Below are 56,624 nucleotides of genomic sequence, written 5' to 3'. Positions count from 1 at the left end.
GTCAACACCGGCCCGAACCCGCTGGTGCTCTACACCGTCTACGGTCCGCCGGAGCACGCCGACCAGGCGGTGCACCGGACGAAGGAGGAGGCCGACGCGGCGGAGGAGGCCGGCGAGGACGAGCCGCCCACCTCCTGACCCCGTCCACCGGGCGGTGCCGTCTGAGGCGGGCCGAACGGGGTACCCGCAGCGGGTGGACCAGCCGGCGATCTCCGACTACGGATTCCTCTCCGACTGCCGCTCGGGCGCACTGGTCGGCCGGGACGGCTCGATCGACTGGTGGTGCCCGGACCGGTTCGACGCCCCGTCGGTCTTCGGCCGGCTGCTCGACCCGGCGGCCGGCCACTGGCGGCTGGCGCCCGTCGCGGCCGGGCTGCCGGGGCACCGGGCGGAGCGGGCGTACCTCGCCGACACGCTGGTGCTGCGCACCGTGCACCACACCCCGGAGGGCAGCGTGGCGGTCACCGACGCGCTCGCCGCCGAACTCGGCGCCCGGGGCCACGAGCTGGGGATGAACTCGCCGGCGGTGCTGCTGCGGGTGGTCGAGGGGCTGACCGGGCGGGTGCGGATGTCGCTGGACTTCCGCCCCCGCCCGGAGTACGGCCTGCTCACCCCCTACCTGCACGAGCGGCCCGACGGCGGGGTGCTCGCCGCGGCCGGCCCGGTGGTGCTGAGCCTGCGCGCCGGCGGGCTCCCGCTGACCGTCGAGCGGGACCGCGTCCGGCAGGACTTCGAGGTCGCCGCCGGGCAGGTGGTCGGCTTCGACGTGGCGTACGGGCGGGCGTATGGGGCGGCGCCGGTCCGGCTGGACCCGGTGACCGCGCTCGCCGAGACGGTGCGGGCGTGGCAGGCGTACCGGGAGGCGCACCACTACGACGGCCGCTACCCGGGCCAGGTCCGGCACAGCGCGACCGTGCTCACCGGCCTCACGTACGCCCGCAGCGGCGCGGTCGCCGCGGCCCTGACCACGTCGCTGCCGGAACGGATCGGCGGCGACCGCAACTACGACTACCGCTACTCGTGGCTGCGCGACTTCGCGATGACCATGCGTGCCCTCTGGGTGGCCGCGTGCCCGTCGGAGGCGTCCCGCCTCTTCGCCTGGGCGGCCCGGTCGATCGGCCGGGTCGGCCCCGCTCCCGTGCCGGTGCTCTTCGGGCTGGAGGGGGAGCGGGACGTCTCCGAGTACGAGTGCCACCACCTGCGCGGCTACGCCGACAGCCTGCCGGTCCGGGTCGGCAACGACGCCTGGCGGCAGCGCCAGCTCGACGTTCCGGGCGAGGTGATCTCGGCGGTCTGGCGGTTGCGGGACTACCTGGGCGAGACGTTCGACGAGGAACTGCGCGAGATGGTGCTCGGCCTCACCGAGCAGGTGGCGGCCACCTGGCACCTGCCCGACCGGGGGATCTGGGAGACCCGGGACGCCGACCGGCACTACCTGTCGTCGAAGGTGCTGTGCTGGGTGGCGATCGACCGGGCGGTGCGGCTCGCGCCCCGGCTCGGCGACCGGGCCGACCCGCGGCGCTGGGCGCGCACCCGCGACGAGATCCGGGCCGCCGTGCTGCGCGAGGGCTGGGACGACCGGGTCGGCGCGTACACGGGGGCGTTCGGCTCGCCCGAGCTGGACGCCTCCGCGCTGCTGCTGCCGTTGGTGCACTTCCTGCCGGCGACCGACCCGCGGATGCGCGCCACCATCGAGGCGGTCGAGCGCGAGCTGGACGCCGGCGACGGTCTGCTCCGGCGCTGGGGCACCGACCCGGCCGGCTTCCTGCTCTGCTCGTTCTGGCTGGTGGAGTGCCTGGTGATGGCCGGCGAGCGGGGGCGCGCCGAGGCGCTCTTCGAGCGGGTGCTCGGGCACGCCAACGACGTCGGCCTGTTCAGCGAGCAGATCGACCCGCGTACGGGCGCGCAGCTCGGCAACACCCCGCAGGCGCTGTCGCACATCGGCCTGGTCAGCGCCGCCTGGCGCCTCACCGACCCCGCCACGGACTGACGGCGGTGAGGAAGGCGCCTCCGGTCGCGGTTCGTCGAGGAAGGCCCTTCCTGACCCGTCAGACCGGCAGCACCGGCACGTCGGCGACGTCCACGGTCTCCGGGTACTTCAGCCCGGACCCGGTGTTGAGCACCACCACCCGCTCGCCGGCCCGGATCCAGCCGCCGGCGCGCAGGTGCCGGGCGGCGGTCAGGCAGGCGGCCCCCTCCGGGCAGAGCAACAGCCCCTCCCGCGCCGCGAAGTCCCGCAGGTCGGCCAGGATCTCGGCGTCGTCGACCGCGATCGCGGTGCCGGCGCTGGCCCGCAGCGCGTCGAGGATCAGCTCGTCGCCGAGCGGGGCGGGCACGGTGATGCCGAACGCCACGGTGTGCGCGTCGGCCCAGGGCCGCGCCCGCTCCTCCCCGGCGGCGAAGGCCCGGACGATCGGGGCGCAGCCGGTCGACTGCACCGCGACCAGGCGGGGCAGCCTGTCCTCGATCCAGCCCAGCTCGCGCAGCTCGTGCAGCGCCTTGTGGATGCCGATCAGGCCGACCCCGCCCCCGGTGGGATAGACGATCACGTCCGGCACCTGCCAGCCGAGCTGTTCGACGATCTCGTACCCCATCGTCTTCTTGCCCTCGAGCCGGTACGGCTCGCGCAGCGTGCCGGCGTCGAAGACCGCGCCGCCGGAGTCGGCGACCAGCCGCGCGACGTGCCGGCCCGCGTCGCCGATCAGCCCGTCGACCAGGCGCAGGTCGGCCCCGGCGGCCACGCACTCCCGCCGGCAGACGGCCGGCGCGGACAGCGGCATGACGATCGTCGCGCCCAGCCCGGCCCGCGCGGCGTACGTCGCCCAGGCCGCGCCCGCGTTGCCGTTGGTCGGCAGGGCGATCCGCTCCACGCCCAGCTCCCGGGCCCGGCTGACGCCCACCGCCGCGCCGCGGGCCTTGAACGAGCCGGTCGGCGTCAGCCCCTCGTCCTTGACCAGCAGGTCCGGGATGCCGATCTCCGCGCCGTAGGCCGGGGTACGCAGCAGCGGCGTCCAACCCTCGCCCAGCGTCGTCGTGTGCCGCGGGTCGGCCACCGGCAGCAGCTCCCGGTAGCGCCAGAGGTCGGCCGGGCGCAGCGGGAACCGCTCGGGGGTGAGCACCTTCGCCACCGCGGCCAGGTCGTAGCGGGCCAGCAGCGGCGAGCCGCAGTCGCAGAGGTTGACCAGCTTGCCGGCGTCGTGCTCCCGCCCGCAGCGCGGGCACTCCAGGTGGGTCAGGTACACGCTGCTCCTCGCCGTCTCGACTCGTGTCGCGGATCGTGGTCCCGCTCGTGTCCCGGCTTCCGGCCGCCCGTTCCTCAGCCCGCGTCGATGCTCAGCCAGCGCCGGCTGCGGCGGCCGGGCTCGTAGGCCGAGTCCAGCCGCTTCGCCACCACCCCGGGCAGCCCCTGCTCCCGCCCGGTCCGCAGCGCCTCGGGGCCGGCACCGGGGAACCAGGGCGGAGTTTGCCAGTGCGGGCCGGCGAGCGCCAGACCGTCGAGCAGCTCCCGGCGCTGCGCGTACGGCAGGTCGGTGCTGGTCACGCCCTCCAGCCAGAGCAGGTCGAAGATCAGGTACTGCGCGTCCGGGGTCCGGCGCCCGCCGCGGGCGGGGCGTACCCTCCCGGCGGTGTCGATGCGGACCAGGACGCCGTCCAGCACGGCCTCCGCTGGGGCCAGCTCCTCGGCCATCTCGCGCAGCCAGGGGTACGTCCCGGAGATGTCCTCGTCGTCCTCGGAGAGCAGCCGCAGGCGTCCCCCGGAGACGTACGCGACCGCGCGCACCCCGTCCCAGCGCAGCTCGTAGCCCCATTCCGCCTGGTCCCTCGGCAGCTTCGCCGCCGGCGTGGGACGCATCGGGCGGACCAGCTCCGGCATGCTCGTCCAGCCCTCCGGCGGCGGGTCGGTGCGCCGGACCATCCAGTCCCGGCCACCCTTGCCGCCGGTGGCGAAGAGCACGTACCGCCCGGCGGTGCGTTCCCCGTCCAGCACGACGATGACCTCGTCGTCGCGCCACTTCTCGCAGCGGTACGTGCCCCGGTCGTGGATGGTCATCCGGCCGCCGCCGTACTCGCCCGCCGGGATCTCGCCGTGGAAGTCCAGGTATTCCATCGGGTGGTCCTCGGTGTGCACGGCGAGGTGGTTGCGGCTGTTGTCGCGGGGCAGCCCGCGCGGCACCGCCCAGGAGGCCAGTACGCCCTCGTGCTCCAGCCGCAGGTCCCAGTGCAGGCTGCGGGCGTGGTGCTGCTGGATGACGAACCGGGCCGTCCCCTCGGCCGGCTTCTTCCGCCGTGGGGGCCGCTTCGGCACCGGCTCCGGGGTGCGCGCCGCGTCCCGTTTGCGCCGGTACTCCTCCAGCCGGTCAGCCACCCCCGCATTCTCCGGCAAACCGCGCCGGCCCGCTGGGCGCCGGGTTGTCCGGATCGGCGGAGCATGTCGGGGGTCAGCACGGGTAGACCCGTCGGCATGGACCACCAGGAGCAGCCGACGGTTCCGCTCCCGGGCGAGGTGCGGATGCCTCTGCTCGGCTTCGGCACGTGGCAGGCCACCGGCCAGGCCGGGTACGACGCCGTGCTCGCCGCGCTGGACGCCGGCTACCGGCATGTCGACACCGCCACGATGTACGGCAACGAGGAGGAGGTCGGCCGGGCGGTCCAGGAGAGCGGGCTGCGCCGCGAGGACGTCTTCGTCACCACGAAGCTGCCGCCGGACCGGGTCGGCCGGGAGCGGGAGACCCTCGAGGCGAGCCTGACCGCGCTCGGCACCGACTGCGTCGACCTGTGGCTGGTCCACTGGCCGCCGTCGAACCCGGCCGACAGCATCCCGGTCTGGCGGGAGATGCTCGCCGCCCGGGACGAGGGGCTCGCGCGGGCGGTGGGGGTGAGCAACTACAGCACCGCCGCGATCGACGAGCTGATCCAGTCGACGGAGGAGAACCCGGCGGTCAACCAGATCCGGTGGAGCCCGTCGCTGTACGACCGGCAGCGGCACCGGGAGCACCGGGACCGGGGCGTGGTGCTGGAGGGTTACAGCCCGTTCAAGACCAGTGACCTCGCCGATCCGGTGCTGACCCGGATCGCCGCCGCGCACGACGTCTCCCCGGCCCAGGTGGTGCTCCGCTGGCACATCGACCACGAGATCGTGGTCATCCCCAAGTCGGTGACCCCGGACCGGATCCGCGCCAACGCCGACATCTTCCACTTCTCGCTCACCGCCGAGGAGATGCGCGACATCGACGCCCTCGGCAACCCCTGACAGCCCCCTCGGCGACCCTTGGCCAAGGGGTCGGCGGGGCCCGGACGGCGTTCGGCGTTGCCAAATTCCTTCAGCCTGAATAGGGGCGATGAAGGGTATCGACATAGATGCTCGTGACGATATAGCGTGCGCGTCACCAGTTCATCGGTCAGTCGGAACCCCTCCGCCCTCGCTGAAGGAGCCCCCATGAACGCGCCACGACCCGCCCGCCTGCGCCGCCGCAGGCTCCTGGGCATGTCGGCCCTGGCGGCCACCGCGGTGGCCGTCGCCGCCAAGCCCGCCGCGGCCAGCGCCGCGCCGATCGCCGCGCCGAAGGCCGAGTGCCTCGCCGACCTGTTCGGGGAGTCCTGATGGCCACCATTCCCTGGCTGGTGGACGTCCTGCGGGGGGCGGGCGTCCAGGTCGTCGTCGAGGGCGACTGGCTCAACCGGATGCGCCCGGGTGACTTCAACCCGATCGGCGTGCTCTGGCACCACACCGCCGCGACGTCCAGCGCCACCAACCCGCACCCGGCGCTCAACGTCTGCATCAACGGCCGGTCCGACCTGCCCGGCCCGCTCTGCCAGGCCCTGGTCGACTACCACGGCGTCTTCCACGTCATCTCCGCCGGCCGCTGCAACCACGCGGGTGTCAGCGGCGGCAGCGGGCCGATCCCGGCCGGGGACGGCAACACCCTGATGATCGGCTGGGAGATCGACTACAACGGGGTCAGCCAGCAGATGACGGCGGCGCAGTACAACGCGTCGATCGCCGCCACCGCGGCCGTGCTCAAGCGGCTGGGCCGGGACTCCAGCTACGCGCGCGGGCACCGGGAGACGAGCACCACCGGCAAGATCGACCCGTCGTTCATCGACCTGAACAAGATGCGCTCCGACGTCGCCGCGAAGATGGCGGGCGGCACCGCCTGGACCTCCACGGTGGACAACTCCACCGCCGGCCGGTTCACCGCCAGCGCCAACTGGGGCACCTCGACGTACTCGACGCAGCGCTACGGGGCCGACTACCGCTTCGCGGACCCGGTCGCCGCCAGCGACGCCGCCTGGTACAAGTTCAACGTCCCGGCGACCGCGAACTACCGGGTCGACGCCTGGTGGCCGGCCAACGCGGGCTACAACGCTGCGGCGCCGTACATCATCGCCACCACCACCGGCAACCGCACGGTCGTCGTCGACCAGCGGGCCACCGGCGGGCAGTGGCGCACGCTCGGCACCTTCACCCTGCCGGCCGGCGACGCCAACCGGGTCGCCGTCAGCCGGTGGAGCTCCGCCAGCGGTCTGGTCATCGCCGACGCCGTCCGACTCACCCGGGTCTGACCGGAACCGGCGAACGGCCTCTGGCAGCGCGCGGGGCGGCTCTGCGGTCGGGCAGAGTCGCTCCGCGCTACGGACGACCACGGACAGCGACGCGTCGATAAGATGGGCGGGCATCCCCGCCCATCCCCGTTCCGTGGAGCGCGCACCGTGTACGACGACGTGGACGACACGTCGCCCGACCCGTACGACGACGGGCCCCCTGCCGAGATCGGCGTGGTCCGCCTCTACCTCGACTTCGGCCGCGACTTCGGGCGGGTTCAGCCCGTCCTCCGACGCTGGTACGACGAAGTCGTCGACCTGGTCCTACCGGAGCTGGGTCCCGGGGTGAGGGCGCGGAAGCACGGCAGGGTGGTGGACGAGGCTCCGCCGGGCGGCGGTTCGACCACACGACGGGTCGGTTGCTGGGGCGACGCCCTGACAGCGAGCTTCTGCCAGATCTCCTGGGGTTGGTCCAGCAGCCGGCGGCGCTCGTCGCTCGACCTGTACGTGTTCCGGTTCGCCTCCCCGGACCACGTGATGCTCGAGGCCGCGGTCACGTTCGAGGACCAGCGGGGGCGGCTGGCCGAGGTCGCGCCTCAGTTGGTGGAGTTCCTGCGCAGGGTGGCGGATTCGACCGATCCGGCGTACGGCGAACTGGCTCTGGACGGCGGGGCCACCACCGGGGACACGCTGCTTGACATGGGGCTGTACCGCGTCAACTCGGACTCCGCGGGTGCGAGCCGGCGGTTCCTGCGCGGCTACGACTGGGTGACGGTGTGCCCCCGGGAGTTGGTCGGACGTCTCGGCGGCCCGGACGCCCTGGCGGCGACCGGGGCGTTCGCGGAGGTCGTTCCGTTGGCGGCGGGCGGCGTGCTGCTGCGGGCCGGCGACGCGCGGGAACCGTATCCGCCCGCGTCCGTCCAGGCGGTCTTCCGTGCGTTGGCGCCGGTGCTGCCGCCGGGCAAGCCCCGCCGGTTGCCCGGATACGACCTGAGCAGGTTGGTCTTCGCCGATCCCACGGAGCGGGGCCCGGTGGACCCGGGGCCGGGTGCGGCGGAACCGTCGATCGGCGGTGCGCAGGCTCGGCTGGTCAGCGACGTCGCCGTCGAGGCGGTCCGGAACGGGTGGCTGACGACGGAGCCGCTCCAGCCGGAACACCCCGGCATGGCTGTGGGACTTCTCGGCGGACACGCCCGGGTCGGTCTGACCGAGGAGGGACATCGCCATGCGGAGCACCTGGCGGTCCGTCTGGCCCAAGGCGCCGAGCTGGAGGCCTGAGCGTCAGGCGACCAGCACACGGGACGGGCGTAACTCCTGGCGGATCATCTCGTACCCGTTCGTCATCAGTCCGGACCTTGGAGAAGTGGCCTGGGGGCTAATGGCGAGATAGGTGAGGTTTGCCACGCCCGTGCCCGCGGTGGGCAGGCGATCCGCCGTGCAACGGGATCGGCCCACCGAGGAATGTTTCGGAGTGGAACGATTGACTCTGGTGTGCGCCGATTGCGCCGAGTAGTGTCTTGCCTCCAACGCGTTCCGCACCCCTCCGGAGGCGTACACCACCATGGGTGGCTTCCCCCTGCGCATCCTCGTCGTCGGCGCGGGCATCGCCGGCCTCGCCGTGGCCCGGGCGCTGCGGATGGTGGGCCTCCGGCCCGACGTCACCGAGACACTGCCCCCGGGCGAGAACGCCGAGACCGGGCTCTACCTGCCCGGCAACGCCGCCCGGGCGCTGCGCCGGCTGGACCTCGACGGGCCGGTCCGCCCGCTCGGGCAGGTCATCCACCGCCAACGGTTCCTCGACGCGGCCGGAGCGCCGCTGTGCGAGGTGGACCTGGACGCGCTCTGGGCCGGCGTCGGCGAGTGCCGGGCCCTGCCCCGGTCGGAACTGCACCGGGTGCTGCTCACCGGGGCCGGCGGCGCCGTCCGGCACGGCGCCGAGGTGCGCACCCTCGACCTGCTGCCGCGGTCGGTCGGCGTCACCTTCGTCGACGGCACCGCCACCGAGTACGACCTGGTGATCGGCGCCGACGGGCTGCGCTCCACCGTCCGTGCCCTCGCCGCGCTCGGCGGCCCGCCCCAGCCCGCCGGCCAGGTCGTCTACCGCAGCCTGGTGCGCGGCGGCCCCCGGCTCGCGGAGTGGACCGCCCTGCTCGGCCAGCGCGCCGGCTTCCTGGCCGTGCCGCTCGGCGCCGGGCGGCTGCACTGCTACGCCGACGAGGCCGGCACGGTCGCGCCGGCCGACCCGGTGGCCCGGCTGCGTGAGCTGTTCGGCGACTACGGCGGGCCGGTGCCGGAGGTGCTGGAGGCGCTGGACCGGGTGCACGTCGGGGTCACCGAGGAGGTGGAGCTGGGGCGCTGGTCCCGGGGGCGGGTGCTGCTCGTCGGCGACGCCGCGCACGCCACCGCCCCGACGCTGTCCCAGGGCGCGGCGATGGCCCTGGAGGACGCCGTCGTGCTCGCCGAGTCGCTCCGGACGGCCGGCGACGTCGAGGCCGCGCTGGCCGCGTACGAGAGTCGTCGTCGCCCCCGTACGCGATGGGTGCGGGACCGGACCCGCGACCGCAACCGGACCCGGGACGTGCCGCCGGCGCTGCGCGACCCGCTGCTGCGCGGGCGCGGCGGGCGGATCTTCGGCGAGCACTACCGGCTGCTGCTCGGCCCGCTGTAGGTCGCGGCGAGCCGCCCACCAGAGCGGGTGGCGCAGGTTACCCGACCACCCCACGCGGCGCAGCCACCTGCCGGGGACTATCCTCCTTGCGGATGACGGCCCGCAGATAACCAGCGTGTGCCGAGCGGGACAACCCAGAACCGGAGGCCACTCGTGACCACCGTCGCACCCAAGCCGGTCGTGACCCGGCCCTGGCCGGTCCGAGCGCCGGTCAAGGGGTCGGCCATCGCGCGGCTGCTGCGGACCACGGACGCGAAGCAGATCGGGATCATGTACATGGTCACCGCGTTCGTGTTCTTCATGATCGGCGGCCTGATGGCCCTGATCATGCGGGCCGAGCTGGCCCGACCCGGGCTGCAGTTCCTGTCGCCCGAGCAGTACAACCAGCTCTTCACCATGCATGGCACGGTCATGCTGCTGTTCTTCGCGACGCCGATCGTGTTCGCCTTCGCGAACTACATCGTGCCGCTGCAGATCGGCGCGCCGGACGTGTCGTTCCCCCGGCTGAACAGCTTCGCCTACTGGCTGTTCCTCTTCGGCGGCTCGATGACGATGGTCGGCTTCATCACCCCGGGCGGGGCCGCCGACTTCGGCTGGACCGCCTACGCGCCGCTGAGCGGCGTCGAGCACTCCCCGGGCGTCGGCGGCAACCTGTGGGTGATCGGCCTGGTCATCTCCGGCCTGGGTTCGATCCTCGGCGCGGTCAACCTGATCACCACGATCCTGACCCTGCGCGCGCCCGGCATGACCATGTTCCGGATGCCGATCTTCACCTGGAACATGCTGGTCACCAGCCTCCTGGTGATCCTGGTCTTCCCGCTGCTGGCCGCCGCGCTCATGGCGCTGGCCGCGGACCGCATCATGGGCTCCCACGTCTACGACCCGGCGACCGGCGGGCCGATGCTCTACCAGCACCTCTTCTGGTTCTTCGGCCACCCCGAGGTGTACATCATCGCGCTGCCGTTCTTCGGCATCATCAGCGAGATCATCCCGGTCTTCTCCCGCAAGCCGATCTTCGGCTACAAGGGCCTGGTCGCCGCGACCATCGCCATCGCCGCGCTGTCGATGAGCGTCTGGGCGCACCACATGTTCGCCACCGGCCAGGTGCTGCTGCCCTTCTTCAGCTTCCTGAGCTACCTGATCGCCGTGCCGACCGGTATGAAGTTCTTCAACTGGATCGGCACCATGTGGCGGGGCCAGGTCAGCTTCGAGACGCCGATGCTCTGGTCGATCGGCTTCCTGGTGACCTTCCTCTTCGGTGGTCTCACCGGCGTGCTGCTCGCCAGCCCGCCGCTCGACTTCCACCTGCACGACTCGTACTTCGTGGTGGCGCACTTCCACTACGTGCTCTTCGGCACGATCGTGTTCGCCGTCTTCGCCGGCATCTACTTCTGGTTCCCGAAGATGTTCGGCCGGATGCTCGACGAGCGGCTGGGCAAGGTGCACTTCTGGCTGACCATGATCGGCTTCCACACCACGTTCCTGGTGCAGCACTGGCTGGGCAACGAGGGCATGCCGCGTCGGTACGCCGACTACCTGCCCGACGACGGCTTCACCACGCTGAACATGATCTCCACGATCGGCGCGTTCCTCACCGGTATCTCGACGCTGCCGTTCATCTGGAACTGCTGGAAGTCGTACAAGGCCGGGCCGGTCGTCGAGGTCGACGACCCGTGGGGCCACGGCAACTCGCTGGAGTGGGCGACCAGCTCGCCGCCTCCGCTGCGGAACTTCGACCGGATGCCGCGGATCCGCTCCGAGCGGCCCGCGTTCGACCTCAAGTTCCCCGAGCTGGCCGCCGGGCAGACGCTGGCCGGCCCGCCGGAGGGCGGCGCCAAGCCGCTGACCAGCGAGTCCGACGGCGGCGCGAGCTACCAGGAGGACGTCGCCTCCAACGTCGACCGCCGCTGACGCTCACGCACCACGTACGACGGGCGCCGCCCCCACAAGGGGCGGCGCCCGTCGCCGTTGTCGGGGGTGACGCCGTCCGGTCGCCCTCCGACAGGGGCGCGGACAGCGACCGGACAGCGGTACGGTCCGCAGCGCCGCCCCGTGGTGGAACCGGACCGGCGGGCCGGGCCGCCGGCAGGCCGCACCGATCCACTGACGAGATGCGCCGGCCCTGCTGGCCCTGCTCGCCGGGGCGCCGGCCTGGTGCGAGATCGGGGCGGCACCGGCCGGATGGACGTCAGGCGCGTCGACACCGAGCTCGGCGCTGGCCGCCGGTGGGCATCCGTCCGACGGGCCGTAGCCGGAACCCGGGCCGCCCACGCCGCCCACGGCAGGGCAGGATCCCCAGCCCTCAGCCAACCGCAGCGCGATCTTGCAATTGCCGACCCGGCGAGACCTGACAATCGCCGGTGGGAGGGACGTCGGCGAGGGCGGGGTCAGGTGGCGGCGACCGGGGCCAGCTCGGGCTCGGGTTCGGGTTCGGGCGGGGTGGTGGCGCGGCGGCGGCGCAGCTCGATCGGGAGCACGGCCAGCGCCACCAGCGCGCCGATCGCGCCGGTGACCGCGAAGCCCCAGGCCGGGGCGGAGGCGTCGATCACGGCGCCGGCGAGCGGGGCGCCCACCGCGATGCCGACGGTGACCGCCGAGCCGTGCAGGCCCATCGCCTCGCCGCGGACGGACGCGGGAACGAGCCGGCTCACCGCGTCGGCGGTGGCCGCGAGGGTCGGCGCGCAGAGCGCCCCGGCGGGGATCAGCGCCAGGCAGAGCAGCCACCAGTGCGCCCCGCCCAGCCCGACCGGGATGGTGCAGAGGCTGAGCGCGGCCATCAGGGCCAGGGGCGAGAAGGAACGGCTGACGGCTCCGTACGCGAAGCCGCCCACCAGCGAGGCGACCGCCCACACGGCGAGTACGGCGCCCGTCCACCCGACGTCGCCGCTCTCCCGGAGTACGGCGACCACGGCCACGTCGGTGCCGCCGAGCACCAGCGTGCCGGCGGCGCTGATCGCCAGAACGGCGAGCAGCCGCGGGGTGAGCCACGCCCGACGGGGCACCCTCGGCTGCGGCCCGGTCGGCTCACCGCCGCCCCGGACGGGCGGGTTCAGCAGCCAGAACGCGATGCCGGAGGCGACGATCCCGGCACCGACCAGGTAGAGGGTCGTCCGGGCGGAGATCGCGGTGACCGCCGCCACGGCCAGCGCCGGGCCGACCATGAACGACAGCTCCACCGACATCGAGTCCAGCGCGTACGCGGGGCGGCGCCGCTCCGGCGGCACCATCGCCGCGATGGACTGCCGGACGACCGAGAAGATCGGCAGGGCCAGCGAGCCGGCCAGGAACGCGGCCGGCAGCAGCAGCGGGTAGGGCAGCATCGGGGCGGTGGACCAGAAGAGCGCCTCGGCGATCCCGGTCAGCACGAGCACCGGCCGCAGGCCGCGCCGGTCGACCAGCCGGCCGAGCAGCGGGCCGCCGATGGCGGCGCCCACGGTGATGGCCGCGCCGACGAGCCCGGCCGCCCCGTAGCCGCGCCCGAGGTCGAGCACGACGTAGAACGTCAGGGTCACCCCGGTCGCGGTGAGCGGGACGCGGGCGAGCACCGACACCAGCAGCAACGACCGGAGACCGGGCAGGGCGAGCGCCTCCCGGTAAGGCTTCAGGTTCATGTCGGTGCGTACCTCCGCCGGACATCCTCGGCCCGGGGTGCGACACCCGCCAACGATTTACCGCCTCATGCGGCCTCGATCACAGGCTCCCCGCGCAGGGTGACTCCGGCGCCCTCCATCGCCCGCAGCGCCACGTCGGTGGTCGCCGGGGCGACGGCGGCGGTCAGGTCCAGCAGCACGGTGGTGGCGAAGCCCTCCCGGGCGGCGTCCAGGGCGGTGGCCCGGACGCAGTGGTCGGTCGCGATGCCGACCAGCTCGACCGTGTCCACCCCGTGCCGGCGCAGCCAGTCGGCCAGGCACTCGCCGTCGTCGGCGTGCCCGTCGAAGCCCGAGTACGCCGCCGCGTGCTCGCCCTTGTGGAAGATCGCCTCGATCCGGTCGGTCGCCAGCTCCGGGTGGAACTCGGAGCCGGGCGTGCCCACCACGCAGTGCCGGGGCCAGGAGTCGATGAAGTCCGGCGGGTCGCCGAAGTGCGCGCCCGGGTCGACGTGGTAGTCCTTCGTCGCCACCACGCGGTCCCAGCGGCCCGGCTCGGCCGCGAGCAGTCGGGTGATGCCGGCCGCCACGCCGGCCCCGCCGGCCACGGCCAGCGAGCCGCCCTCGCAGAAGTCGTTCTGCACGTCGACGATGATCAGCGCGTTGCCCACCGGAGGGCTCCTTTCAGTCGGCCGGTACGACCGTGACGGGGATGGCGGGGTCGCCGCCGGAGAGCTTCAGCCCCTCCCAGGGGATGGAGATGAGGCACTGCCGCAGGTGTTCCCGCGACTCGTCCAGGGTCGGCCGGTCCACCGGCTCGCCCCCGACCAGGAACGGCCGCTGCAGCAGCCGGTCGTTGGGCTGCCGGTCGGGCACGCCCTGCGGCACGATGACCTCCTCGGTGGCGGTGCCGGTCGGCTTGTGCCGGCGTACGGCCACCTTCCGGCCGCCGATGGTGCCCTTGCGCTCGGAGCGCTTGACCACCGAGCGGCCGTCGACCTCGACCAGCTTGTAGACGAGCCCGGCGGTGGGCGCGCCGGAGCCGGTGACGACGGCGGTGCCCGCGCCGTACATGTCGACGGGCTCGGCGGCGAGCGCGGCGATGGCGTACTCGTCGAGGTCGCCGGAGACGATGATCTTGGTCTCGGTGGCGCCGAGCGAGTCGAGCAGCTCGCGGGACTGCTGGGCGATCACGGCGAGGTCGCCCGAGTCGATCCGGACGGCCCGCAGGTCGGGCCCGGCCACCGCGATCGCGTTGCGGATGCCCTCACTGATGTCGTACGTGTCGACCAGCAGCGTGGTCTCCTTGCCGAACGTGGCGACCTGCGAGGCGAACGCGGCCCGCTCGCCGTCGTGCAGCAGGGTGAACGCGTGCGCGGCGGTGCCGGCGGTCGGGATGCCGTACCGCTGCCCGGCGGCGAGGTTGGAGGTGAACCGGAACCCGGCCAGGTACGCGGCCCGCGCCGCGGCCACGGCCGCCTCCTCGTGCGCCCGCCGGGAGCCCATCTCGATCAGCGTCCGGCCGCGGGCCGCGGTGACCATCCGCGCGGCGGCCGCCGCCACCGCGCAGTCGTAGTTCAGCACCGAGAGGACCAGCGTCTCCAGCACGACGCACTCGGCGAAGCCGCCGGAGACGGTGAGGATCGGCGAGCCGGGAAAGCACAGCTCGCCCTCGGCGTAGCCGTCGACGTCGCCGGTGAATCGGTAGTCGCGCAGCCAGTCGGCGGCCCGCTCGTCGACCACCCCGGTGCGGCGCAGGAAGTCGATCTCGTCGGCGTCGAAGCGGAAGTCGCGGATCATCTCGATCAGCCGGCCGGTGCCGGCGACCACCCCGTAGCGGCGGCCGGCGGGCAGCCGGCGGTTGAACACCTCGAAGACGCAGCGGCGGTCGGCGGTGCCGTCCCGCAGGGCGGCACTGACCATCGTCAGCTCGTAGTGGTCGGTCAGCAACGCGGGGCGAAGGGTGCTCACCGCCCCAGCCTAGAGTTCACTCCGCCAGGCCGCCCTCGTGGCCCGGGATCGCCCGCAGCGCGGCCCGCAGCTCGGCCCGGCCGGTCACGCCGAGCTTGCTGTAGATCCGTTGCAGGTGGTTCTCCACCGTGCGGGCGGAGAGATAGAGCCGCTCCGCGATGACCCGGCTGGTCACCCCGTCCGCCGCGAGCCGGGCCACCTGCCACTCGCGCTCGCTCAGCGCGGGCGCCCCGGCCTGCAACGCCGGCGTGCGGATCAGGTCGCAGCGGCCGAGCAGCGCGGCCAGGCGTTCCCGGGCCGCCCCCGCCGCGGGGGACCGCTGCCGGCGCAGCCGGTCCAGGGCGGCGGCGGTCGCCTCCGCCGCGTAGACGGCCAGGTCCAGCGCCTCGAAGTCGTCGGCCACCGCCAGCAGGTCGTCGGCGGAGCCCGCCGCGGCGACCCGGGCGTGCCGGGCCAGCAGCGGCGGCAGCAGCCCGTCGACCCGCTCGGAGAGCTCCGCCAGCCGCTGCGCGGCCGTGCGCCGGCTGCCGTCGGAACAGGTCGGGCCGACCGGGGCGGTCGCCCGGTCCAGCCGGACCAGCTCGTACAGCACGTGCACCTCGTGACCGGCGAAACCGTCCGTCCGGAGCCGGTCGGCGAGCTGGACGAGGTGCTTGGCGGCGCCGGGAACGTCGCCGCTGGCGGCGAGCACCGCGCCGCGCGCCTGCTCCAGCCACGGGTACAGCACGACCATGCCCGGGGCGTGGGTGCGGTCGGCCTCCGCCATCGCCTCGGCCGCCTGCGCGGCGTCGCCGCGCAGGGCCGCCGCCTGGGCCCGTTCGGCCTGGGCCAGGCCGGCGTAGACCCGGCTGGTCGCGAGCACCGCGCACGCCTCGAGGCTGGTCCGCAGCGCCGCGTCGCTCTGGCCGCGCAGCCGGGCCGCGTACGCCTGGAGGATGGCCAGGTAGCCGGTGCCGAGCCGGAAGTCCCCGGCGCCGGCCAGGTCGGCGAACTCGTCGGCCACGATCGCGTCGATTCCGGCCAGGTCGCCGGCGAGCGCCAGCCGGGTGCCCCGGGCCAGCTCCAGGGCCAGTTGCAGGTACGGCATGTCGGCCCGTCAGCGGCCCGCCTCGGCCTGCACCTGGTCGATCGCGGCGGCGCTGCGGTGCAGCTGCCCCTGCGCCGCCTGGAGATAGGCGATGGTGCTGCGGGCCAGCTCCCGGGCGGAGACGCTGGCGGCCGGCCGGTCCAGCACCGTCTGCCCGAGCCGCAGCGCGAGGCCGGTGTCCAGCCGGTGCAGCCGCATGATGCCCTCGAAGGCCAGCACCCGGGCCTGGTCGGCGGAGTCCGCCAGCGTCGAGCCGCGGGCCGCGATCTCCTCCACCGTGGACTCCCGGCTCAGGCCCCAGTAGCTGACCATGCCCCGCACGGTCAGCCAGCGGCTGAGCCGCCGGTCGCCGTGGATCTCGGCGGAGACCGCGTCGAGGACGGCGATCGCCTCCTCCGGCCGGTCGGCGAACATCAGGATGGTGGCCAGCAGCTCCGCGGCGTCGAACCCGCCGCCGGCGTCGAGCGCCGCGCGGGCCAGCCGGGTCGCCAGCGGTACGTCGTAGCGGGCGAACGCCTGCCCGGCCGCGTCGAGCAGCAGGGTCGGGTCCTGGGCGGTGCCGGAGTCGAGCCGCCAGACCGCCACCCGGAGCAGGTCGTCGCGACGTCGCTTGCCGATCTGCTCCAGCAGCTCGGCGAGGCGGGCCTCCAGGCGGCGGGTCCGGCTGACCGGGCAGCGGCGGCGCATCACCTCGCCGTAGAGCGGGTGCGCCAGCCGCACGTTGGCGCGCCGGTCGTCGCGCACCACGACGATCAGCCCGCGCTCCTCGGCGTACTCCACGTCTGCCGGGTCCACGGCCTGGTTGAGCAGGTGCAGGCCGAGCGGCTCGCCGAAGGCGACCAGCTCGACCACCGCGCGTACGCCCGGGGTGAGCTGCCCGATCCGGGTGTCGATCAGGTCGGTCAGGTTGGGCGCCAGCTCCAGCCGGCCGGTCCACTTCCAGACCCCGTACGTGCGGGTCAGCTCCCCGCGGTCGGCGGCGAACACCAGCTCGCGCAGCAGCAGCGGGTTGCCCGCCGAGAGTCGGCCCAGCCGGTCGGCGGAGGTGGCGTCGACCGGTCCGTCGAGCATCTCGGAGAGCAGCCGGGTGGTCTCGGCCGGTGGCAGCGGGTTCAGCTCGACGTGGTCGACGAGGTCGTCGGTCCACAGCGCACGGATGGGCAGCGGGAGCTGCTCGCTGTCGCGCAGCGTGCCGATGACCGTGGCGTTCTCCGCGCGGGCGACCAGGTGCACCAGCGCGGCCGAGGGCGGGTCGAGCAGGTGCGCGTCGTCGATCGCGAGGACGATCCGGCGGCCGGCCGCCTGCTGTTGCAGCACGTCCACCGCCCAGCGCAGGATGCCGGCGGGGGACAGGCCCTGCGGCTGCTCGGCGGGGAGCACCTGGACCAGCCCGCCGAACGGCAGCGCGGCGGTGGTGGCGCTGGCCGCGATCCACCACACCGCGTACCCGTCGCGGGGCAGCGCCGCCACCCCCTCGCGCAGCAGGCGGCTCTTGCCGATGCCGGCGCTCCCGCTGAAGAAGAGGCCCCGCCCCTCCGCGCCGGTCATCGCCGACAGCAGGCGGCTGAGCTCATCCCTTCTGCCGACGAAACTCCACCGACTCATCGAGGCAGCATATCCATCGAAATCCGTCCGCGCCCGCATCGTCACGCTGCGAAGTTGAGTAATCCCGTGATTACTCCTAAGTATCCGAGGTGTTCGGGTAGGTGCCCTGGTCGCCCGTAGTCTTTCGACATCCGGGGGTGCGACCCGGACGATTCCACGCGGCCTGCCACCGCCGGTCGCCTGCCACGGGAGGCCGTCCTCGAATGAAGCCCGGTCCTCTCTCCGCGGTCGACGTGCCCGACGACATGGCCGGCGCCGCGAAGCTGCCCCACCGCGGTCCCCTGCCCACCAGGCTCGGGGTGACCGAGCCGGGGCCGGAGGAACCGCTGGCCGTCGTCGCCGCCGGCCCGGCCGGCGCGGGTCGGCCCGAGGTGCTCGCCGGCGTGCTCCGGCTGGATCCCGGCATGCTGACCGTGCCGGCCGGGAGCTGGCTGGTGGTCCGGCACTCCCGGGTGCCGACCCGGGCCGCCTACGTGCCCGGCTACCGCCAGCCGCACTCGTACGGCGCCGACCGGCTGGCCGCCGGCCCGGCGCTGGCCCGTCCGCCGCGCCGCGTCGAGCTGAGCGTGCCCGAGCCGCTGCTGCGGCACTTCAGCCTCGTCGACACGCCGGACACGGGCGCCCTCGGGGCGGCCGGCACCCGGCTGCTGCTCGACGCGGCGGGCCGGGCCGGGGCGCTGCTCTTCGTCACCGCCGCCGACCAGGCCTTCACCGCCGTCGAGCTGAACCTGCTCGCCGAGGTGGCCCGTGCCCGCGTGGAGGTCTTCTTCGCGGTCACCCCGGGCGCGGCCGGCTGGGCGCCGGTGCCCGAGGTCCCGGCGGCGACGGAGGGCACGGGGGCGTCCGTCGCGCCGGTCGGGTCGGCTTCCGCGCCGGCCCCGGTGGACCCGGTGGACCCGGTCGCGGTCACCGTCGAGGCGCACCGGGCAGTCCTGCTCGCCGCCGTTCCGGGGCTCGCCCGCGCCCGCTGGTTCGCGGTCGCCGACGGCGACGGGGCGGACCTGCGCCGGGCCCTGGTGGGCTGGGCCGCCGACGAGGGGCTGCGGCGGGCCAGCGCCGACCCGCCGGTGCTGCCCGGGGCGCAGGGTCGGGTGCCGGTGGCCGCCGACCCGGGCGACTGGTCCGAGCGACTCGACGGCCAGGCCCGCTCCTGGGCCCAGCGCATCCGCCAGCACCTCGCCCTGGAACTGGCCAACGCCCACCTGCGCGTGGTGCAGGAGATCGTCTTCGGCGCCGGCTGCGCCGGCCTGCCGCAGTTGCTCGACCGGGAGATGGAGGCGCTGTCGCTGCTGGCCACCGCCCAGTGCGACCACGCGGTCAACCGACTCGTCGAGGAGGCCGCCGGCCGCGTCCTCGGCGCGCCGCTGTCCGCGGGCGTGCGCCGGCGCCTCTGCTTCGCGGTGCGTTGGGGGCTGGCCGATCACCGGGCCGGCCACGAGCTGGACCGCGTGCTGCTGGTCACCAGCACCGGCGGCGTGGCCGGGCTGACCGGTGCCGGTGCCACCGACGCGCTGGCGAGCTGCCCGGGCGGCGAGCGTGGGGAGGTGCTCCCGCCGGTCGCGGTGGCCCTCTCGGGCGGCTGTTGGCAGCACTGGCGCAGCCCCGGCAACCACGATCCCAACGCCGCCCGCGCCTGGGCGCAGCGCGCACTGCGCGAGATCGAGCTGGAGCTGTCCCGGGAGGTGTCCCGGCGGCTCGAGGTGGTCCGCCTCTCGCTGGACGGGGTGCTCTCCGATGCTGTCGACCACGGCATCCTGCTCGCCTGACGGCGACCGCGTCGTCCGCGCCGCCGGCCCCGCGCCGGGGCCGCCGCAGGCTGTCTCCGACGCGCCCGACCAGGCCGGACGCGGTGTTCCACGGCGGGCCGGCGTTCCGGTTCCTCGGTTCGCCGGATCCGGTGGCACGATGGGGGGCATGGCGGCTCCGCAGGTTGCACCGGTCGAGACGCCGGACACCGATGAGGTGCCGGCGTCCGATCGGCCGTGGGTGACGATCGTGTGGGACGACCCGGTCAACCTCATGACCTACGTGACCTGGGTGTTCCAGAAGCTCTTCGGCTACAGCCGGGAGAGGGCCGAGCAGCTCATGCTCGACGTGCACCACAAGGGGCGCGCCGTCGTCTCCAGCGGCGCCCGGGAGCGGATGGAGCACGACGCGTCGCAGCTGCACGCGTACGGGCTGTGGGCGACGGTGGACCGGTCGTGAGCATGTTCCGTCGCCAGGGCGACCGCTACGTCGCCACCTTCGCCGTCGACGAGGTCCGGGTGCTGCGCAAGGTCGCCTCCGAGGTGGTCGGCCTGCTCACCGACGGCTTCGACCACTCCGACCCGGTGGTCGGCCGGCTCTTCCCCGACGTCTACCCGGAGGACCCGTCCGGCACCGCCGAGTTCCGCCGCTACACCGAGGGCGATCTCAAGACCGGCAAGATCGACCAGGCCGGCGCGATCCTCGCCGCGCTGCCCGACTCCGCCGGCGGCGAGGTGCGCCTCGACGCGGAGGCGGCCGAGGCGTGGCTGCGGGCGCTCAACGACGCCCGGTTGGCGATGGGCGTGCGGCTGGAGATCAAGGACGGCACGGACCTCGGCGAGGAGCTCGACGACGCGGTCGCCGAGGACCCGACCTCCAGCCGGGTGTTCCAACTGTCGGTCTACGCGTACCTCGGGTACCTCCAGGAGTCCCTGCTCAACGCCTTGATCGACTAGGGGTGACCGGCACCACCTTAAGCTGGTGCCCCGTACGCGTTAGGCTGGAGCACGTGCTGAGCATCGACCGGTCGATCGTCGACGCGATCGTCGCCCACGCGCGTCGGGACCACCCCGACGAGGCGTGCGGCGTGGTCGCCGGTCCCGCCGGCAGCGACACCCCCACCCGGCACATCCCGATGGACAACGCCGCCCGCTCCATGACGTTCTACGAGTTCGACTCGATGGAGCAGTTGCGGGTGTGGCGCGAGATGGACGACCGGGACGAGGAGCCCGTCGTCATCTACCACTCGCACACCGCCACGGAGGCCTACCCGTCCCGGACGGACATCTCCTTCGCCGGCGAGCCGGGCGCGCACTACCTGCTGGTCTCCACCCGGGAGCCCGACACGGAGGAGATCCGCTCCTTCCGGATCGTCGACGGCGTGGTGACCGAGGAGTCGGTGCGCATCCTCGACGCGGGGGTGGACCCGCACGCCGTGCAGTCCTACATGTTCGGGCAGAGCCCGGCGACGGTCGACTACGAGTGTTCCGGCCGCTGACCCAGCGCCGCACCACCCGTCCACGTCCCGTCACCTTCCGGCACACCCGATCATCACCGAGGAGCACGACATCATGGCCATCGAGGTTCGCATCCCCACCATCCTGCGTAGCTACACCGGCGGCGCGAAGGTCGTCGAGGGCGCCGGCGACACGCTCGGCGACCTGCTCGCCGACCTGGACTCCCGGCACGCCGGCCTCCGGGCCCGGCTGGTCACCGACACCGGGGCGCTGCACCGCTTCGTCAACGTCTACGTCAACGACGAGGACGTCCGCTTCCTCGGCGCGCTCGACGCCAAGCTCAACGACGGCGACAGCGTGACCATCCTGCCGGCCGTCGCCGGTGGCGCGTTCGGCTTCGCCGCCGCCGCGGCGATCGCCGGCCACCGCGCGTCCGTCGCCGCCGGCTGAGGCGGCCGCGATGACGCGGTACGACAGCCTCCTCGACGCCTGTGGGGGCACCCCCCTGGTGGGCCTGCCCCGGCTCTCCCCGACGGTGCCCGCGGGGGCGCCGCCGGTGCGGCTCTGGGCCAAGCTCGAGGACCGCAACCCGACGGGCAGCATCAAGGACCGGGCGGCCCTGTTCATGGTCCGCGCGGCCGAGGAGGCCGGCCGGCTCCGCCCGGGCGACACCATCCTCGAACCGACCAGCGGCAACACCGGCATCTCCCTGGCCATGGTGGCGAAGCTGCGCGGCTACCGGCTGGTCTGCGTGATGCCGGAGAACGTCTCGACCGAGCGGGTGCAGCTGCTCCGGATGTACGGCGCGGAGATCATCTTCTCGCCGGCCGCGGGCGGCTCGAACCAGGCGGTGGCCACGGCGAAGCAGATCGCGGCCGAGCATCCCGACTGGGTGATGCTCTTCCAGTACGGCAACGAGGCCAACGCCCGGGCGCACTACGAGACCACCGGCCCCGAGCTGCTGCACGACCTGCCCACCATCACGCACTTCGTGGCCGGCCTCGGCACCACCGGGACGCTGATGGGCACCGGGCGCTACCTGCGCGAGAAGGTCGACGGGATCCAGGTCGTCGCGGCCGAGCCGCGGTACGGCGAGCTGGTCTACGGGCTGCGCAACATCGACGAGGGGTACGTCCCGGAGCTCTACGACGCCACCGTGCTATCCCGGCGCTTCTCCGTCGGCACCCGGGACGCCGTGCTGCGGACCCGGCAGCTGGTGGAGGTCGAGGGCATCTTCGCGGGCTTCTCCACCGGCGCGATCCTGCACGCCGCCCTGGCCGTGGCGCACGAGGCGGTCCGCGACGGCCGCCGCGCCGACGTGGCGTTCGTGGTCGCCGACGGCGGCTGGAAATACCTCTCCACCGGCGCGTACGGCGGCACCCTCGCCGACGCCGAGGCGGCGCTGGAGGGTCAGCTCTGGGCCTGAGGACGTCGCCGCAGGGTCACCGCCACGCGGTGGCCCTGCGGGCGGCTGCCGGCCACGGTGGGTGCCCTGCTCACTCAGCGCTACCGTCGGGTGTCGGCTCGTCACGCACCGGCCGTGCGTGGCGCGGCGGGCTCGGGGCGGGTGTCACGTTGGTGACAACTTCCTGTGGATGATTCTTGCCGCCCCGCGTGCCGGCGTAGGCTGCGCAGCGTGGCGCACGCGTCGGTAAAGATCATCGAGAGAGCGACCGTCGGCGCGATCGCTACACAGCGTGACAGCGAGACCACTCGATGCGCCTGACTGTGCTGGGCTGCGCCGGCAGTTTTCCCGGCCCCGAGTCCCCCTGCTCTGCCTACCTCGTCGAGGCGGACGGCTTCCGACTCCTGGTCGACTTCGGCTCCGGCTCGCTGTCCAACCTCCAGCGCTACGCCGGGCTGCACGCCCCCGACGCCATCCTGCTGACCCACCTGCACTGCGACCACATCCTCGACGCCGTGTCCTACGTGGTGGTCCGCCGCTACGCCCCGGACGGCCCCTACCCGCCGCTGCCGGTCTACGCGCCGTCCGGCGCGCCCGACCGGCTGGCCGCCGCGTACGGGCAGGAGGACAGCACGGTCGAGGACGTCTACCAGTTCTACGCCCTCCAGCCCGGCACCTTCCCCATCGGCCCGTTCAGCGTCACCGTCGACCGGGTCAACCACCCCGTCGAGACGTACGGCGTCCGGCTGGAGCACGACGGCCGGGCGCTCTGCTACTCCTCGGACACCGCGCCCTGCGACGCGCTGCTCCGGCTCGCCCAGGACGCCGACATCTTCCTCTGCGAGGCGAGCTACCTCGACGGCGTGGACAACCCGCCGGACCTGCACCTGACCGGCCGGGAGGCCGGCGAGGCGGCAACCAAGGCGGGCGTCGGCCGGCTGCTGCTGACCCACCTCGTGGCCGCCTGGGGCAGCGAGGCGATGACCGTGGAGGCGGCCGGCGCGGCGTACGCCGGCCCGCTCGAGGTGGTCCGCGCCGGCGCGACGTACGACGTCTGACCCGGCGCCCCCGTCGTCCCGGCCGGTCCGTGGTCCGGCGGGCGGGGCCCCCGAAAACCGCGTCGTCCCCCTAGGATCTCGCCGGTGAGCGACTCCCCCTCCGGCGCGGCCGGCTGGCAGCCCCACCCGCCGACCCCTCCCGCGGGCCCGCCCGGCGCGCCGTACCCGCCCGGCCCGGCCGGGCCCTGGCCGGGTCATCCGGCGCACCAGCCGCCAACGGCGGCCGGACCGTACCCGCCGGCACCCCCGGCGCACGCGTACCCGAATCCGCCGGCGGCGCAGCCGGTCGCCGCGCCGTACTCGCCGTCGCCCGCCGCGCAGCCGTACCCGCCGTCGCCCGCTGCCGGTGGAGTTCCCGGGGCCGCGCCGATCGCCGCCGGACCGTACCCGCCGGCCGGCCAGCCGGTCGCGTACCCGGCGGCGACCACCCTCCCGCCGGCCGGGCCCACCCCGGCGCCGCCGCGCCGGTCCACCGGGCTGCGGGTGTTCTTCGTGGTGCTCGCCGGGCTGCTCGCGATGGGCCTCTGCGCCGGCGGCGGCATCGCGGGGTACGTGGGCTGGTGGGCGCCGCGGCAGGACATGGCCGAGCGAAGGGCGATCTTCGCGGACTGGGGGCGGCCGCACAGCTTCACCTCCGACGGGCTCGTCGAGGGCGACGACGCGACGCTGCAGGTGTACCGGTTCACCTGCCCGCAGGGGCGGTGCCCGGTGGACCTCGGCGAACGGGTGCACGAGTGGCTCGTCGCGGCCGGCGCGCAGGACGCGAAGATCGAGGACGTGACGCGCTGCGTGGCCCAGGGCTTCCAGTACGGCGGCCCCACCTGCACCTGGACGTGGCGGGTGAAGGCGTGCCGGGCGACGGCGACGACGACCGGGCTGGACAAGGTGCCGAACGGCTGGGACCGGCCGCTCGTGCTCAACGTCCGCATCCGGGAGTGCGACTGAGGAGGGACGCACCACGGCGGGCACCCGGACACCCCGCAACGGGCCAGCCATCGCACCGCATAGGGTGCAGGCATGGCACGACCTGACGGGCGGCGACCCGACGAACTCCGACCTGTGACGCTGACCCGGGGCTGGAGCACCCATCCGGAGGGCTCGGTGCTCGTGGAGTTCGGCGACACCCGGGTGCTCTGCACCGCCAGCGTGACCGAGGGGGTGCCCCGCTGGCGCAAGGGCTCCGGGCTCGGCTGGGTCACCGCCGAGTACGCGATGCTGCCCCGCGCCACCAACACCCGCTCCGACCGGGAGAGCGTGAAGGGGCGCGTCGGCGGGCGTACGCACGAGATCTCCCGGCTGATCGGCCGGAGCCTGCGGGCGTCGATCGACCTGAAGGCGCTCGGCGAGAACTCGATCGTGCTCGACTGCGACGTCCTCCAGGCCGACGGCGGCACCCGCACCGCGGCGATCACCGGCGCGTACGTGGCGCTGCACGACGCGGTGACCTGGCTGGCCGGGCGCAAGGCGCTGGCCGGCAAGCCGGAGAAGGTGATGCACCGTTCGGTGGCGGCGGTCAGCGTCGGGGTCATCGACGGCGAGCCTCGGCTGGACCTCAACTACGCCGAGGACGTGACCGCCGAGGTCGACATGAACGTGGTCTGCACCGGCGCCGGGGAGTTCGTCGAGGTGCAGGGCACCGGCGAGGCGGGCGTGTTCGCCCGCGAGCAACTCGACGCCCTGCTCGACCTGGCCGTCGCCGGCTGCGTGGAACTGGCCGAAGCCCAGCGGAAGGCTCTCGAGTCGTGAGCGCGAGAAGTGAGCTTGCGAGCCCCGCAGTCGCGAACAAAGGTGAGGTCTGATGAACAAGGTGCTGCTCGCCACCCGTAACCGCAAGAAGCTCATCGAGCTGCAGCGCATCCTCGACGGCGCGCTCGGCGCGCACCGCGTCGCCCTGGTCGGCCTCGACGACGTCGAGGAATACCCGGAGCTGCCGGAGACCGGCCTCACCTTCGGCGAGAACGCCCTGATCAAGGCGCGGGAGGGCTGCCGGCGCACCGGCATGCCGACGATCGCCGACGACTCCGGCCTCGCCGTCGACGCCCTGAACGGCATGCCGGGGGTGTTCAGCGCCCGCTGGGCCGGCCGGCACGGCGACGACCAGGCCAACCTCCAGCTGGTGCTGGACCAGATCGCGGACCTCGGCGACGAGCACCGGGGAGCGTCCTTCGTCTGCACGGTGGCGCTGGTGCTGCCCGGCGGCAAGGAGCACCTGGTCGACGGCCGGCAGACCGGGCGGCTGCTGCGCTCGCCGCGCGGCGACGGCGGCTTCGGCTACGACCCGATCTTCCTCGGCGACGGGCAGGAGCGGACCAACGCCGAGCTGACGCCGCAGGAGAAGGACGCGGTCAGCCACCGCGGCAAGGCGCTGCGGGAGCTGGCCAAGCTGGCGGCGAAGGTGCTGCCCCCGGCCACCGCCTGAACGCCGACGGGCGGGCCACCGGCCCGCCCGTCCGTCATCTCCCTAGGATTCAGGCGAGGGGGCCGGTCTCGCGCTCGATCGCGGCGCGCAGCTCGGGCCCGGCCACCACGTCCCGGGCGGCCTCCATCAGCGGGGCCAGGAACACGTCCGGCCCCGGCTCCCCGGCGATCCCGCCGAGCGCCGCGACGGCCGCCCGACCGGCCGGCGACGGGTCGAGCGGGGCGCGCAGCTGGAGACCGCGTACGGCGGCGAGCAGCTCGACCGCGAGCAGGCTGGTCAGGTTGTCCAGCACGGTGCGCAGCTTCTTGGCCGCCGCCCAACCCATCGAGACGTGGTCCTCCTGCATGCCGCTGGTGGGCAGCGAGTCCACCGAGGCGGGCGCGGCGAGCCGCCGGTTCTCCGCGACGATCCCGGCCGCCGTGTACTGGGCGATCATCAGCCCGGAGTTGACCCCGGCGTCGGGGGAGAGGAACGCCGGCAGCTCCCGGGACCGGGTGACGTCGAGCAGCCGGTCCACCCGACGCTCGGCGATCGCGCCGACCTCGGCGGCGGCGATGGCCAGGAAGTCCGCGGCGAAGCCGAGGGGCGCGCCGTGGAAGTTGCCGGTCGACTCGACGCGACCGTCCGGCAGCACCACCGGGTTGTCGACCACCGAGACCAGTTCCCGGTCGGCCACCGTGCGGACGAAGTCCAGCGTGTCCCGGGCCGCCCCGGCCACCTGGGGGGCGCAGCGCATCGAGTACGCGTCCTGCACCGCGTGCGCCAGGTCGTCGCGGTGCGAGTCCATCACCCGGGAGTCCTGGAGCAGCCGGTGGATGTTCGCCGCCGAGGCCGACTGCCCGGGGTGCGGCCGGATGGCGTGCAACTCCGGCAGGAACGGCCGCTCCGAGCCGAGCATCGCCTCGATCGCGAGGGCGGCGGTGACGTCGGCCATGGTGAACAGGTGCGCGGCGTCGTGGATCGCCAGCAGCAGCATGCCGAGCATGCCGTCGGTGCCGTTGATCAGCGCCAGCCCCTCCTTGGCGGCCAGCTCGACCGGCTGTAGACCGGCCCGGCGCAGCGCGTCGGCGGCGGGGATCCGCTCACCGGCCGGGCCCAGCACCCAGCCCTCGCCGAGCAGCACCAGCGCGCAGTGCGCCAGCGGCGCCAGGTCGCCGGAGGCGCCCAGCGAACCGTGCTCCGGCACCCACGGCGTCACGTCGTGGTTGAGCAGGTCGACCAGCGCCTCGGCGACCAGCGGCCGGACCCCGGAGCGGCCGAGCGCCAGCGAGCGGACCCGCAGCAGCATCATCCCCCGCACCACCTCGCGCGGCATCGGCGCGCCCACCCCGGCGGCGTGCGAGCGGATCAGCGCGTGCTGGAGTTCGGCCCGCCGTTCCGGCGCGACGAACGTGTTGGCGAGGGCCCCGAAGCCGGTGGAGACGCCGTAGACCGGCCGGCCGGCGGCCTCGATGCCGTCCACGATGGACCGGCTGACGGTCATCGCGTCCACGGCGGCCGGGTCGAGCACGACCTTGGCGGTGCCGCGCGCCACGGCGAGCACGTCGGCGGGGGAGATCCCGGTGGGCAGAATGGTCACGGTCGTCATTGCGGCACTCCGTTGCGCAGAACCTGGCGGATCAGTGGCACACCGGGCCGGTAGGCCAGATGCAGGTGGGACGGGGCGTCGAGGATCATCAGGTCGGCCCGCGCCCCGGGCTTGAGCACCCCGACGTCGTCGCGGCGCAGCGCCCGCGCACCGCCGGCGGTCGCGGCCCAGACGGCCTCCGCCGGGGTCATCCGCATCTCGCGTACGGCGAGCGCGATGCAGAACGGCATCGACGAGGTGTACGACGAGCCGGGGTTGCAGTCGGTCGCCAGCGCCACGGTGACGCCGGCGTCGAGCAGCCGGCGGGCGTCCGGGTACGGCGAGCGGGTGGAGAACTCGGCGCCCGGCAGCAGGGTCGCGACGGTGGCGGTGTGCCCGCCCCCGGCGCAGGCGCGGTCGACCCGGCTGGAGGCCAGCGCGTCGACGTCGGCGTCGGTCAGGTGGGTGCAGTGGTCGACGCTCGCCGCGCCCAGCTCGACGCCGAGCTGGACGCCCGGCCCCGGGCCGAGCTGGTTGGCGTGCACCCGTACGCCCAGCCCGACGGCCTGGCCGCAGGTCAGGATCGCCCGGGTGTGGTCGGCGTCGAAGGCGCCCCGCTCGCAGAACACGTCGATCCAGCGCGCGTGCGGGGCGGCGGCGGCCAGCATCGGCCCGCACACCAGCCCCACGTAGTCGTCGGGGCGGTCGGCGTACTCGGCGGGGACCACGTGGGCGCCGAGGAAGGTGGTCTCCTCGCTGACCTCGGCGGCGATCGCCAGGGAGCGGGCCTCGTCGGCGACGGTGAGGCCGTACCCACTCTTGATCTCGACGGTGGTGGTGCCCTGCCGCATCGCCTCGTCGCGTAGCCGGCGCACGGTGGCCCGCAGCTCGTCGTCGGAGGCGGCCCTGGTGGCGCCGACCGTGGTCCGGATGCCGCCGCCGGTGTACGGCTGCCCGGCCATCCGGGCGGCGAACTCGGCGGCCCGGTCCCCGGCGAAGACCAGGTGGGCGTGGCTGTCCACGAAGCCGGGAAGCACGGCGGCGCCCCCGGCGTCTACGCGCCGGTCGGCGGCCGGCGCGTCCCGGGCCGGCCCGACCCAGGCCACCCGGCCGTCCTCGACCAGGAGGGCGGCGTCGCGGCGGATGCCCAGCGGGCCGCCCTCGCCGCCGCCGTCGTTGGTCACCAGCTCGCCGATGTCGTCGACCAGCAGACTGCTCAAGACGTCACCTCCTCGATGGCCGCGGCCAGCTCGGCCGGCACGTCGACCGTCAGGTGCCGGCCGTCACGCACCACCACCCGGCCGTCCACCACGACCTGCGCGACGTCCGCGGCGCCCGCCGCGAACCAGGCCCCCACCGGCGGTACGCCGGCCGTGCGCGGGCTGTCCAGCCGTACGGTCACCAGGTCGGCGCGGGCCCCCACGGCGAGCCGCCCGGCGTCGCGCCAGCCCAGCGCGGCATGACCGCCCACGGTGGCCGCGTCCCGCAGCTCGGCGGGGCTGAAGTGGCCGCGGCGGCGGGTGCGCAACCGCTCGTCCAGTTCCACCGCGCGGGCCTCCTCGAAGAGGTCGACCACGGCGTGGCTGTCGCTGCCCAGGCTGAGCGGCAGCCCGACGTCGGCCATCCGCCGGGCCGGGCCGATCCCGTCGGCCAGGTCCCGCTCCGTAGTCGGGCAGAGGCAGACGCCGGTGCCGGCGTCGCCGAGCAGCGTGAGGTCGCCGCTGGTCAGGTGGGTGGCGTGCACGGCCGTGGTGTGCGGGCCGAGCGCCCCGTGGTCGGCGAGCAGCCGGGTCGGGGTGCGGCCGTGCACGGCCCGGCAGGCGTCGTTCTCGGCGGGCTGCTCGGACAGGTGCACGTGCAGGGGCGCGCCCCGCCGGTCCGCCCAGTTGGCCACGGTGGCGAGCTGCCCGGCCGGCACGGCGCGTACCGAGTGGATCGCGGCGCCCACCCGGGCGTGGTCGCCGGCGGGCGCGAACGCGGCGACCCGCTCCGCCCAGCGCAGCGCGTCGCCGTCGCCGAAGCGCCGCTGCGGCCCGGTGAGCGGCTGCCCGTCGACCGTGGCGGTGAGGTAGCAGGTGTCCAGCAGGGTGATCCGGATCCCGGCCTGCGCGGCGGCCTCGACCAGCGCCTCGCCCATCGCGTTCGGGTCGGCGTACGGGGTGCCGTCCGGGTTGTGGTGCAGGTAGTGGAACTCGCCCACGCAGGTGATGCCGGCCAGCGCCATCTCGGCGTAGACCGCCCGGGCCAGGGCCAGGTACGAGTCCGGGTCCAGGCGGGAGGCGACCGCGTACATCCGGTCGCGCCAGGTCCAGAAGTCGCCGCGCCCGCCGTGGGTGCGCCCGCGCAGCGCCCGGTGGAAGGCGTGCGAGTGCGCGTTCGCGAGCCCGGGCAGGGTCAGCCCGGGCAGCCGCTCGGCGTCGGCCAGGACCTCGACCCCGGCGGCCGGTGCGCCGTCCCCGACCAGCGGCGTGACGGCGGTGATCCGCCCGTCGGCGGTCTCGATCAGCACGTCCGGGGTGGGCTCGGCGTGCTCGGGCAACCAGGCGTACTCGGCCAGCCAGCGGGTCGCGGTCATCTCGTTCGCCCCCTGTCGAACTGCCCCGTCCATGAGACCACCAGCCCCGGCGTCCCGGCCGTCCATCGCGCGTCCCGGCAGAGCCGCCCCGCCGCCGGCAGGATGTTCACCGGCACGCCAGCTCCTCCAGGACCCGGGCCAGGGCGGTCACCCCGGCGGCGCAGTCGGCGTCGGTGGCCGACTCCGCCGGAGAGTGCGAGACCCCGGTCGGGTTGCGCACGAAGAGCATCGCCGTGGGCACGTGCGCGGCGAGCACCCCGGCGTCGTGGCCCGCCCCGGTCGGCAGCACCGGCGCGTCGAGCAGGGCCGCGAGCCGGCCGGCCAGGCCGCCGTCGAAGGCGACCAGCGGGGTGGCCGACTCCTCGGTCAGCGCCACCTCCGTACCGTCCCGGCGGGCCCGCTCGGCGGCCTTGTCGCGCACCGCGTCGACCAGCCCGGTCAGCGTGTCCGGCTCGGCGGCGCGGGCGTCCAGCCATCCGGTCACCTTCGACGGGATCGCGTTGGTCGCGTTCGGCTCCACCGACACCCGGCCGACGGTGGCGTGGGCGCCGCGCAGTCGGGCCTCCTTGTTCGCCGCCAGCACCGTGAAGGCGTACGTCAGCATGGGGTCGCGGCGGTCGGCCATCCGGGTCGTACCCGCGTGGTTGCCCTCGCCGGTGAACTCGAAGCGCCACCGGCCGTGCGGCCAGATCGCGCTGGCGACGGCGACGGGCGCGTCGCCCTCGACCAGCGCGCGGCCCTGCTCGACGTGCAGCTCCACGAAGGCGGCGAAGCGGCCGACCAACTCCGGCTGGGCACCCGCCGGCCGGGCGCCCAGCGCCTCGGCGAAACTCACCCCGGCGGCGTCGCGCAACCCGGCCGCGCGGTCCACCGCGATCTCCCCGGTGAGCAGCCGCGACCCGAGGCACGGTACGCCGAACCGCGCCCCCTCCTCCTCGACGAACGCGCCGACCACCAGCGGGCGGGCCGGCGCGACGCCGGCCGCGCGCAGCTCGTCCACGGCGAGGAACGCGCTGACGATGCCGAGCGGCCCGTCGTACGCCCCGCCGTGCGGCACCGAGTCGAAGTGGCTGCCGGTCAGCACCGCGCCGCCGGCCGCCGGCTCACCCCACCAGGCGAACAGGTTGCCGTTGCCGTCCTCGGTGACCGGCATGCCGCGCCGGCCGGCCTGGTCGCGGAACCACTCCCGCAGCCGCAGCTCCGGCTCGGTCAGCGCGTACCGCAGGTAGCCGCCGCTGCGGTCGTCCCGCCCGACCGGCGCGATCTCGTCCCACAGCGTCCGGAACCGGTCGGTGAGGTCGGCCTCGGCGAGGTGTTCACCACCGCCACCGACGTCGCGCCGCTGCACCGTCACGCGGCACCCCTGTTGTTCGCGACTGCGGGGCTCCGCTGCGCTGCACTCCTCGCGCTCACGCGGCACCCTCCGTCATCGGCACCCGCACCCCGGTGGCCTCCGCGACCTCGCGGGCGGCGTCGTAGCCGGCGTCGACGTGCCGGATCACGCCCATCGCCGGGTCGTTGGTGAGCACCCGCTCGATCTTCTGCCCGGCCAGGGCGGTGCCGTCGGCGACGCAGACCTGCCCGGCGTGGATCGACCGCCCGATGCCGACCCCGCCCCCGTGGTGGATCGACACCCAGGACGCCCCGCTGGCGGTGTTGACCAGCGCGTTGAGCAGCGGCCAGTCGGCGATCGCGTCGGAGCCGTCGGCCATCGCCTCGGTCTCCCGGTAGGGGCTGGCCACGCTGCCGCAGTCCAGGTGGTCCCGGCCGATCACCACCGGCGCGCTCAGCTCACCGGAGGCGACCATCTCGTTGAACCGCACGCCGGCCTTGTCGCGCTCGCCGTAGCCGAGCCAGCAGATCCGCGCCGGCAGGCCCTGGAACGCGACCCGCTCGCCGGCCATCCGGATCCACCGGGCCAGCGACTCGTTCTCGGGGAACAGCTCCAGGATGGCCCGGTCGGTCGCGGCGATGTCGGCCGGGTCGCCGGAGAGCGCCGCCCACCGGAACGGGCCCTTGCCCTCGCAGAACAGCGGCCGGATGTACGCGGGCACGAAGCCGGGGAAGTCGAAGGCCCGCTCGAACCCGCCGAGCTTCGCCTCGCCCCGGATCGAGTTGCCGTAGTCGAAGACCTCCGCCCCGGCGTCGAGGAACCCGACCATCGCCTCGACGTGCTTCGCCATCGACGCCCGCGCCCGGTCGGTGAACTCGGCCGGCTTCGCCGCCGCGTAGTCCCGGGCGTCGGCCAGCTCCACCCCCTCCGGCAGATACGACAGGGGGTCGTGCGCGCTGGTCTGGTCGGTGACGATGTCGACGGCGACGCCCCGGCGCAGCAGCTCCGGGAAGACCGTGGCCGCGTTGCCGACCACGCCGACGCTCAGCGCGCGGCGGTCCCGCTTCGCGGCGAGCGCCCGCTCGACGGCGTCGTCGAGGGAGTCGGCGACCTCGTCGAGGTAGCGGTCGTGCACCCGGCGGTCCAGCCGGCTCCGGTCCACGTCCACGATCAGGCAGGCGCCCCCGTTCATGGTGACCGCGAGGGGCTGCGCCCCGCCCATCCCGCCACACCCGGCGGTCAGCGTCAGCGTGCCGGCCAGCGTCCCGCCGAACCGCTTCGCGGCGACGGCGGCGAACGTCTCGTAGGTGCCCTGGAGGATGCCCTGGGTGCCGATGTAGATCCACGAGCCGGCGGTCATCTGCCCGTACATGGTCAGGCCGAGCTGCTCCAGGCGGCGGAACTCCGGCCAGGTGGCCCAGTCGCCCACCAGGTTGGAGTTGGCCAGCAGCACCCGGGGCGCCCACTCGTGGGTGCGCATGACGCCCACCGGCCGGCCGGACTGCACCAGCATGGTCTCGTCGTCGCGCAGGTCGGTCAGGGTGCGCACCAGCGCGTGGTACGACGGCCAGTCCCGCGCGGCCTTCCCGGTGCCGCCGTAGACCACCAGGTCCTCGGGGCGCTCGGCCACCTCCGGGTCGAGGTTGTTCATCAGCATCCGCAGCGCGGCCTCCTGCGGCCAACCACGGGCGGTGCGTTCGGTGCCGCGCGCGGCGCGGACGGGCTGGGACATCTCGGGTCTCCTCTCAGCCGAGGAACAACTGGCGACGGGCGGCGGACGCCTCGAAGGCCTCCAGCCGGCGTTGGGTGTCGGCGGGGTCGGCGTCACAGATGGCCTGGAGCAGCACCATGGCCAGGGTCATCGGGGCGGTGTGCAGGTCGAAGACGAGCTGCGCGCCGACCGCGGCGGGCAGCACCACGTCGGCGTGCTCGGTGGCCGGGCTGACCGGCGAGTCGGTGATGGCCACCACACGCAGGCCGGCGGCGCGCGCCTCGCGCAGCGCGTCCAGGGTCTCCCGGGGGTAGCGGGGGAGCACGAAGGCGAGCAGGGCGCCCGCCCCGGCCGCGGCGGCCTGTTCGAGGCGGTCGGTGAGCAGGCTGCCGCCGTCGTCGAGCACCCGCACGTCGGGGTGCACCTTGGCCGCGAAGTAGGCGAAGTACGCGGCCAGCGGCGCGGCGGCCCGCAGGCCGAGCACCGGCAGGGGCCGACTGGCGGCCAGCAGCCTCCCGGTCTCGGCGATCCGGTCCCGGTCGGCGAGCTGCCCGGCGAGCCGGTCGAGGTTGCCGATCTCGGCGCGTACCGCCTGCTGGAGTTCGTTGCCCGCGCCGGCGGGGCCGCCCGGCGTGCCGGCGGTCAGCTCGCGCAGCCGGCGGCGCAGCGCGGGGTAGCCGTCGTGGCCGAGCGCCACCGCGAACCGGGTCACCGACGGCTGGCTGACCCCCGCCAGCTCGGCCACCTCGGCCGCCGACAGGTACGCCGCCGTCGGCGCGTGCTGCACCAGGCAGTGCGCGATCCGGCGCTGGGTCGGCGTGAGCCGGACCCCCTGGAACAGGTCCAGCACCTGCTCGGTGGGCGCCACGACAGCTCCTTCATTCACGTGCCGACTCTATGCATGAAAACTTTCACATGGCAACCCGTCGTCGCGGAGGACCTGCGGGAGCCGCCCGTCCCGCTGAGTGTCGGGCCAGCGACCGGCAGGGGAAGAGTTGGCCCTGCCTCGGTACTATCCCCACGGCAGTTGAGCGGAGGAGTGCACATGCAGCCGGAAGGCCCCTACAGGTTCACCCACATGCTGGGCGGATCTCCGGTCGGAAAGGCCTGGGCTGCCATCGACGGACAGGGCCGCCTCGTCACCGTGGCCGTCCTGGACGCCACCGTCGCCGCCGCCCCCGGGTGGCGGGAGGCCTTCGCGGGAATCGCCAACTCCCTCGCGCAGGCACAGGCGCCGAACGCTCTGCCGTACACGTACGCGGACTTCTCGGCCGCCTCGCCCTGGGTGGCGTACTCCTCAGAGGTGGGTCCGGGGGCCGAGAAACTCTTCCGGGCGCTCGGCGTCGAGTACGAGCCCGCGCCGGCCGCCGCGCCCCCCGTCTCGGCCCCTCCCCAGCAGGTCTCCGGGGTCCCGCACCCGGTGTCCGGGGTTCCGCATCCGGTGTCCGGACTGCCGCACGTGCCGTGGGCGATGCACACCAGCCCGGTCTCCGCCCAGCCGGCGTCGGCGGCCCCGTACCCCGTTTCGGCCGCGCCCGCCGCGCCCGCCGCCGCCGATGCCGTGGACTCGGCGGCGCCGGCCGCCGACCCGGCCCAGCCGCAGGCCGCCCAGGGCGGTCCGGTCGAGATCCCACCGCACGATCCGTTCGCCGCACCGGTCCGTCGGATCCAGTCCTCCGGCCCGCCACCGCGCCGCACCGGGCGCTGGATCGCCGTCGCCGCGCTTCTGCTGGTGGCGGCATTGGGCGGCGGAGTCGGGGCCTGGGCGGTCACGGCCGGCGGCTCGGGTGAGCCGGCGAGCCCGCCCACGGCCGCCTCTACTGCCTTCCCGACCGCCACCCCCGTCAACCCGGGTCTCAAGCCCTGGGCACAGGCGGCCCTGTACAGCGCCGAGGAGCGGGCGCTGGCGACCGCTGCGCCGTCCATGGTCTTCGTGGAGGTCATCTTCACCGGCTACGTGAGGAACAAGCAGAGCAACGCCCTGCTGCGGGAGGCGCCCGTCACGTTCAGCCGGCGTTGCAGCGGGTTCGTGGTCAACCACGACGGACATGTCCTCACCAATGGCCAGTGCGTGCAGCCGACCGAGGACATCGTGCTCGCGGGTGCCCTCTCCGCCCTGGCCAATGTCCTCGTCAGCGAGAAGGAACTCGGCGCCGCGGATGTGCCCGGCTACACCCGGGCCAGGATGAAGACGACCCGTTTCACCGGCACGGAGACCACGACGGCTCCCGAGGTCAAGATCTTCGGGCAGTTGAACGCTGCCAAGGGAGACGTCACCGACAGCCCGGCGATCCCCGGCACCGTCGTCCAGGCACTCAGTCTGGAAGAGGGAAACCTCGCAGTGGTCAAGCTCGCCCAGCAAAACCTGCCGGCCGCCGAGCTTAATCCCTCCGCCACCGTCAGCCCGGAGACTCCGCTGCTGATCCTGGGGTACGGCACCACCGACGCCAGCTTCCGGTCCGCCACCTACACAGTGCTGTCCAAGCCCGTGCGGGTGACCGGAGTGGACGGCCAGTCGCCGGTCAACGCGTACCGCATCAGCGAGGACATCGGCCTCTACTCCCGGGGCGGGATCGCGATCGACCCGCAGGGTCGCGTCGTCGGGTTGCTCGACAACGACATCCTCCGGCCCGACAAGGCCAACCGGCTGGTCGTGCCGGTCTCCACGATGACCGGTTTGCTCGATGCGGCGGGGGTGCAGAACAGCCTCGGTGAGGCCGACACTCTCTACCGCTCCGGTCTGGACGCGTACTTCGCCGGCGACGAGTCCACCGCGATCTCCCGTTTCGACGGCGTGACGGAGAAGTCCCCGGTCAACCTGCTGGCGCAGGCATACCGTCAGGCGGCCGTCGACAGCGGTGGAGGCGAGGGTGGCTCGTCGGACCGGCCGAGCTGGGCGGTGCCGTTGCTCGTTGCCTCCGGTGTCGTGCTCGTGATCGGGCTCGTGGCGCTGATCGCGATGGTGTTCAGCCGACGGGGGAACCAGGCGTAGGGCCGAGCCCGCCGCACCTCAGGGCGTTGGCCGGCCGGGCCGGCCCGGCGGCCCGGCACCGCGTCCTACGGCCGGCGTCCGCCCGCCCCGGTCAGCTGGGGACCGAAGCGCGTCCTCAGCGCGACCAGCGCGAACGCCCAGGGCAGCACGAGGGCCGCCGCCAGGTCGGCCCAGCCGCCGTTCGGGCCCGTGCGCAGAACCCACAGCACCGCCGCGTGGCTCAGCACGACAGCCATGCCGCACGCGGCGAGTCGGCCGACGAAGCGCGCCGCGGGCACGCCGACGCGTCCGTCGAGAGCCTCGGCCAGCAGAATGAACCCGCAGCTGAGCAGGGCCGCGGTCAGCACACCGAACACCGGTTTCCCGAAGTCGCCGGCCTTGATGTCCAGCGAGCCGCTCGCACCGATCAGCACCAGACCGGCCCCGGCCGACACCATGCCGGCGCCCATCCCGGCGGACAACCGCGGCCGCAGCTGACGCAGGTGGCGACCGCAGAGCACGAACAGCAGGCAGGCCGGGACGAGGAACACACCAAGGGGACCGGCCGTGACCACGTCCGGGGCGAGGTAGGCGGCCAGCAGCCCCACCAGGGCCACCCCCCAGCTGACCGCCGCCCCGAACCGCTCCAGCCACCGGTAGGCGACCGCGATCAGGAACAGCACCGAGATGAACCAGAACGCCGAGAACGGCCGTACGGCGGCGGTGCCGCCGTACAGCGCTCCGCTGAAGGCGTCCGATCCCACGCCACCCTTCACCGCCGCCACGGCCGCGAGCATCGCGAGCAGGAGCACCAGCCAGGCGAGGTACGGCACGCCGAGGGTCTGCCACCGTTTGCGCAACTCGCCGCCCATCGGGCGGCCGGCCGACCAGAAGTAGCCGGTGAGGATGAAGAACAACGGGACGTGCCAGGTGTAGATGACGGCCCGCGTGGTGTCGTCGATCCAGACATGGCCGACGACGACGGCCGCGAGTCCGACGATCCGGAGGGTGTCGATCCCGACGGACCGGGTGCCCACCGTGGGCGTGGAGGTGGTGGCGGCCATGGCGCGCATCATCGCAGACAACGACGACCGGTCATGGCGCGCCCCGTGCCGACCGCCGAGCCTCCTGACGGGCGCCGACGATGACGCCCGGGGCGCGGTGCGGCCGCGGGTCCCGGGCGCGGACGATCCGTCGCCGCGCATCGCATAGCCTTGCCGCGACGAACCGCCCGACCAGTGGAGGTCCGAGGGTGTCCGATCCTCTCTCCCCGTTCCAGCGCCTCCGGTCCGTACCCCGGAAGGTCTGGATCGCCGTGGGGACGGTCGGGCTGCTCGTCTGCGCGCTGGCGGTCGTCGCCTGGCCCCCGTCGCCGATCGGGACACCGCAGGCGGCGTGGTCGACGTCCGGCGGCGACCCAGCGCGGCCGACGGTCGCCCCGGTGGACGGCACGAGCTGCGCGGCGAACGTCCCCGGCATGGCCGACTTCACCCCGGTCGCGGCGGTGGACCTGCCCGTCCGCGCGAACTGGGCGAACCGCAACCCGGCGTACGCGTTCGACCGCACCGCCGAGGTGGCCCGCGGCTTCGACCGGGTCGGCTACTGCCTGGAGCTGACGGGCCCGGCCGGCCGGCAGTGGGTGTGGACGGCGATGGCGCCGTTCGCCGCCGACGCCAGCCGCCTCGGTCTGCCGACCCGGCGTGGCCAGATCGTGCGGCAGCGGGTCAGCGACCTGGAGATCGCGTCCAACGTCGAGGGTCTGACGGCCGGCACGGGGCTTCCCGGCTACCTGGAGATGTGGCCCAACTCGTACAACGCCGGGGCGTCCGGCCAGATACCGGGCGCCTCCGACGGCCGCTTCGACGCCGACGACGACCTGCGGGGCGCTCTCGGGTACGGCTCGTTCCAGGTCCATTTGGTCGCCCCCACCCGCCCCTCCAGCGTCCCGCCGCAGACGGTGTTCGCGGTCAACGGGTTCACCTCGCAGAAGAACCCGTTGTCGGTCGGCATCGGTACCGCGCCGGAGGGCCACCCCGACTGGACGCTGTCCGACAACGCGGGCGCCTTCACGGAGCGTCGGCTGACGGTGTACGCGCGGCCGTCGGTCCTCACCCTCGACCAACGTCCCCGCGACCGGCAGTTGTACCCGAGAGACGCCGGGAACGGCGCCGTGGTCCCCGTTGTCGGCAAGGTGCACGACGCCCGGGTCAGGGCCGTACGACTGAAGGTCACCAGCGGGGCCGAGGGGTGGGAGGACACCCTGCCGGTCACCAACGGCGGTGACTTCACCTTCCGCCGGCGCATCGTCGCGGCGCTACGGGAGTACCGCTTCGAACTGCACGTGCTGGGTGACGGACTGAGCCGAAGGGTCGGCCTCTGGGACGGCGTCGTGGCCGGTGATGTCTACGTCATCCAGGGCCAGTCGAACGCCGTCTCGGCGAAGTACCGGGGATCGTCCGCGGGGGAGGAGTCCGCCTTCGTCCGCAGCTACGGATCGTCCACGGCGGACCGTACGTTCTCGGCGTCCGACCGGGGGTGGAACTACGCGGTCAGCGAGGCGATCCGGCAGCCCGGCTCGGTCGGCCAGTGGGGGATCCGGATGGCCCACCGGCTTTCGGACACCTACCAGGTGCCGGTGGCCGTCCTCAACGGCGCCGAGAACGGAAAGCCCATCTCGTTCTTCCAGCGCAACGACGCCAACCCCGGCGACATTGCCACCAACTACGGTCGGCTGCGGCAACGCCTGACAGCCGCCGGGGTGATCGGGCGGGTCAGGGCCGTGCTCTGGTACCAGGGCGAGTCGGACAACGACAACGCCACCAGGCACGTGGCTGGCGTCACCGCCCTGCTCAGCGACTGGCGGCGGGAGATCGGCGTCGACATCCCCGGCGGCAGCCGGTACTACGTCTTCCAGGTGCGGACCTCGCCCTGCGGTGACAGCAGCACCGGACGGCTGCGGGAGGCCCAACGGCGGATGCGCGACAGCCTCGGGGTGACGGTGCTGTCCACCAACGGCCTGTCCGGCCACGAGGGCTGCCACTTCGCGTGGGAGCAGGGCTACCGCGAGCTGGGCGATCGGGTCTTCAGCGTGCTGGCCCACGACCTGTACGGCGGCCCGGGCGACGGGGTGGCGTCCCCCGACCCGCGGGCGGCGGCCTTCGCCAACGCCGAGCGCACCGAGGTGGTGGTCCAGTTGCGGGACGACGACCCGCTCACGGTCCAGCCGGGGGCGCAGGTGGACTTCCACGTCAACGGCAGCACCGTCACCGTCACCGGCGTCGCGTACCGGGACGGCGGCCGACTGGTGCTGACCCTCTCCGGCCCGGCCGCTGGCGCGACCGGCGTGAGCTACCTGGGCCACTCCGGGGCGGGACCGTGGATCGCCACCTCGACGGGCGCCGGGCTGTTGGCCTTCCACAACCTGCCGATCGCCGGCAGCGCTCCGCCAGCCGCCGGCTCCTGAGGCTGACGGCACCGCGCTACCGCGGCACTGGTTCAGGCGGCGGCCAGCGGCTGTCTAGGACGCCAGTCGGCGCCGCGCCGCCCACCGGCCGACCGGCCGGTCGGCTGCGTCAACAGGCCCGGAAGCGGGGACCGGATCCACCGTGGCGGAGGCCGAGGTGGTCAGCATGAGCGCCACGTAGATCCACGACAGCCCGTCGACGGAGAGCGGGTTCCAGACCACCTCGGTGAACGAGTAGACGACGAGCAGCACGACGGGCGCCTTCGCGGAGAAGGCCCGGCCGTCGGTGACGGCCCCGTGCAGCAGCGTGGCCGCCCAGAGGCCCCAGAGGGTCAGCGCCACCAGACCGCCGGAGAAGATGACGAGGACGTAGCCCGAGTGGAAGAAGTGGGTGGGCGCCTCGCCGATGTCCCGCAGGTAGTACCACTTGGACACACCGGCGCCGGTGGCCTCGGCGCCGGCGATGTACTCGCGGGCGGCCATCCAGATGTTGCCGCGGTTGCTCAGGGTCGTCTTGGACGCGCTCCACGTCAGGTAGGTGGCGAGTCCGAGGGCGGACACCACCAGGGCGACGCAGAGGGCGAAGTTGATCCGGAGGAACTGCCGTCGCCGTTCGAGGACGAGGCTGCCGAGCACCCAGACGCCGGCGGCGGCGATCGCCAGGTAGCTGGTGCGCGAACCCGTGGCGACGATGATCAGCAGGCAGAAGGAGGCCGCCGCCAGCAGTTCCAGCCGCCGCATCGCACACAGGCTGGCGACCAGCGTGAACGACGCGAGCATGGCCACGTAGTTCTCGGAGTCGTAGAAGCTCTTGAACAGGGCCCCCGCCACTGAGCACTTCTCCAGCTTCCCGGCGGTGCAGGCCCGCCACGCCTGCCCGGTGAACAGCGTCGGGATCGTCATCACCGCCAGGACGGCCAGCCCCGTGAAGGCCAGCGCGCGCGTGTTCAGGGCGGTGCGGCGGGACAGCAGGACCAGGGCGAGCAGCAGCAGTCCGGAGGCCGCGTACGCCGCGAGCCGCGAGCCGTACAGGCCGGCGCCGACGAGGCTGTCGACGGCGAAGCACCAGGCGAGCAGCGCGCCGATCATCAGCAGTGAGATCCGGAGCCAGATGTCGGCGGGGCCACGTAGGCTGCGGCGGCCCGACACGATCAGCCACCCCAGCAGGCAGAGCACCAGCAGTCCGATGAGCGCCGAACTGCGTCCCCCGGCGAGCACCGGCGCGGCGTTCGTGAGCACCGCGAACCCGATGAGCGCTACTGCCACGGCGCCTTCGCCGAACGACGCGGCGACGCGCCGCCGGGCGCGTACCAGCCAGACGGCCACCGCGACACCACTCGCCGTCAACAGGAAACCGAAGAGGCTGACCAACTCAGACCCTTTCACTGTCCGTCGCCGCGCGGGCGCCCGGGTGCCGGCGGAGCGAGGCGAGGAGGCAGCCCCACAGCAGTATGCCGAGAAGCGCGTCACACACCAGGCTGGAGACGACGGCGCCCTGCCAGCCGTAGGCCGGGATGAGCCAGACGTTGAGCCCCGCGTTGACGACGCCGACAGCGATCTGGCAGACCGTCCGGCGGCCCTGCATCCGGCTTCCCGACAGGGTGTCGGCCGCGAGGTAGTGGATCGCCTTCAGCACGAGCAGCGCGCTCAGCCCTTGGAGCGCCGTCTTGGCCGCCGCGAACTCGGCCCCGAAGACGTACGGCATCACCCAGGCGAATGCGACGAGCGACAGGCTCGCCGGCACCGCGAAGCCGAGGTAGCGCGGCAGCAGCCGCCGGGTCAGCGCGAACGCGGCGCGGGGACCGTCCCGCCCGGCCTCGAAGAACTTGGGGTAGGCGACCGCCGCCATGGATCGGCCGGGCGTGTACGTGAAGTCGACCACCCGGTACGCCGCGGCGTAGATGGCGGCGCTCTCCGGCGTGCTCAGCCGCGACAGCATGACCTTGTCGAGGTCGTTGTAGACCGTCTGGGCCGACAGGCCGACGGCGAAGAGCATCCCGGCCCGTGCCTGCGCGAATGCGCCGCGGCTGTCGAACGGGAACCCTCCCGATCCGCGCAGCCCGTACCCGATCACCAACAGGCCGATGACGGCGGAGAGCGCGGCCGACGTGACCGCCCAGGTGCGCAGCGTCATCGGGTCCGGGCCGGCCAGGCCCAGGGCCACCGCCCCGGCCAGCCGCGCCACGTGCAGGACGGCGGGGATGACCGACGCGACGAAGACCCGACCCCGGGCCTGGACCGAGGCCGCCACCACCTCGACGAGACGCCACGCCACCAGGTCCGCGAAGGCGAGACAGGCCACGTCGACCACGCTCACCTGGGCGCCCCAGATGGCCACACCCGCGGCGGTCACCAGCACCGTCGCGCCCGCGCCGAAGACCGTGGACAGCAGCAGGCCCCGGGCGAGGTGCCGGGGCCACTCGGCCGGCGAGTCGGCGTAGTTCTGGAAGATCAGGCTCGGCGCGCCGGCGGAGGCGAACGGCGACACCAGGGCGATGAGCGCGGTCACGCCGACGAACAGCCCGTAGGTGCCGATCGGCATCTCCCGCGCGAGGAGGACGAAGAGCACGCCCTGCGCGACGGTCCGCAGCAGCGTGCCGGTGAAGAACTTGCCGGACTTGCGGAGGAAGCTGTCCCCCCGGCCCCCGACGGCGGACCTCCGCCGGTGTGACCCCGGCCGTCGTCGGCGGTCGTCCTGGTCCTGCGCCGGGCCGGCCGTTCCCTGAGCCAGGGTCACCGCTGCAACGCCTCCACCCACTGGCGGCTGACCTCGGCGGGATCGAGCGCGGCGCAGCGCGCGTGCCAGGCCTTTTCGAAGTCGGCGGGGCCGGGGCGCCCGCCGCCCTGCGTCAACCTCAGCACCGTCTCGGCCAGGGCCGAGGGGGTGGTGTCCGCCGCCAGCGCCCCCGGCACCAGAGCCGGGATCAGCTCGTCCAGCGCGGGCACCGGCAGAGCGGCGACGGGCAGACCGGCCTCGGCCGCCTCGACCAGGCTGAACCCGAATGTCTCGGCCCGCGAGGGGTGCACCAGCAGGTCGGCTTCGGCGAGGAGCCCGCCGACACCCGGCACCCTGCCCAGGAACGTCGCGCGGCCCTCCAGACCCAGGTCACGCGCCTGCGTCTGGAGCAGCTCCCGCTCCTCGCCGTCGCCCGCGAGCGTCAAGTGGTAGTTCTCGGGCAAAAGGGCCAGGGCGGAGAGTGCGCAGGAATGGTTCTTGTACGGGCGAAAAGCCGCGGTGGTGAGGAGTTGGATGCGCTGGCGGTCGACGACGTCGCGGGGCGCGACGAACGGACGCGGCGGCAGCGGGTTGGTGATCGTGACGACCGGCTGCCCCGGCACGAGCTGCCGGACGGTCCGCGCGACGCCCCCGGAGACCGCGACGACGAGCCGGGGGCGCAGCGCGCCGACCCGGGTGATACGGGCGAGCGTCCGCACCCGGCGGTCGATGCGCAGCCGCTCGGGCAGCAGCGAGTGCTCCCACGCGACGAAGCTCCGCCCGGCGCCGGCCAGCGCCGCGCCCACCGGGACGCTTCCCCACAGCCCGCTCGCGACGATCTCGACGTCCGCCGGCAGGGCCTGCAACCGTCGCCGCAACGGCGGGACAGCCTCCATCAGCCGCGTGATCCTGGATCCCAGGTTGAGGGTGTCGATGCTGAGGTCCTCCAGGCCGGCCGGGACACCCCGCGACAGGACGGTCGCCGAAACCTCCACGCCGTGCGCCTGGAGACCACGGATGAGCAGGGCCGCCGCCAACTCCATGCCGTAGAGGGGTTCCAGTTGGGGCAGCACGAAGTGCAGACGCATCAGTGGGCTCCGTCGGTCGGCAGTGAGCTGGCGGACGCACGGGACTTGCGCATTGCCACGCGCTCCAGGGTGGCACGCGGCACGAGACCGAGCGCGGCCAGCACCGCGTTGCGGGCCGACGGGGCGGAGTTTCGCCGGATCGCGCGCACCATCTCCCGTACGCCTTCGCCGTCCCTGGCCTGGAGGGCGTACCGGAGGGTCTGCGCGGCGATGAAGTCGGAGAACGTCTCCGGCGACCACACCCCTTCCCACCGCTTGGCCCACTGCCACGACTGCCGCCAGTCGGCACGCGCGGAGATGGAGCCGGGGCTGCCGACGGTGTAGACGGCGGTGGCCTCCTCGACCTGCACGATCGTGGCGCCCGGGATGCGGGCGGCACGCACCAGCCAGTCCCAGTCCTGGTGGCGCGGCAGCGTCTCGTCCCACGGGCACAGGGTGGCCAGCTCGTGGGTCGTGAGCAGAGTCGACGTGGGCAACGACTGGCGCCCCACGCCGAGGTGTCGACGGCGGAAGAGGTAGTCCTCGGGGAGCATGCCCTCGGTGATCAGCGTCTCCGGGGCAGCCGTCGGCAGCGGTGCGGCACCGGCCTTGCGTTGCAGGATCCGGGACGACACGACGGGCCGCCTGCCGTCGGCGGCCAGGCGGTCGACGACCGGAACCTGGACCGCGAGCTTCGTCGGCAGCCAGGCGTCGTCGTCGTCGAGGAACGCCACGTGACTGCCCGGGGCTGCGTGGGCGACCCCGAGGTTGCGCGCGTGGGAGCCGCGTCGTCCGCCGCCGGTGCAGACGATCTCGTCCACGTGCCCCCGCAGTTCCTGTACGGACGCGGGTATCCCGGCCGTGTCGCAGACGACCACGATGCGTACGGACATCCCCTCCTGCGCGCGGGCGGACAGCACCGCCTCGGCGAGGCTGGGCCTGCCCGTGGTCGGAATCACGACCGAAACGTCCGGCATCGACTCTCCAAGCGGTCGGCGCGCGGTCGACGGCGAGCGCGCAGAAGGGGACAGCAGGTGGTGTTGCGGGGCGGGTGGCACTCGTCGATCGGTCTGGCCGGCGGTTCACCGGCCCCACCAACCGGTCAGCGACCACCGCCGCGGAAGACCTCGGCCACCGTGCGGATCAGCACTTTGGCGTCGAGCCAGAGAGACCAGTTCTCGATGTAGTAGTTGTCGAACCGGGCGCGGTCGGAGATCGGGGTGTCGCCCCGCAGGCCACTGACCTGTGCCAGCCCGGTCAGCCCCACCGCCACCCGGTGGCGCATCGCGTAGTTGGGGTACTCGGCCGAGAACTTCTCGACGAAGTACGGCCGCTCCGGCCGCGGTCCGACCACGCTCATGTCGCCGCGCAGGATGTTCCAGAGTTGCGGCAGTTCGTCCAGGGAGGTGCGACGCATGAAGCGTCCGATCGGTCCAACCCGCCGGTCGTGGGCGATCGACCAGTTCGTCTGCGACTCGTGTTCGTCCACCGGACGCATCGAGCGGAACTTGATGATGTGGAACGGCTTGCCGTGGCGGCCGATCCGTTCCTGGTAGAAGAAGATGCCTCGACCGCCGTCGACGAACGTCGCTATCGCGCAGAGCGCGAGCACCGGGCTCAGTACGAGCAGCGCCGTGGCGGCGAAGACGATGTCCGAGGCGCGCTTGAGTGCCCACCGGGGGCCCGACAGCGTGATGTCACCGACCTTGACGATCGGGATCGCGCCGATGTGGTCGCCGTGCGAGCGGGAGCCCCAGAGCCGGGGCACCGCCCACAGGTCGCAGCTCGCGCTGCCCGGACGCCGGAGGAACTCCATCAGCGTCAGTTCCGGGCAATTCGGGTCCGCGATGATGAGCACGTCGCACTCGACGATCCGCACGAGCTGTTCGAGCTGGTCCAGGGTGCCGATCAGCGGGAGCGCCGTCGGCGCCAGCGGGGACGCGGAATCGACGCAGCCGACGAAACGGAGCCCGTACTGGGGGTAGCGCCGGAGGAGGCGGGCGAGTTCCACGGCGATCGGCCCGCTACCGATGATGACCGCGTTGTGTTCCACCCACCGACGCTTGCGCGCGATGGTCGCGAACTCCCGGGAGAAGGCACGCCCGACGAGGACCAGCCCGGCCGCGAGGGTCACGCCGCGGGCGAAGCCGCCCACGTACGCTGCGGAGTCGTGACGCAGGGCCGCGATGATGGTGACCACCGCCGCGCAGGCCAGCAGGCGTCCGCAGAGGCTCGGCAGCTCGTCCAGGATGCTCACGTGGCGGCGGGCGCGGTAGAGCCCACCGGCGGCGAAGACGGTCACGGTCAGGGCCGCCATGGCCAGCGTCCCGCGCCAGTACTGCTGGGTGAGCAGCAAGGGCGTCAGCAGGGCCGCGACGTCGACGGGAGCCGTCATCATCCAGGCCCGCAGCCCACGGGTGCGCGTGGACGCGCGGGAGCCGGCATAGGGCAGCACCGCCGTCACGTCGAGACCCGGACGCGACGTGTCGCCGTCCACCTGCCCACCTGCCGGCGGAGCCGACCTCGGCGTGGCGGTCGCGCCGGCGTCCCCGTCGGCCACCGTCGTCACCACACGTCGTGCCAGCGCGTCATCGAGCCACGCCGAGGTGGCGTCCGGGCCCGTCGCCTGTTGGCTGGACATGGTTGGTCCTTCCCCCGTTTACTGCCTCGCACGTTGCATGACAGACCCGAGGCGAACGAAGGATACGGCCGAGGCAGTCGCCTCACCAGAGCCGGTACGTCAGTCCGACCTCCTACTTTCCGGTGCTCAGGATCTCCGGCACCGCGTCACGCCGCACCGCGTCGTAGAAGGCCTTCGCCTTCTCCGTGTTCGCGAACACCACACTCTCGCTGCCCACCCGTCCCGTGCCCTTCGTCGGACTGGTCATGAAGACGAGGCTGCTGCCGCGCAGGCCGCGTAGGTCGGTCGCCATTCCGAGCAGCGACATGTCCTCGTCCACCGACACCGCGTTCGACGTCGCCTTCACGAACGAGTTCAGCTTGCCGGGGTTCGTCACGATGCCCCCGGACACGGCCCGGTCCAGGATCGCCTTGATGACCTGCTGCTGGTGGCGGATGCGGGCGAAGTCACCATCGGGGAACTGCTTGCGCTGCCGTGAGTAGTCGAGCGCTGTCTCACCGTCCATACGCTGCATGCCCTGGCGGAATGTCCGGAACGGAGGGTGGATCGAGGTGAAGTTCTTCTCCGAGTTGACGTCGATGCCGCCCAGAGCGTCGATGATCTCCTTGAATCCCGCGAAGTCGACCATCATGACGTGGTCGATCCGCACGCTGGTGAACTTCTCGACGGTCTGCACCATCAAGGGCACCCCGCCCCACGCGTACGCGGCGTTGATCTTGGCGTCCCGGCCGCCGTGGTTGCCGTCCTTGGCACGGGGCACGGCCACCCAGGTGTCCCGGGGGATCGAGATGAGCTGGGCGCTAGACCGGTCCTTCGGCAGGTGGGCCAGGATGATGGTGTCGGTGCGCGAGCCCGACGTGCTCTCCGGATCGCGGGTGTCGCTGCCCAGGATCAGGATGTTCATGGCGCCCTTGGCCACCGCCTGTGGGCGGCCCTCCTCCGGAACGCCCGCGAAGGCGTCGACCCGCTCGATGTCCGACTCCACCGAGCGCAGGTAGAGCCCGCCCGCGATCATGCCGGCACCCCCGACCAGTGCCACCACCAGCAGGCTGATGAGGGCGATCCGCCGCCATCGACGACGCGGCTTGCCGTTCCTTCCCCGCAGGGTGTCGGCGTTGTCAGCGACGGGGTCCGGCTCGACGAACTGGTGTGCACCTGGCATGGCGCGATGCTACTTACGCAAGCGAGTGCGCGCGTACCCTCATCCGCTCCGGGGATGGCCCCTCCTCCTACCGGTCAGAGCGCTACGGAGACGGCTGGCGTTCGTGTCCCCGCCGTCCAAGCCCATGGATGAAACTTTTTCTGCGGCTGTTTCCCTTCGCCTGGTAGAACCCTTTCGTGGACGCAACGAAGCTCCGGCGAGCCATCGCCCGCACCCCCTTCGCCCCCGTCGCCGCCTTCCCCAAGCGCCTGGCCCGGGTCGCCCGCCACGACGCCAAGGTGCTGCGCACGTCGGCCCGGTGGCTGGTCACCTCCCGGGAGCACCACAACTACACGTACGACCTGACCAAGCTGAGCCGGCACCACCTCGCCTGGTTCGTCAGCGTGATCTGCGACGTGCCCGTCAAGCAGGTCCGCGCGTACTTCGGCGAGATCGAGTCGGACGACGTGCTGCGCCGGCACATCGAGTCCGCCACCGCCGGCGCGGCCCGCCGGGGCCTCGCCGACCGGCACGTCCGCTACGCCCGCCGGATCGGCTGGTACGCGATCGTCCGCGCCACGCGACCCCAGCACGTCGTGGAGACCGGCGTCGACAAGGGGCTCGGCAGTTGCGTCCTGGCCGCCGCGCTGCTGCGCAACGCCGCCGACGGGCATCCCGGCCGGGTCACGTCGCTGGACATCAACCCCGAGGCCGGCTACCTCGCCCGGACCGCGCCCTGGTCCGAGGTGGTCGACCTGGTGATCGGCGACTCCATCGCCTCCATCGCCGCGCTGGACCGGCCGGTCGACCTCTTCCTGCACGACAGCGACCACAGCCGGGCCCACGAGAAGCGCGAGTTCGAGGCGGTCGAGGGCAAGCTCGCGCCGGGCGCGATCCTGCTCACCGACAACGTGACCGCCACCAACGTCCTCGCCGAGCACGCCGAGCGCACCGGCCGGAAGTTCCTCGCCTACCGGGAGACCCCGGCCAACCACTGGTATCCCGGGGACGGCATCGGCGTGGCCTGGTGACCGGGTGCGGCTGAGCCGTCGGCCCGGCGCGCGGGCGTGGGCGGAGCGGCCGGTCAGCGCGCGGGCGCGGGCGGGAAGGTCAGGTCGAGCCACATGAGGATCTCGTCGCGGTCGTCGCCGGGCGCGACCCGCAGGGCGCCGGGCAGGCGCCCGATCTCCCGGTAACCGAGCCGCCGGTAGAAGCGGTCCAGCCCCAGGCCGTCCCGGACCGTCACGTGCAGTGCCTCCCGGCCCAGCTCGCGGCCGAGGCGTTCGGCCTCGCGCATCAGCGTCAGGCCGTACCCGTGGCCCTGGGTGTCCGGGTGGACCATCACCCGCTTCAGCACGCACCAGTGCGCCTTCAGGTTGAACCGGTTGTCGCAGAAGATCAGCGCCGCGACGAGGCGGTCGCCCGCGTACCCGAGCAGGAGGCGGTCCGGGCCTTCGGCGATGCCGGCGAACGTCGGGTCCGCGGTGCGCCGGACGTCGGCGGCGGTGACCGGCGGCACGAAGCCGACCGCCCCGCCGGCGTTGGTGACGTCGACCCAGAGCGCGATGATCGCCTCGCGCAGGTCGGGGGTCAGTTCGGGGTCGAGGGCGAAGCGCAGGGTCACCGGGCAATCCTGACCGCGCGGGGCCCGCGCCGACCTGCGATCGTGACGCGTCCAACAGCGCAGCCGGTGGCCCGGGCGGGGTGGACCCCGAAGTGCGGGAGGGGGGATTCGAACCCCCACGTCCTTTCGGACAATAGGACCTAAACCTACCGCGGCTGCCGTTACGCCACTCCCGCCGACCCGCTGAGTCTAGAGCGTCGGGTCACGACGGTGCCGAGCCCGCCCTCGCCGGCCGGGCGGCGAGACGCCCCCGCGGCCGGTCGAGGGCGGCCGGACTCAGTCGAGCCCGAGGTCGCGGCGCAGCTTGGCGACGTGGCCCGTCGCCTTGACGTTGTAGAGCGCACGCTCGATCTTCCCGTCGGCGTCGATCACGAAGGTCGAGCGGATCACGCCGGTCACCGTCCGGCCGTACGACTGCTTCTCGCCGTACGCGCCGTACGCGATCAGCACCGACTTGTCGGTGTCCGCGACCAGCGGGAAGGTGATGGCGTCACGCTCGCGGAACTTCGCCAGCTTCTCCGGCTTGTCGGGCGAGATGCCGACGACCTCGTAGCCGGCCGCCTGGAGCGAGGCGAGCGAGTCGCGGAAGTCGCAGGCCTGCTTGGTGCAGCCGGGCGTCATGGCCGCCGGGTAGGCGTACAGCACGACCTTACGGCCGCGCAGGTCGGCCAGCGAGAGCGTCTCGCCGGTGTCGGTGGGCAGGCGGAAGTCGGGCGCGGGGTCACCGGGGGAGAGGCGGTCGGGCGCGGTCATGGTCACGACCCTACCGCCGGCGCCGGCCCGCCGGCCCCGGGCGACGCGCCGGCACCGGGCCCGGCGTCCGGTACTTCCGGCCCGCGTCCGTGCGGCGGACGGTGATCGATGCCATGCGCTGTTGCCAGATATTGGCAACAGCGATGCACGGGAAATACGCTGACCCCGCGGGGCGCGGACGGACCGCCGATGCGTGGGAGGTCGTGTGGAAACGCTGGCGATGCACATCTCGAACGGGATCATCGACGGTCCCGTCGCCGCGGTCTTCGCGGCCGTCGCGGTGGCCGCGATGACCCTCGGCGTCCTGCGCGGCCGGCGCGACCTGGACGACCGGCTGGCGCCGATGGCGGGTCTCGTCGCGGCCTTCATCTTCGCCGTGCAGATGCTCAACTTCCCGATCTTCACCGCCGGCGTCAGCGGCCACCTGCTCGGCGGCGCGCTCGCCGCGATGCTGGTCGGCCCGTGGGTCGGCGCGCTCTGCGTGGCCGTGGTGCTCGTCGTGCAGGCGCTCGTCTTCGGTGACGGGGGCGTCGCGATGCTCGGGCTCAACATCACCAACATGGCGGTGTTCGGCACCGCCGCCGCGTACCTGCTGATCGCGCTGCTGCTGCGGGTGCTGCCCCGCACCCCGACCGGCCTCGGTGTGACCGCCTTCGTCTCCGCCCTGGTCAGCGTGGTGGTCGCGTCGATGGGCTTCGTGTTCCAATACTGGCTCGGCGGCACCACCGACCTGGGCGGCAACCTGGGCGGCCTGGCCGGCACGATGGCCGGCGCCCACCTCCTCATCGGCATCGGCGAGGGCCTGATCACCGCGACCACGGTGGTCACCGTCGCCAAGGTCCGGCCCGATCTCGTCTACGCGCTGCGCGGGCTGCGGCCCGCGTCCGCGCCCACCGTCCCGGCCGTCGGAGGTGTCCGGTGAGGAAGCGTTCCTGGGGGTTCGTCGTCGGCGGGCTGCTGGTGGCCCTGCTGCTCGCCGGGGTGGTGAGCAACTTCGCCTCGGCGCACCCCGACGGGCTGGACTCGTCGCTGCGCGAGGGCTGCACGTTCGACGCCGACGACAACATCACCGGCGGCAGTTGCCCGGCGCAGCAGGAGAAGGAGCACGAGATCGGCGGCCCGCTCGCCGACTACGGCATCGCGGGGATCGACAACGACTTCCTCTCCACCGGCCTGTCCGGCGTCCTCGGCGTGCTGCTCACCTTCGCTGTGGCCGGCGGGGCCTTCTGGCTGGTCCGCCGCCGCGGCCCGCGAGACGGCGAGGCGGCCGACCGTGAGCGCGCCACCACCGGCGCGACGGGCCGGGGCTAGCCGGGGATGGGCGCCGGACACGCGCACGTGCTGTACCGGGAGGGCACCTCGCCGGTGCACCGGCTCCCGCCCGAGGCCAAGATCGCGGCGATGGTGGTCTTCACCCTCGCCGTGGTGGCCACCCCGCGCGAGGCGTTCTGGGCCTTCGGCGGGTACGCCCTGCTGGTCGCGGCGGTCGCCGCGCTGGCCCGGGTCGGCCCGGGCTGGCTGCTCGGCCGGTCGCTGATCGAGCTGCCGTTCGTGCTCTTCGCCGTCGCCCTGCCGTTCCTCGGCGCCGGCGAGCGCGTCGACGTGCTCGGCCTCAGCCTGTCGTCCGACGGGCTGCTCGGGGCCTGGAACATCGTGGCGAAGGGCACTCTCGGGGTGCTCGCGTCGCTCCTGCTGGCCGCGACCACGACGACCCGTGACCTGATCGTCGGCCTGGACCGGCTGCGCTGCCCGCAGATCCTCACCCAGATCGCCACGTTCATGCTGCGCTACCTCGACGTGCTGGTCGGCGAGGCCCGCCGGATGCGGGTGGCCCGGATCTCCCGCGGCGACGACCCGCGCTTCCTGTGGCAGCTGCGCGGCTTCGCCGCCGGCATCGGCGCGCTCTTCCTGCGCGCGTTCGAACGCGGCGAGCGGGTCTACCTGGCGATGCTGTCGCGCGGCTACGCCGGCCGGATGCCGGCGGTGTGGCAGGGCGCGGGCGCGGCGACAACCGGGCAGTGGCTGGTCGCGGCCACCGTGCCGGTCCTGGCGGCCACCATCGCCGCCACCGCCGTCGTGCTGACATGATCGGGGACGTGCAGACCGCTGCCTCCCTGGACGTCCGTGGCGTCCGGTACGCGTACCCGGACGGGCACGTCGCCCTGCACGGGGTGGACCTGACCGTGCCGCGCGGCGACCGGGTGGCGCTGCTCGGCCCGAACGGCGCCGGGAAGACCACCCTGGTGCTGCACCTCAACGGCATCCTCACCCCGACCGAGGGGAGCGTGAGCGTCGGTGGCCTGACCGTCAGCCAGGACCGGGCCACGCTGGCCGAGGTGCGCCGCCGGGTGGGCATCGTCTTCCAGGACCCGGACGACCAGCTCTTCCTGCCCACGGTCGCCGAGGACGTGGCGTTCGGGCCGGCCAACCTGGGGTTGCGCGGGGCGGAACTGGCCGCCCGGGTGGACGAGGCGCTCGCCGCGGTCGGGATGGGCGAGCACCGGGACCGCGCGCCGCACCACCTCTCCTTCGGGCAGCGGCGCCGGGTGGCGGTGGCCACCGTGCTCGCCATGCACCCGGAGATCCTGGTCCTCGACGAGCCGTCGTCGAACCTCGACCCGGCGGCCCGCCGCGAGCTGGCCGAGATCCTGCGCGGGCTGCCGGTGACGCTGCTCATGGTGACCCACGACCTGCCGTACGCCCTGGAACTCTGCGACCGCTCGGTGATCCTGGACGCCGGTCGGATCGTCGCCGACGGTGCGACGCCGGACCTCCTGGCCGACCAGGACCTCCTGTCCCGTCACCGCCTGGAGCTTCCGGCCGGCTTCACCCCGACAACCCGCACCCCCCACTGACCCCACCCCGCCCCGGCGTCGTCAGGGGCGGGACGCCGTGGGGGCGGGGGTGGGAGAGGGGGAGTGGCGGCGGGAGGCGGCGTGGAGGCGGAGGGCACCGGCCGCCGCGGCGCCGACGCCGGTGACCAGGACGACGGCGACCAGGATCCGGGCCGCCGTCGCCGGCCACGGGACGGGGGCGACGGCGCGGGCGAAGACCGCGGCGTTCGCCACCCCGGCGAAGAGCGCCAGGCAGGCGCCGGCCAGCGCCAGCGCGAAGTCGGCGGCCGGCCGTCGGGCCAGCGCGTACACCCCGGCGGCGATCGCGCCGAGCCCGGTCAGCAGCGCCCACACCTGCCCCCCGAGCAGGCCGGCCAGCAGGCCGCCGACGCCCCGCGCCCCGGCGTCGAGCTCCCGGCCCACGGTGAACGCCACCGCGGCCACCCCGCCGAGTACCAGCAGCCCGCCGAGCCCGGCCAGCGCCCGCGCGCCCGGCGCCGAGCCGGCCGGCAGCAGCCCCAGCGCGCCCACCGCGAGCAGCCCGACCGTGGCGACCACCCACCAGGCGTACGCGTCCGGCGGCGGCACCCAGTCCAGGGTGCCGCGGATCTCCATCGGCTCGGCGCCGGCGCGCAGCGGCACCACCCAGTCCCGCACCCGGTGCTCCCGGTCGGGGGCGGCCCGCACCTGCGACGGCGGCGCCGACTCGCGCCAGAGCGCCCGCTGGTCGTGCCAGCGCACCGTGGACGAGTCGTCGACCCGCCGCCAGTCCGGCGGCGCGGCCGGGTCCGCCTCGGCCGGCAGCCGGGTGTCCCCGGCGATGGTCCGGTTCAGGTACGTCGCGGGGGAACGGACGTTCTCGTACACCCCGTCGGGACCCACCCGCAGGTACGGCTCGCCGGAGTAGCCGACCACCTCGACGGCGTGGTCGCCGGTGTTGGTCAGCTCCAGCCGGGCGCCCGCCTCCACCACCCGTACGCTCAGCCCCGCCCGGGCCGGGGTGACCGCCGTCACCTCGGTGCGGTAGTCGGTGCCGTCGGGGGCGTCCGCCCCGTGCGCGGCCGCCGGCCCGGCGAGCGCGAGCGTCGCGGCCAGCGCGGCGGCGAGCACCAGGCCGGCGCGGGCCAGCAGGTCACGGATCACTTGCCGGCCGCCTCCACCGCCGCCTTGATCCCCTCCGGGCTGCGGTCGGCGACCTCCTGGCCGTCGACCACGATGGTCGGGGTGCCGGTGATGCCGGCCTTGCTGGCCTCGTCGGTCACGTGCTCCGTCCACGGCTTGAAGGTGCCCTCCCGCAGGCAGGAGGCGAACCCGTCCCGGTCGAGGCCGGCGCCCGCCGCGATGTCCACCAGCTCGTCGTCGCTGAGCCCGGCGCCGCCCTCCGGCGGCTGCCGGTCGAACAGCGCCTTGGCGTACTCGCGGTACCGGCCGCTCTCGGCCGCACAGCCGGAGGCCGCCGAGGACCGGGTCGAGTACTGGGTGGTGGAGAAGCGGTTGAGGTAGGCCACCGGGTGGTAGACGACCCGTACCTTGCCCTCGCTGATGAGCTGGTCGATCGTCGGGCCGCTGACCTGCTCGAACTGCTTGCAGGCCGGGCAGAGGAAGTCCTCGTAGATGTCCACGGTGACCGGGCCCGAGCCGGCGACGACGCCGGTGCCGGCCTCGTTCGAGCCGGTCGGCGGGGTGAAGTCGGCGGAGCGCTGGCTGGAGTAGATGCTCCAGCCGATGAGGCCGGCGATCACCAGGACGGCGACGGCGGCCACGGAGACCCAGAGCGTCCGCTTGCGCCGCTGCTCCCGGGCGAGCTGTTCGCGGACCACCCGCGCGGCGCCCTTCTGCCCCTTGCGACTACTCATTCTCGTCCTCCACGGGTACGTCCCCCGTCAGCCAGCCGTCCACGGAGACGGGCGTGCGGGGCCAGATCAGCAGGAATCCGGCCAGTGCCAGGAATCCCAGGTCCCGGAGGATCTCCGGGAGGTAGCTCGGCGCCTGCCCCTCGGCGAGCTGGCCGCCGCTGCCGAAGCAGCCGCAGTCGATCGCCAGGCCCCGGCTCCAGGCCGAGGCGATGCCGGCGACGAAGACCACCAGCAGCGCCGCGGAGACCGCGGCGCTCAGCCGGGTGGCCAGCCCGAGGAGCAGTAGCACGCCCAGCGCCAGCTCCACGAAGGGCAGCGCCGCGCCGATCACCGTGGCGACGTCGTACGGCATGACCTGGTACGCGTTGACGGCGCGACCGGAGGCGGCCAGGTCACCGACCTTGCTGCCGCCGGCGATCAGCCAGACGGCGGCCAGGCCCAGCCGGGCGGCCACGCCGAGCCAGGGGCGGACGGCCGGCCAGCGGGCGGCCGGAGTACGGGGGGCGGTCACGATCATTGGACGTCGCGTCCGCCACGGAAGTTCCCGGCCACGTTCCCGCTCATCCGGCGAGGGCGTCGCCGACCGCCTCGACGAGGTCGTTGCGGGCCCGGGCCACCCGGGAGCGGATGGTGCCCACCGGCACCCCCTCGACGGCGGCGGCCTCGGCGTACGACAGGCCGAGCAGCTGGGTGAGCACGAACGCCCCGCGCCGCTCGGCGGAGAGCCGGCGGACCAGGTCGGCGGCGCCGAGCTGGCCGGCGGGGTCGGGGTGCGACCGGTCGGCCCCCGCGTCGGCCGTGAGCCGCTCGTCGAGCCGCCGGCGGCGCACGACCGTGCGCAGGTGGTCGGCGCAGGCCCGCCGGGCGATGCCGAGCAGCCAGGTCCGCGCGCTGGACCGCCCCTCGAAAGCCGGCAGCCCCCGGAACGCCCGCAGGTAGGTCTCCTGCGTCAGGTCGTCGGCGCTGTCCGGGTCGACCAGTGCGGCGGCGAAGCGCCACACCTCGGCCTGGGTGAGCCGGACGAAGGCGGCCTGGGCGACGGGATCCCCGTCGCGGGCGGCCAGCGCCCACACCGTCGCCGACTCGCGCGCGGCGGCGGCGTCGGTGGGACCGACGGCGGAGGTGTCGCGCGGGGCGGGGATCACGACAACCCAGGTTACGCGGCACGGCAGGAGGGGGCAGGGTCCTTCGGCCCTTCCATGGCCTGCGCCACGCCGGGAACTTTTCCGGCTCGCCGCACGACTACCCGCTCATGACATGCGACGACGTACGCACGGCGCTGTCGGCGCGGCTGGACGGCGAGGACCCGCAGGCGGCGCCGGCGGTGCTGGACGCGCACACGGCGCGTTGCCCCGGCTGCCGCGCCTGGCTGGCCCGGGCCGAGCAGGTGACCCGGCTGGCCCGGGTGCGGGCGGTGGCGGTGCCCGACCTGACGGCCTCGGTGCTCGCGGCGGTCGCCGCCGACCCGGTCACGGCCCGGCGAGTGCCGGAGGCGACCCGGCGGGCCCGCCGTCAGGTGCTGCGGGTCGCCGTCGCGGTCGCCGCCGTCGCCCAGTTGTCGATCGCGCTGCCGGTGCTGCTGGCCGGGCTGGACGTGACCGTCGACCCGCACACCAGCCGCGAGATGGCCTCCTTCGACGTGGCGCTGGCCGTCGGCTTCGCGCTGGCCGCGTGGCGGCCGGAGCGGGCCCGCGCGTTCGTGCCGGTGGCGCTGGTGCTGGCGGTGTGCCTGGCCGGCACCAGCGCCGTCGACATCGCCAACTCCACCACCGCCCTCGTGCACGAGGTCGGCCACCTGGCCGCCGTGGTGCAGGCGGGGCTGCTGTGGGCGCTGGGCCGGGTCGGCGGCGAGTCCGGCAGCCCGGTGTCGACGTCACTCCGGGCCCGGCATGGCTGACCACGCTCCGCCCCGGGCAGGCACGCCCGAGCAGGGGGTCGCGCGGGCCGGTGGGCTTCGGGCTGTTCCGCACGGTCGGACTCGCGCCCGGCGGGTCGGGTCCGCGAGCATGACCGGCATGAGTGTCGCCAACCGTCGCCGGTTCGCCCGGCTGACCGCCGCCGTCGGCCTGCTGATCGCCGTCGTCGCCCTGTTGATCGCCCCCGCCGGGCCCGCCAGCGCCCACGCGGTGCTGGTGAGCAGCAGCCCGGTCGCCTCGGCGGTGGTGTCGAGCGGGCCGGCCGAGGTGGTGCTGACCTTCAGCGAGTCCGTCCGCAAGGTGCCGGGCAAGATCCGGGTGATCGCGCCGGACGGCTCCCGCGCCGACCGGGGCGAGCCGAGCTTCTCCGGCAGCGTGGTCACGATCCCGGTCGACTCGGCCGGAGGGCGCGGCACCTACCTGGTCAGCTACCGGGTGATCTCCGCCGACAGCCATCCGGTCTCCGGCGCGTTCACCTACTCCGTCGGCGCGCCCTCCACGCCCCCGGTCGACACCGGGGACGACAGCCGGGCCGACCCGGTGGTCGGCCACGCGGTCAAGGTCGCCAAGTACGTCGGCTACGCCGGCCTGCTGCTGCTCGTCGGCCCGGCGATGGTCCTCGCCGCGCTGTGGCCCCGGCGGCTGCCCCGGCAGGGCCCGGCGCGGCTGGCCTGGGCCGGGCTCGGCCTGGTGGTGCTCGGCACCGTGACGAACCTCCTGCTCCAGGTGCCCTACACCGCCGGCGGGGGCGTGTTCGACGTGACCGGCGAGGGGCTCAGCGCGGTGCTGGGCAGCACCTTCGGCGCGGCGCACCTGGTGCGGCTGGGCCTGCTGGCCGCGGCGGCGTTCCTGCTCCGGCCGCTGCTGGCCGGGCCGGTCGGCCGCGCCGACCTGGTGATCCTCGGCATCC

Annotated in this window: 53 protein-coding genes and 1 tRNA gene (2 of these 54 cut by a window edge); 27 read left to right on the top strand and 27 right to left on the bottom strand. The window is 73.9% G+C overall.

All coding sequences use genetic code 11. The features are described 5' to 3' along the window. Both ABT006_RS04550 and ABT006_RS04545 read left to right on the top strand, forming a co-directional pair. Nucleotides 1-138, top strand: the 3' end of a protein-coding gene (locus tag ABT006_RS04550; protein WP_350702904.1) for a cupin domain-containing protein. It extends 267 nt beyond the left edge of the window; the window shows 138 of its 405 coding nt (coding positions 268-405); its start codon lies beyond the left edge, outside the window; its stop codon occupies nt 136-138. 55 nt (nt 139-193) lie between these two features. Beyond that, nucleotides 194-1,990, top strand: a complete 1,797-nt coding sequence (locus ABT006_RS04545; protein ID WP_350702902.1) for a glycoside hydrolase family 15 protein — start codon at nt 194-196, stop codon at nt 1,988-1,990. A gap of 58 nt (nt 1,991-2,048) precedes the next feature. Here ABT006_RS04545 and ABT006_RS04540 read toward each other — a convergent pair whose 3' ends face one another. Together ABT006_RS04540 and ABT006_RS04535 are read right to left on the bottom strand one after the other, a co-directional pair. Continuing rightward, nucleotides 2,049-3,242 (bottom strand): threonine synthase, encoded by a 1,194-nt coding sequence (locus tag ABT006_RS04540; RefSeq protein WP_350702900.1) that lies wholly within the window; start codon nt 3,240-3,242, stop codon nt 2,049-2,051. Nucleotides 3,243-3,316: 74 nt separating this feature from the next. Continuing rightward, nucleotides 3,317-4,366, bottom strand: coding sequence for a DNA polymerase ligase N-terminal domain-containing protein (locus tag ABT006_RS04535; protein ID WP_350702898.1), 1,050 nt, complete (start codon nt 4,364-4,366; stop codon nt 3,317-3,319). Between the two features lie 96 nt (nt 4,367-4,462). Between ABT006_RS04535 and ABT006_RS04530 the strand changes: the two genes are divergently transcribed. From ABT006_RS04530 to ctaD, 6 genes are all read left to right on the top strand, one after another. Beyond that, nucleotides 4,463-5,251, top strand: coding sequence for an aldo/keto reductase (locus tag ABT006_RS04530; protein ID WP_350702896.1), 789 nt, complete (start codon nt 4,463-4,465; stop codon nt 5,249-5,251). Nucleotides 5,252-5,437: 186 nt separating this feature from the next. Further along, complete coding sequence (locus ABT006_RS04525; protein ID WP_350702894.1) at nt 5,438-5,602, top strand: hypothetical protein; 165 nt, start codon at nt 5,438-5,440, stop codon at nt 5,600-5,602. Further along, nucleotides 5,602-6,564, top strand: coding sequence for a golvesin C-terminal-like domain-containing protein (locus ABT006_RS04520; RefSeq protein ID WP_350702892.1), 963 nt, complete (start codon nt 5,602-5,604; stop codon nt 6,562-6,564). The genes ABT006_RS04525 and ABT006_RS04520 overlap by 1 nt, the downstream gene beginning before the upstream one ends. A gap of 147 nt (nt 6,565-6,711) precedes the next feature. Beyond that, nucleotides 6,712-7,821 (top strand): hypothetical protein, encoded by a 1,110-nt coding sequence (locus tag ABT006_RS04515; RefSeq protein WP_350702890.1) that lies wholly within the window; start codon nt 6,712-6,714, stop codon nt 7,819-7,821. Nucleotides 7,822-8,104: 283 nt separating this feature from the next. Beyond that, nucleotides 8,105-9,211, top strand: coding sequence for an FAD-dependent monooxygenase (locus ABT006_RS04510; protein WP_350702888.1), 1,107 nt, complete (start codon nt 8,105-8,107; stop codon nt 9,209-9,211). 153 nt (nt 9,212-9,364) lie between these two features. Then, a complete protein-coding gene (gene ctaD, locus ABT006_RS04505) occupies nt 9,365-11,122 on the top strand; it encodes an aa3-type cytochrome oxidase subunit I (RefSeq protein WP_350702886.1) in 1,758 nt (585 codons plus the stop codon). Nucleotides 11,123-11,598: 476 nt separating this feature from the next. Here the strand turns inward: ctaD and ABT006_RS04500 are convergent, their stop codons facing one another. From ABT006_RS04500 to ABT006_RS04480, 5 genes are all read right to left on the bottom strand, one after another. After that, the gene (locus tag ABT006_RS04500) at nt 11,599-12,822 is read right to left on the bottom strand and encodes an MFS transporter (RefSeq protein ID WP_350702884.1); all 1,224 of its coding nucleotides are present in this window, start codon (nt 12,820-12,822) and stop codon (nt 11,599-11,601) included. Between the two features lie 65 nt (nt 12,823-12,887). Beyond that, nucleotides 12,888-13,469, bottom strand: coding sequence for an isochorismatase family protein (locus tag ABT006_RS04495; RefSeq protein WP_350702882.1), 582 nt, complete (start codon nt 13,467-13,469; stop codon nt 12,888-12,890). 13 nt (nt 13,470-13,482) lie between these two features. After that, entirely contained in the window at nt 13,483-14,769 is a 1,287-nt protein-coding gene (locus ABT006_RS04490; protein ID WP_350702880.1) for a nicotinate phosphoribosyltransferase, read from the bottom strand. A gap of 16 nt (nt 14,770-14,785) precedes the next feature. Beyond that, nucleotides 14,786-15,856 (bottom strand): helix-turn-helix transcriptional regulator, encoded by a 1,071-nt coding sequence (locus ABT006_RS04485; RefSeq protein WP_350702878.1) that lies wholly within the window; start codon nt 15,854-15,856, stop codon nt 14,786-14,788. Nucleotides 15,857-15,865: 9 nt separating this feature from the next. Further along, a complete protein-coding gene (locus ABT006_RS04480) occupies nt 15,866-17,461 on the bottom strand; it encodes an AAA family ATPase (RefSeq protein WP_350702876.1) in 1,596 nt (531 codons plus the stop codon). A 203-nt stretch (nt 17,462-17,664) separates the two neighbouring features. Between ABT006_RS04480 and ABT006_RS04475 the strand changes: the two genes are divergently transcribed. The 10 genes from ABT006_RS04475 (at nt 17,665) to rdgB (ending at nt 25,546) form a co-directional block, all read left to right on the top strand. Further along, entirely contained in the window at nt 17,665-19,227 is a 1,563-nt protein-coding gene (locus ABT006_RS04475; RefSeq protein WP_350702874.1) for a hypothetical protein, read from the top strand. Between the two features lie 148 nt (nt 19,228-19,375). Continuing rightward, nucleotides 19,376-19,666 carry an ATP-dependent Clp protease adapter ClpS gene (clpS, locus tag ABT006_RS04470; RefSeq protein ID WP_350702872.1) on the top strand — a complete coding sequence of 97 codons (291 nt, stop codon included), beginning with the start codon at nt 19,376-19,378 and terminating at the stop codon, nt 19,664-19,666. Nucleotides 19,667-19,668: 2 nt separating this feature from the next. Beyond that, the gene (locus ABT006_RS04465; protein WP_176737528.1) at nt 19,669-20,163 is read left to right on the top strand and encodes a DUF2017 domain-containing protein; all 495 of its coding nucleotides are present in this window, start codon (nt 19,669-19,671) and stop codon (nt 20,161-20,163) included. 53 nt (nt 20,164-20,216) lie between these two features. Beyond that, the gene (locus ABT006_RS04460) at nt 20,217-20,705 is read left to right on the top strand and encodes a M67 family metallopeptidase (RefSeq protein ID WP_350702870.1); all 489 of its coding nucleotides are present in this window, start codon (nt 20,217-20,219) and stop codon (nt 20,703-20,705) included. 73 nt (nt 20,706-20,778) lie between these two features. Continuing rightward, nucleotides 20,779-21,114 carry a MoaD family protein gene (locus tag ABT006_RS04455; protein ID WP_350702868.1) on the top strand — a complete coding sequence of 112 codons (336 nt, stop codon included), beginning with the start codon at nt 20,779-20,781 and terminating at the stop codon, nt 21,112-21,114. A gap of 10 nt (nt 21,115-21,124) precedes the next feature. After that, nucleotides 21,125-22,090, top strand: a complete 966-nt coding sequence (locus tag ABT006_RS04450; protein WP_350702866.1) for a PLP-dependent cysteine synthase family protein — start codon at nt 21,125-21,127, stop codon at nt 22,088-22,090. 290 nt (nt 22,091-22,380) lie between these two features. After that, nucleotides 22,381-23,127: an MBL fold metallo-hydrolase gene (locus ABT006_RS04445; RefSeq protein WP_350702864.1), complete on the top strand. Its 747-nt coding sequence runs from the start codon at nt 22,381-22,383 to the stop codon at nt 23,125-23,127. Between the two features lie 84 nt (nt 23,128-23,211). Beyond that, the gene (locus tag ABT006_RS04440; protein WP_350702862.1) at nt 23,212-24,072 is read left to right on the top strand and encodes a hypothetical protein; all 861 of its coding nucleotides are present in this window, start codon (nt 23,212-23,214) and stop codon (nt 24,070-24,072) included. Between the two features lie 72 nt (nt 24,073-24,144). Beyond that, nucleotides 24,145-24,873: a ribonuclease PH gene (gene rph, locus ABT006_RS04435; protein ID WP_350702860.1), complete on the top strand. Its 729-nt coding sequence runs from the start codon at nt 24,145-24,147 to the stop codon at nt 24,871-24,873. 52 nt (nt 24,874-24,925) lie between these two features. After that, a complete protein-coding gene (gene rdgB / locus ABT006_RS04430; protein ID WP_350702859.1) occupies nt 24,926-25,546 on the top strand; it encodes an RdgB/HAM1 family non-canonical purine NTP pyrophosphatase in 621 nt (206 codons plus the stop codon). A 49-nt stretch (nt 25,547-25,595) separates the two neighbouring features. Here the strand turns inward: rdgB and hutH are convergent, their stop codons facing one another. The 6 genes from hutH to ABT006_RS04400 form a co-directional block, all read right to left on the bottom strand. Beyond that, the gene (gene hutH, locus ABT006_RS04425; RefSeq protein WP_350702857.1) at nt 25,596-27,134 is read right to left on the bottom strand and encodes a histidine ammonia-lyase; all 1,539 of its coding nucleotides are present in this window, start codon (nt 27,132-27,134) and stop codon (nt 25,596-25,598) included. Next, nucleotides 27,131-28,333, bottom strand: coding sequence for an imidazolonepropionase (gene hutI / locus ABT006_RS04420; protein ID WP_350702855.1), 1,203 nt, complete (start codon nt 28,331-28,333; stop codon nt 27,131-27,133). Before hutI ends, hutH begins: the two co-directional genes overlap by 4 nt. Next, nucleotides 28,330-29,688 (bottom strand): formimidoylglutamate deiminase, encoded by a 1,359-nt coding sequence (locus ABT006_RS04415; protein WP_350702853.1) that lies wholly within the window; start codon nt 29,686-29,688, stop codon nt 28,330-28,332. The genes hutI and ABT006_RS04415 overlap by 4 nt, the downstream gene beginning before the upstream one ends. A 106-nt stretch (nt 29,689-29,794) precedes the next feature. Beyond that, entirely contained in the window at nt 29,795-31,036 is a 1,242-nt protein-coding gene (locus ABT006_RS04410) for an allantoate amidohydrolase (RefSeq protein ID WP_350703547.1), read from the bottom strand. A 61-nt stretch (nt 31,037-31,097) separates the two neighbouring features. Continuing rightward, complete coding sequence (gene hutU, locus ABT006_RS04405) at nt 31,098-32,753, bottom strand: urocanate hydratase (RefSeq protein ID WP_350702852.1); 1,656 nt, start codon at nt 32,751-32,753, stop codon at nt 31,098-31,100. 13 nt (nt 32,754-32,766) lie between these two features. Beyond that, nucleotides 32,767-33,618, bottom strand: a complete 852-nt coding sequence (locus ABT006_RS04400; RefSeq protein ID WP_350702850.1) for a MurR/RpiR family transcriptional regulator — start codon at nt 33,616-33,618, stop codon at nt 32,767-32,769. A gap of 159 nt (nt 33,619-33,777) precedes the next feature. On the opposite strand from ABT006_RS04400, the gene ABT006_RS04395 reads away from it, so the two are divergent. Next, complete coding sequence (locus ABT006_RS04395) at nt 33,778-35,724, top strand: trypsin-like peptidase domain-containing protein (protein ID WP_350702848.1); 1,947 nt, start codon at nt 33,778-33,780, stop codon at nt 35,722-35,724. A 65-nt stretch (nt 35,725-35,789) separates the two neighbouring features. Here the strand turns inward: ABT006_RS04395 and ABT006_RS04390 are convergent, their stop codons facing one another. Beyond that, on the bottom strand, nt 35,790-36,767 hold the full coding sequence (locus ABT006_RS04390; protein WP_350702846.1) for an acyltransferase family protein: 978 nt from the start codon (nt 36,765-36,767) through the stop codon (nt 35,790-35,792). A 188-nt stretch (nt 36,768-36,955) separates the two neighbouring features. Between ABT006_RS04390 and ABT006_RS04385 the strand changes: the two genes are divergently transcribed. Continuing rightward, on the top strand, nt 36,956-39,166 hold the full coding sequence (locus tag ABT006_RS04385; protein ID WP_350702844.1) for a sialate O-acetylesterase: 2,211 nt from the start codon (nt 36,956-36,958) through the stop codon (nt 39,164-39,166). 54 nt (nt 39,167-39,220) lie between these two features. On the opposite strand, the gene ABT006_RS04380 is transcribed toward ABT006_RS04385, so the two are convergent. The 6 genes from ABT006_RS04380 to ABT006_RS04355 all read right to left on the bottom strand — a co-directional run bounded on the left by ABT006_RS04380 (nt 39,221) and on the right by ABT006_RS04355 (nt 46,752). Continuing rightward, nucleotides 39,221-40,492, bottom strand: coding sequence for an O-antigen ligase family protein (locus ABT006_RS04380; RefSeq protein WP_350702842.1), 1,272 nt, complete (start codon nt 40,490-40,492; stop codon nt 39,221-39,223). 46 nt (nt 40,493-40,538) lie between these two features. Continuing rightward, nucleotides 40,539-41,903, bottom strand: a complete 1,365-nt coding sequence (locus tag ABT006_RS04375; protein ID WP_350702840.1) for a lipopolysaccharide biosynthesis protein — start codon at nt 41,901-41,903, stop codon at nt 40,539-40,541. Continuing rightward, a complete protein-coding gene (locus ABT006_RS04370; protein ID WP_350702838.1) occupies nt 41,900-42,970 on the bottom strand; it encodes a glycosyltransferase in 1,071 nt (356 codons plus the stop codon). Before ABT006_RS04370 ends, ABT006_RS04375 begins: the two co-directional genes overlap by 4 nt. Beyond that, the gene (locus tag ABT006_RS04365; protein WP_350702836.1) at nt 42,970-43,926 is read right to left on the bottom strand and encodes a glycosyltransferase family 2 protein; all 957 of its coding nucleotides are present in this window, start codon (nt 43,924-43,926) and stop codon (nt 42,970-42,972) included. The genes ABT006_RS04370 and ABT006_RS04365 overlap by 1 nt, the downstream gene beginning before the upstream one ends. 125 nt (nt 43,927-44,051) lie before the next feature. Then, on the bottom strand, nt 44,052-45,347 hold the full coding sequence (locus ABT006_RS04360; protein WP_502890862.1) for a sugar transferase: 1,296 nt from the start codon (nt 45,345-45,347) through the stop codon (nt 44,052-44,054). Nucleotides 45,348-45,702: 355 nt separating this feature from the next. Next, nucleotides 45,703-46,752 carry an LCP family protein gene (locus ABT006_RS04355; RefSeq protein WP_350702832.1) on the bottom strand — a complete coding sequence of 350 codons (1,050 nt, stop codon included), beginning with the start codon at nt 46,750-46,752 and terminating at the stop codon, nt 45,703-45,705. A 176-nt stretch (nt 46,753-46,928) separates the two neighbouring features. Between ABT006_RS04355 and ABT006_RS04350 the strand changes: the two genes are divergently transcribed. Next, the gene (locus tag ABT006_RS04350; RefSeq protein ID WP_350702830.1) at nt 46,929-47,762 is read left to right on the top strand and encodes a class I SAM-dependent methyltransferase; all 834 of its coding nucleotides are present in this window, start codon (nt 46,929-46,931) and stop codon (nt 47,760-47,762) included. A gap of 53 nt (nt 47,763-47,815) precedes the next feature. Here the strand turns inward: ABT006_RS04350 and ABT006_RS04345 are convergent, their stop codons facing one another. The 3 genes from ABT006_RS04345 to bcp all read right to left on the bottom strand — a co-directional run bounded on the left by ABT006_RS04345 (nt 47,816) and on the right by bcp (nt 49,108). Then, nucleotides 47,816-48,355: a GNAT family N-acetyltransferase gene (locus tag ABT006_RS04345; RefSeq protein ID WP_350702828.1), complete on the bottom strand. Its 540-nt coding sequence runs from the start codon at nt 48,353-48,355 to the stop codon at nt 47,816-47,818. Nucleotides 48,356-48,448: 93 nt separating this feature from the next. After that, nucleotides 48,449-48,531: transfer RNA gene (locus ABT006_RS04340), tRNA-Leu, on the bottom strand. Nucleotides 48,532-48,631: 100 nt separating this feature from the next. Further along, the gene (gene bcp, locus ABT006_RS04335; RefSeq protein ID WP_350702826.1) at nt 48,632-49,108 is read right to left on the bottom strand and encodes a thioredoxin-dependent thiol peroxidase; all 477 of its coding nucleotides are present in this window, start codon (nt 49,106-49,108) and stop codon (nt 48,632-48,634) included. Between the two features lie 205 nt (nt 49,109-49,313). On the opposite strand from bcp, the gene ABT006_RS04330 reads away from it, so the two are divergent. From ABT006_RS04330 to ABT006_RS04315, 4 genes are read left to right on the top strand one after another with little or no spacing between them, the layout of a single operon-like run. Continuing rightward, a complete protein-coding gene (locus tag ABT006_RS04330; protein ID WP_350702824.1) occupies nt 49,314-50,030 on the top strand; it encodes an energy-coupling factor ABC transporter permease in 717 nt (238 codons plus the stop codon). Continuing rightward, nucleotides 50,027-50,419 carry a PDGLE domain-containing protein gene (locus ABT006_RS04325; protein WP_350702822.1) on the top strand — a complete coding sequence of 131 codons (393 nt, stop codon included), beginning with the start codon at nt 50,027-50,029 and terminating at the stop codon, nt 50,417-50,419. The genes ABT006_RS04330 and ABT006_RS04325 overlap by 4 nt, the downstream gene beginning before the upstream one ends. Before the next feature lie 6 nt (nt 50,420-50,425). Then, nucleotides 50,426-51,196, top strand: coding sequence for a cobalt ECF transporter T component CbiQ (gene cbiQ / locus ABT006_RS04320; RefSeq protein ID WP_350702820.1), 771 nt, complete (start codon nt 50,426-50,428; stop codon nt 51,194-51,196). After that, a complete protein-coding gene (locus tag ABT006_RS04315) occupies nt 51,193-51,963 on the top strand; it encodes an energy-coupling factor ABC transporter ATP-binding protein (RefSeq protein WP_350702818.1) in 771 nt (256 codons plus the stop codon). The genes cbiQ and ABT006_RS04315 overlap by 4 nt, the downstream gene beginning before the upstream one ends. 21 nt (nt 51,964-51,984) lie before the next feature. Here ABT006_RS04315 and ABT006_RS04310 read toward each other — a convergent pair whose 3' ends face one another. From ABT006_RS04310 to ABT006_RS04295, 4 genes are read right to left on the bottom strand one after another with little or no spacing between them, the layout of a single operon-like run. Further along, the gene (locus ABT006_RS04310; RefSeq protein ID WP_350702816.1) at nt 51,985-53,085 is read right to left on the bottom strand and encodes a hypothetical protein; all 1,101 of its coding nucleotides are present in this window, start codon (nt 53,083-53,085) and stop codon (nt 51,985-51,987) included. Further along, nucleotides 53,082-53,798, bottom strand: coding sequence for a DsbA family protein (locus ABT006_RS04305; RefSeq protein WP_350702815.1), 717 nt, complete (start codon nt 53,796-53,798; stop codon nt 53,082-53,084). The genes ABT006_RS04310 and ABT006_RS04305 overlap by 4 nt, the downstream gene beginning before the upstream one ends. Beyond that, the gene (locus ABT006_RS04300; protein WP_466024022.1) at nt 53,791-54,315 is read right to left on the bottom strand and encodes a MauE/DoxX family redox-associated membrane protein; all 525 of its coding nucleotides are present in this window, start codon (nt 54,313-54,315) and stop codon (nt 53,791-53,793) included. Before ABT006_RS04300 ends, ABT006_RS04305 begins: the two co-directional genes overlap by 8 nt. A 43-nt stretch (nt 54,316-54,358) precedes the next feature. Continuing rightward, on the bottom strand, nt 54,359-54,943 hold the full coding sequence (locus ABT006_RS04295) for a sigma-70 family RNA polymerase sigma factor (protein ID WP_350702811.1): 585 nt from the start codon (nt 54,941-54,943) through the stop codon (nt 54,359-54,361). 107 nt (nt 54,944-55,050) lie between these two features. Here ABT006_RS04295 and ABT006_RS04290 point away from each other — a divergent pair, with 107 nt between their 5' ends. After that, nucleotides 55,051-55,695, top strand: a complete 645-nt coding sequence (locus ABT006_RS04290; protein WP_350702809.1) for a zf-HC2 domain-containing protein — start codon at nt 55,051-55,053, stop codon at nt 55,693-55,695. 109 nt (nt 55,696-55,804) lie between these two features. Further along, nucleotides 55,805-56,624 carry the 5' portion of a copper resistance CopC/CopD family protein gene (locus tag ABT006_RS04285; protein WP_350702807.1) on the top strand. Its footprint extends 839 nt past the window's final position, so 820 of the gene's 1,659 nt are visible here — the first part of the coding sequence; the start codon lies at nt 55,805-55,807; its stop codon lies off the right edge, out of view.

Source organism: Micromonospora sp. NPDC002717 (assembly GCF_040295705.1).
In the GTDB taxonomy this organism is placed as follows: Bacteria; Actinomycetota; Actinomycetes; order Mycobacteriales; family Micromonosporaceae; genus Micromonospora.
Note: the sequence above shows the minus strand (reverse complement) of the source record. Positions and strands in the feature narration are given on the sequence as shown.

Bases quoted from the DNA above. Each gene is read 5' to 3' on its own strand.
- ABT006_RS04305 (WP_350702815.1), bottom strand. From the start codon at position 53,798: ATGAGTAGTCGCAAGGGGCAGAAGGGCGCCGCGCGGGTGGTCCGCGAA.
- ABT006_RS04290 (WP_350702809.1), top strand. From the start codon at position 55,051: ATGACATGCGACGACGTACGCACGGCGCTGTCGGCGCGGCTGGACGGC.
- ABT006_RS04485 (WP_350702878.1), bottom strand. From the start codon at position 15,856: ATGCCGTACCTGCAACTGGCCCTGGAGCTGGCCCGGGGCACCCGGCTG.
- ABT006_RS04315 (WP_350702818.1), top strand. From the start codon at position 51,193: ATGATCGGGGACGTGCAGACCGCTGCCTCCCTGGACGTCCGTGGCGTC.
- ABT006_RS04510 (WP_350702888.1), top strand. From the start codon at position 8,105: ATGGGTGGCTTCCCCCTGCGCATCCTCGTCGTCGGCGCGGGCATCGCC.
- ABT006_RS04360 (WP_502890862.1), bottom strand. From the start codon at position 45,347: ATGATGACGGCTCCCGTCGACGTCGCGGCCCTGCTGACGCCCTTGCTG.
- hutU (WP_350702852.1), bottom strand. From the start codon at position 32,753: ATGTCCCAGCCCGTCCGCGCCGCGCGCGGCACCGAACGCACCGCCCGT.
- ABT006_RS04395 (WP_350702848.1), top strand. From the start codon at position 33,778: ATGCAGCCGGAAGGCCCCTACAGGTTCACCCACATGCTGGGCGGATCT.
- ABT006_RS04365 (WP_350702836.1), bottom strand. From the start codon at position 43,926: ATGCCGGACGTTTCGGTCGTGATTCCGACCACGGGCAGGCCCAGCCTC.
- clpS (WP_350702872.1), top strand. From the start codon at position 19,376: ATGGCGGCTCCGCAGGTTGCACCGGTCGAGACGCCGGACACCGATGAG.
- rph (WP_350702860.1), top strand. From the start codon at position 24,145: ATGGCACGACCTGACGGGCGGCGACCCGACGAACTCCGACCTGTGACG.
- ABT006_RS04455 (WP_350702868.1), top strand. From the start codon at position 20,779: ATGGCCATCGAGGTTCGCATCCCCACCATCCTGCGTAGCTACACCGGC.
- ABT006_RS04415 (WP_350702853.1), bottom strand. From the start codon at position 29,688: ATGACCGCGACCCGCTGGCTGGCCGAGTACGCCTGGTTGCCCGAGCAC.
- rdgB (WP_350702859.1), top strand. From the start codon at position 24,926: ATGAACAAGGTGCTGCTCGCCACCCGTAACCGCAAGAAGCTCATCGAG.
- ABT006_RS04355 (WP_350702832.1), bottom strand. From the start codon at position 46,752: ATGCCAGGTGCACACCAGTTCGTCGAGCCGGACCCCGTCGCTGACAAC.
- ABT006_RS04530 (WP_350702896.1), top strand. From the start codon at position 4,463: ATGGACCACCAGGAGCAGCCGACGGTTCCGCTCCCGGGCGAGGTGCGG.
- ABT006_RS04465 (WP_176737528.1), top strand. From the start codon at position 19,669: ATGTTCCGTCGCCAGGGCGACCGCTACGTCGCCACCTTCGCCGTCGAC.
- ABT006_RS04520 (WP_350702892.1), top strand. From the start codon at position 5,602: ATGGCCACCATTCCCTGGCTGGTGGACGTCCTGCGGGGGGCGGGCGTC.
- ABT006_RS04370 (WP_350702838.1), bottom strand. From the start codon at position 42,970: ATGCGTCTGCACTTCGTGCTGCCCCAACTGGAACCCCTCTACGGCATG.
- ABT006_RS04500 (WP_350702884.1), bottom strand. From the start codon at position 12,822: ATGAACCTGAAGCCTTACCGGGAGGCGCTCGCCCTGCCCGGTCTCCGG.
- ABT006_RS04300 (WP_466024022.1), bottom strand. From the start codon at position 54,315: ATGATCGTGACCGCCCCCCGTACTCCGGCCGCCCGCTGGCCGGCCGTC.
- hutH (WP_350702857.1), bottom strand. From the start codon at position 27,134: ATGACGACCGTGACCATTCTGCCCACCGGGATCTCCCCCGCCGACGTG.
- ABT006_RS04390 (WP_350702846.1), bottom strand. From the start codon at position 36,767: ATGGCCGCCACCACCTCCACGCCCACGGTGGGCACCCGGTCCGTCGGG.
- cbiQ (WP_350702820.1), top strand. From the start codon at position 50,426: ATGGGCGCCGGACACGCGCACGTGCTGTACCGGGAGGGCACCTCGCCG.
- ABT006_RS04475 (WP_350702874.1), top strand. From the start codon at position 17,665: ATGAAGCCCGGTCCTCTCTCCGCGGTCGACGTGCCCGACGACATGGCC.
- ABT006_RS04450 (WP_350702866.1), top strand. From the start codon at position 21,125: ATGACGCGGTACGACAGCCTCCTCGACGCCTGTGGGGGCACCCCCCTG.
- ABT006_RS04525 (WP_350702894.1), top strand. From the start codon at position 5,438: ATGAACGCGCCACGACCCGCCCGCCTGCGCCGCCGCAGGCTCCTGGGC.
- ABT006_RS04480 (WP_350702876.1), bottom strand. From the start codon at position 17,461: ATGAGTCGGTGGAGTTTCGTCGGCAGAAGGGATGAGCTCAGCCGCCTG.
- bcp (WP_350702826.1), bottom strand. From the start codon at position 49,108: ATGACCGCGCCCGACCGCCTCTCCCCCGGTGACCCCGCGCCCGACTTC.
- ABT006_RS04445 (WP_350702864.1), top strand. From the start codon at position 22,381: ATGCGCCTGACTGTGCTGGGCTGCGCCGGCAGTTTTCCCGGCCCCGAG.